The sequence below is a fragment of the Mesorhizobium sp. AR07 genome (genome assembly GCF_024746815.1).
Lineage (GTDB): Bacteria > Pseudomonadota > Alphaproteobacteria > Rhizobiales > Rhizobiaceae > Mesorhizobium.
In genome coordinates, this window is the sequence record NZ_CP080525.1 from 5760233 (window position 1) to 5817640 (window position 57408).

Annotated in this window: 53 protein-coding genes (2 of these 53 only partly in view); 26 read left to right on the plus strand and 27 right to left on the minus strand. The window is 62.6% G+C overall.

Going from position 1 to position 57408, the window contains the following annotated elements:
• The 8 genes from BPNPMPFG_RS28615 to BPNPMPFG_RS28650 all read right to left on the minus strand — a co-directional run.
• On the minus strand, positions 1-1159 hold the 5' portion of the coding sequence (locus tag BPNPMPFG_RS28615; protein WP_258591920.1) for a sugar ABC transporter ATP-binding protein. It extends 401 nt beyond the left edge of the window; the window shows 1159 of its 1560 coding nt (coding positions 1-1159); its start codon is at positions 1157-1159; its stop codon lies beyond the left edge, outside the window.
• Positions 1160-1192: 33 nt separating this feature from the next.
• Complete coding sequence (locus tag BPNPMPFG_RS28620) at positions 1193-2146, minus strand: ABC transporter substrate-binding protein (RefSeq protein WP_258591921.1); 954 nt, start codon at positions 2144-2146, stop codon at positions 1193-1195.
• A gap of 166 nt (positions 2147-2312) precedes the next feature.
• Positions 2313-3395, minus strand: a complete 1083-nt coding sequence (locus BPNPMPFG_RS28625) for a LacI family DNA-binding transcriptional regulator (protein ID WP_258591922.1) — start codon at positions 3393-3395, stop codon at positions 2313-2315.
• A 167-nt stretch (positions 3396-3562) separates the two neighbouring features.
• Positions 3563-4357, minus strand: a complete 795-nt coding sequence (locus BPNPMPFG_RS28630) for an N-acyl homoserine lactonase family protein (protein ID WP_258591923.1) — start codon at positions 4355-4357, stop codon at positions 3563-3565.
• A gap of 2 nt (positions 4358-4359) precedes the next feature.
• Positions 4360-5283, minus strand: coding sequence for an NAD(P)-dependent oxidoreductase (locus tag BPNPMPFG_RS28635; protein ID WP_258591924.1), 924 nt, complete (start codon positions 5281-5283; stop codon positions 4360-4362).
• Between the two features lie 67 nt (positions 5284-5350).
• Positions 5351-7306 (minus strand): (Fe-S)-binding protein, encoded by a 1956-nt coding sequence (locus tag BPNPMPFG_RS28640; RefSeq protein ID WP_258591925.1) that lies wholly within the window; start codon positions 7304-7306, stop codon positions 5351-5353.
• A gap of 1 nt (position 7307) precedes the next feature.
• Positions 7308-8276 (minus strand): electron transfer flavoprotein subunit alpha/FixB family protein, encoded by a 969-nt coding sequence (locus BPNPMPFG_RS28645; RefSeq protein ID WP_258591926.1) that lies wholly within the window; start codon positions 8274-8276, stop codon positions 7308-7310.
• Positions 8277-8279: 3 nt separating this feature from the next.
• A complete protein-coding gene (locus BPNPMPFG_RS28650; protein WP_258591927.1) occupies positions 8280-9044 on the minus strand; it encodes an electron transfer flavoprotein subunit beta/FixA family protein in 765 nt (254 codons plus the stop codon).
• Between the two features lie 313 nt (positions 9045-9357).
• Here BPNPMPFG_RS28650 and BPNPMPFG_RS28655 point away from each other — a divergent pair, with 313 nt between their 5' ends.
• The 19 genes from BPNPMPFG_RS28655 (at position 9358) to BPNPMPFG_RS28745 (ending at position 30853) form a co-directional block, all read left to right on the plus strand.
• Positions 9358-10569, plus strand: coding sequence for a substrate-binding domain-containing protein (locus BPNPMPFG_RS28655; protein WP_258591928.1), 1212 nt, complete (start codon positions 9358-9360; stop codon positions 10567-10569).
• Positions 10570-10643: 74 nt separating this feature from the next.
• Positions 10644-12173, plus strand: coding sequence for a sugar ABC transporter ATP-binding protein (locus BPNPMPFG_RS28660; RefSeq protein ID WP_258591929.1), 1530 nt, complete (start codon positions 10644-10646; stop codon positions 12171-12173).
• Entirely contained in the window at positions 12170-13120 is a 951-nt protein-coding gene (locus BPNPMPFG_RS28665) for an ABC transporter permease (protein ID WP_258591930.1), read from the plus strand. Before BPNPMPFG_RS28660 ends, BPNPMPFG_RS28665 begins: the two co-directional genes overlap by 4 nt.
• Before the next feature lie 23 nt (positions 13121-13143).
• Positions 13144-14091 carry an ABC transporter permease gene (locus tag BPNPMPFG_RS28670; RefSeq protein ID WP_258591931.1) on the plus strand — a complete coding sequence of 316 codons (948 nt, stop codon included), beginning with the start codon at positions 13144-13146 and terminating at the stop codon, positions 14089-14091.
• 36 nt (positions 14092-14127) lie between these two features.
• Complete coding sequence (locus BPNPMPFG_RS28675) at positions 14128-15801, plus strand: GMC family oxidoreductase (RefSeq protein ID WP_258591932.1); 1674 nt, start codon at positions 14128-14130, stop codon at positions 15799-15801.
• 1 nt (position 15802) lies between these two features.
• Positions 15803-16210: a hypothetical protein gene (locus tag BPNPMPFG_RS28680; RefSeq protein ID WP_258591933.1), complete on the plus strand. Its 408-nt coding sequence runs from the start codon at positions 15803-15805 to the stop codon at positions 16208-16210.
• A gap of 30 nt (positions 16211-16240) precedes the next feature.
• The gene (locus BPNPMPFG_RS28685; RefSeq protein ID WP_258591934.1) at positions 16241-16618 is read left to right on the plus strand and encodes a carboxymuconolactone decarboxylase family protein; all 378 of its coding nucleotides are present in this window, start codon (positions 16241-16243) and stop codon (positions 16616-16618) included.
• A complete protein-coding gene (locus BPNPMPFG_RS28690; RefSeq protein ID WP_413776813.1) occupies positions 16615-18114 on the plus strand; it encodes an aldehyde dehydrogenase in 1500 nt (499 codons plus the stop codon). The genes BPNPMPFG_RS28685 and BPNPMPFG_RS28690 overlap by 4 nt, the downstream gene beginning before the upstream one ends.
• 26 nt (positions 18115-18140) lie before the next feature.
• Positions 18141-19643 carry an aldehyde dehydrogenase family protein gene (locus BPNPMPFG_RS28695; protein WP_258591935.1) on the plus strand — a complete coding sequence of 501 codons (1503 nt, stop codon included), beginning with the start codon at positions 18141-18143 and terminating at the stop codon, positions 19641-19643.
• Positions 19644-19655: 12 nt separating this feature from the next.
• The gene (locus BPNPMPFG_RS28700) at positions 19656-20570 is read left to right on the plus strand and encodes an SMP-30/gluconolactonase/LRE family protein (RefSeq protein ID WP_258591936.1); all 915 of its coding nucleotides are present in this window, start codon (positions 19656-19658) and stop codon (positions 20568-20570) included.
• A gap of 59 nt (positions 20571-20629) precedes the next feature.
• The gene (locus BPNPMPFG_RS28705) at positions 20630-21559 is read left to right on the plus strand and encodes a LysR family transcriptional regulator (RefSeq protein WP_258591937.1); all 930 of its coding nucleotides are present in this window, start codon (positions 20630-20632) and stop codon (positions 21557-21559) included.
• A 343-nt stretch (positions 21560-21902) separates the two neighbouring features.
• The gene (locus tag BPNPMPFG_RS28710) at positions 21903-22919 is read left to right on the plus strand and encodes a LacI family DNA-binding transcriptional regulator (protein WP_258591938.1); all 1017 of its coding nucleotides are present in this window, start codon (positions 21903-21905) and stop codon (positions 22917-22919) included.
• A gap of 112 nt (positions 22920-23031) precedes the next feature.
• Complete coding sequence (locus BPNPMPFG_RS28715; RefSeq protein ID WP_258591939.1) at positions 23032-24687, plus strand: GMC family oxidoreductase; 1656 nt, start codon at positions 23032-23034, stop codon at positions 24685-24687.
• 123 nt (positions 24688-24810) lie between these two features.
• Positions 24811-25326: a VOC family protein gene (locus tag BPNPMPFG_RS28720; RefSeq protein ID WP_258591940.1), complete on the plus strand. Its 516-nt coding sequence runs from the start codon at positions 24811-24813 to the stop codon at positions 25324-25326.
• 121 nt (positions 25327-25447) lie between these two features.
• Positions 25448-26860, plus strand: coding sequence for an extracellular solute-binding protein (locus BPNPMPFG_RS28725; protein ID WP_258591941.1), 1413 nt, complete (start codon positions 25448-25450; stop codon positions 26858-26860).
• A gap of 71 nt (positions 26861-26931) precedes the next feature.
• Complete coding sequence (locus BPNPMPFG_RS28730) at positions 26932-27825, plus strand: carbohydrate ABC transporter permease (protein ID WP_258591942.1); 894 nt, start codon at positions 26932-26934, stop codon at positions 27823-27825.
• Between the two features lie 13 nt (positions 27826-27838).
• A complete protein-coding gene (locus tag BPNPMPFG_RS28735) occupies positions 27839-28663 on the plus strand; it encodes a carbohydrate ABC transporter permease (protein WP_258591943.1) in 825 nt (274 codons plus the stop codon).
• 37 nt (positions 28664-28700) lie between these two features.
• Positions 28701-29792, plus strand: a complete 1092-nt coding sequence (locus BPNPMPFG_RS28740) for an ABC transporter ATP-binding protein (RefSeq protein ID WP_258591944.1) — start codon at positions 28701-28703, stop codon at positions 29790-29792.
• 35 nt (positions 29793-29827) lie between these two features.
• Complete coding sequence (locus BPNPMPFG_RS28745) at positions 29828-30853, plus strand: zinc-binding dehydrogenase (protein ID WP_258591945.1); 1026 nt, start codon at positions 29828-29830, stop codon at positions 30851-30853.
• Positions 30854-30884: 31 nt separating this feature from the next.
• Here the strand turns inward: BPNPMPFG_RS28745 and BPNPMPFG_RS28750 are convergent, their stop codons facing one another.
• The 8 genes from BPNPMPFG_RS28750 to BPNPMPFG_RS28785 form a co-directional block, all read right to left on the minus strand.
• Positions 30885-32036 (minus strand): mandelate racemase/muconate lactonizing enzyme family protein, encoded by a 1152-nt coding sequence (locus BPNPMPFG_RS28750; RefSeq protein ID WP_258591946.1) that lies wholly within the window; start codon positions 32034-32036, stop codon positions 30885-30887.
• A gap of 25 nt (positions 32037-32061) precedes the next feature.
• Positions 32062-32838 carry an SDR family NAD(P)-dependent oxidoreductase gene (locus BPNPMPFG_RS28755; RefSeq protein WP_258591947.1) on the minus strand — a complete coding sequence of 259 codons (777 nt, stop codon included), beginning with the start codon at positions 32836-32838 and terminating at the stop codon, positions 32062-32064.
• Positions 32835-33638 carry an ABC transporter permease gene (locus BPNPMPFG_RS28760; protein WP_258591948.1) on the minus strand — a complete coding sequence of 268 codons (804 nt, stop codon included), beginning with the start codon at positions 33636-33638 and terminating at the stop codon, positions 32835-32837. The genes BPNPMPFG_RS28755 and BPNPMPFG_RS28760 overlap by 4 nt, the downstream gene beginning before the upstream one ends.
• A 2-nt stretch (positions 33639-33640) precedes the next feature.
• Positions 33641-34483 carry an ABC transporter permease gene (locus BPNPMPFG_RS28765; protein ID WP_258591949.1) on the minus strand — a complete coding sequence of 281 codons (843 nt, stop codon included), beginning with the start codon at positions 34481-34483 and terminating at the stop codon, positions 33641-33643.
• Entirely contained in the window at positions 34480-35535 is a 1056-nt protein-coding gene (locus BPNPMPFG_RS28770) for an ABC transporter ATP-binding protein (RefSeq protein WP_258591950.1), read from the minus strand. The genes BPNPMPFG_RS28765 and BPNPMPFG_RS28770 overlap by 4 nt, the downstream gene beginning before the upstream one ends.
• 2 nt (positions 35536-35537) lie before the next feature.
• The gene (locus tag BPNPMPFG_RS28775; protein ID WP_258591951.1) at positions 35538-36746 is read right to left on the minus strand and encodes a mandelate racemase/muconate lactonizing enzyme family protein; all 1209 of its coding nucleotides are present in this window, start codon (positions 36744-36746) and stop codon (positions 35538-35540) included.
• A gap of 88 nt (positions 36747-36834) precedes the next feature.
• The gene (locus BPNPMPFG_RS28780; protein ID WP_258591952.1) at positions 36835-37890 is read right to left on the minus strand and encodes an ABC transporter substrate-binding protein; all 1056 of its coding nucleotides are present in this window, start codon (positions 37888-37890) and stop codon (positions 36835-36837) included.
• Between the two features lie 15 nt (positions 37891-37905).
• Positions 37906-38619, minus strand: coding sequence for a GntR family transcriptional regulator (locus BPNPMPFG_RS28785; protein ID WP_258591953.1), 714 nt, complete (start codon positions 38617-38619; stop codon positions 37906-37908).
• Positions 38620-38853: 234 nt separating this feature from the next.
• Here BPNPMPFG_RS28785 and BPNPMPFG_RS28790 point away from each other — a divergent pair, with 234 nt between their 5' ends.
• A complete protein-coding gene (locus BPNPMPFG_RS28790) occupies positions 38854-39948 on the plus strand; it encodes an ABC transporter ATP-binding protein (protein ID WP_258591954.1) in 1095 nt (364 codons plus the stop codon).
• An 18-nt stretch (positions 39949-39966) separates the two neighbouring features.
• On the opposite strand, the gene BPNPMPFG_RS28795 is transcribed toward BPNPMPFG_RS28790, so the two are convergent.
• The 5 genes from BPNPMPFG_RS28795 to BPNPMPFG_RS28815 all read right to left on the minus strand — a co-directional run bounded on the left by BPNPMPFG_RS28795 (position 39967) and on the right by BPNPMPFG_RS28815 (position 44966).
• Positions 39967-40962 carry a DUF4432 family protein gene (locus tag BPNPMPFG_RS28795; protein WP_258591955.1) on the minus strand — a complete coding sequence of 332 codons (996 nt, stop codon included), beginning with the start codon at positions 40960-40962 and terminating at the stop codon, positions 39967-39969.
• Positions 40959-41774 (minus strand): carbohydrate ABC transporter permease, encoded by an 816-nt coding sequence (locus BPNPMPFG_RS28800; RefSeq protein WP_258591956.1) that lies wholly within the window; start codon positions 41772-41774, stop codon positions 40959-40961. The genes BPNPMPFG_RS28795 and BPNPMPFG_RS28800 overlap by 4 nt, the downstream gene beginning before the upstream one ends.
• A 50-nt stretch (positions 41775-41824) precedes the next feature.
• Positions 41825-42703: a carbohydrate ABC transporter permease gene (locus BPNPMPFG_RS28805; protein WP_258591957.1), complete on the minus strand. Its 879-nt coding sequence runs from the start codon at positions 42701-42703 to the stop codon at positions 41825-41827.
• A gap of 62 nt (positions 42704-42765) precedes the next feature.
• Positions 42766-44115, minus strand: coding sequence for an ABC transporter substrate-binding protein (locus tag BPNPMPFG_RS28810; RefSeq protein ID WP_258591958.1), 1350 nt, complete (start codon positions 44113-44115; stop codon positions 42766-42768).
• Positions 44116-44189: 74 nt separating this feature from the next.
• Positions 44190-44966: an SDR family NAD(P)-dependent oxidoreductase gene (locus BPNPMPFG_RS28815; protein ID WP_258591959.1), complete on the minus strand. Its 777-nt coding sequence runs from the start codon at positions 44964-44966 to the stop codon at positions 44190-44192.
• Between the two features lie 206 nt (positions 44967-45172).
• Between BPNPMPFG_RS28815 and BPNPMPFG_RS28820 the strand changes: the two genes are divergently transcribed.
• Positions 45173-46027, plus strand: coding sequence for an SMP-30/gluconolactonase/LRE family protein (locus BPNPMPFG_RS28820; protein WP_258591960.1), 855 nt, complete (start codon positions 45173-45175; stop codon positions 46025-46027).
• Between the two features lie 21 nt (positions 46028-46048).
• On the opposite strand, the gene BPNPMPFG_RS28825 is transcribed toward BPNPMPFG_RS28820, so the two are convergent.
• The 6 genes from BPNPMPFG_RS28825 to BPNPMPFG_RS28850 form a co-directional block, all read right to left on the minus strand.
• On the minus strand, positions 46049-47224 hold the full coding sequence (locus BPNPMPFG_RS28825; RefSeq protein WP_258591961.1) for a mandelate racemase/muconate lactonizing enzyme family protein: 1176 nt from the start codon (positions 47222-47224) through the stop codon (positions 46049-46051).
• Between the two features lie 7 nt (positions 47225-47231).
• A complete protein-coding gene (locus BPNPMPFG_RS28830) occupies positions 47232-48404 on the minus strand; it encodes a mandelate racemase/muconate lactonizing enzyme family protein (RefSeq protein WP_258591962.1) in 1173 nt (390 codons plus the stop codon).
• Between the two features lie 17 nt (positions 48405-48421).
• A complete protein-coding gene (locus tag BPNPMPFG_RS28835; protein WP_258591963.1) occupies positions 48422-50440 on the minus strand; it encodes an ABC transporter ATP-binding protein in 2019 nt (672 codons plus the stop codon).
• Positions 50440-51336, minus strand: coding sequence for an ABC transporter permease (locus BPNPMPFG_RS28840; RefSeq protein ID WP_258591964.1), 897 nt, complete (start codon positions 51334-51336; stop codon positions 50440-50442). Before BPNPMPFG_RS28840 ends, BPNPMPFG_RS28835 begins: the two co-directional genes overlap by 1 nt.
• A 4-nt stretch (positions 51337-51340) precedes the next feature.
• Positions 51341-52291: an ABC transporter permease gene (locus BPNPMPFG_RS28845; protein ID WP_258591965.1), complete on the minus strand. Its 951-nt coding sequence runs from the start codon at positions 52289-52291 to the stop codon at positions 51341-51343.
• A 71-nt stretch (positions 52292-52362) separates the two neighbouring features.
• Positions 52363-53889: an ABC transporter substrate-binding protein gene (locus tag BPNPMPFG_RS28850; RefSeq protein WP_258591966.1), complete on the minus strand. Its 1527-nt coding sequence runs from the start codon at positions 53887-53889 to the stop codon at positions 52363-52365.
• A 560-nt stretch (positions 53890-54449) separates the two neighbouring features.
• On the opposite strand from BPNPMPFG_RS28850, the gene BPNPMPFG_RS28855 reads away from it, so the two are divergent.
• From BPNPMPFG_RS28855 to BPNPMPFG_RS28875, 5 genes are all read left to right on the plus strand, one after another.
• A complete protein-coding gene (locus BPNPMPFG_RS28855; RefSeq protein WP_258591967.1) occupies positions 54450-54950 on the plus strand; it encodes a helix-turn-helix domain-containing protein in 501 nt (166 codons plus the stop codon).
• Positions 54941-55243 (plus strand): IclR family transcriptional regulator C-terminal domain-containing protein, encoded by a 303-nt coding sequence (locus BPNPMPFG_RS28860; RefSeq protein WP_258591968.1) that lies wholly within the window; start codon positions 54941-54943, stop codon positions 55241-55243. Before BPNPMPFG_RS28855 ends, BPNPMPFG_RS28860 begins: the two co-directional genes overlap by 10 nt.
• A gap of 35 nt (positions 55244-55278) precedes the next feature.
• On the plus strand, positions 55279-56025 hold the full coding sequence (locus BPNPMPFG_RS28865) for an SDR family NAD(P)-dependent oxidoreductase (RefSeq protein WP_258591969.1): 747 nt from the start codon (positions 55279-55281) through the stop codon (positions 56023-56025).
• Positions 56026-56050: 25 nt separating this feature from the next.
• The gene (locus tag BPNPMPFG_RS28870) at positions 56051-56485 is read left to right on the plus strand and encodes a VOC family protein (protein WP_258591970.1); all 435 of its coding nucleotides are present in this window, start codon (positions 56051-56053) and stop codon (positions 56483-56485) included.
• A 216-nt stretch (positions 56486-56701) separates the two neighbouring features.
• A protein-coding gene (locus BPNPMPFG_RS28875) for an extracellular solute-binding protein (protein WP_258591971.1) crosses the window boundary here: on the plus strand, positions 56702-57408 show its 5' portion. It continues 424 nt past the right edge of the window; the window shows 707 of its 1131 coding nt (coding positions 1-707); its start codon is at positions 56702-56704; the stop codon falls past the right edge of the window.

Sequence of the window (57408 nt, forward strand, 5' to 3'; positions counted from 1 at the left end):
CGCGCCGTTCCGTGCGATTGACAACGCCTCCGGTGATGAAGCGGTCGAGTGAACTGATTGCAATGTTGTCCTCCACCGAATGTTCGAGGAACAGGCCTTGCTCCTTCCGGTTCTCGGGCACCATGCCAATGCCGTCGGTAATCGCCTCGAAGGGGTCCGACGGGCGACTGGGGTGCCCTTCGATCCGGACTGAGCCCGCGGTGCGCGGGTCGGCGCCGAAAAGCAGGCGTCCGACTTCGGTTCTGCCGGAACCGATCAGTCCGGCCATGCAGACCACCTCTCCGGCGCGGACCGAAAGGTCGACAGGGCCAACGCCTTCACCCGCGAGCCCCTCGACTTCGAGCACGGTGGCGCCAGGGGTGCGTTTGTCGTGGCGGTAGAGGTCGGCGACCGGACGGCCGACCATCATGCGGACCACGTCCTGCGGACTGATCTCGGCCAAGGTCCCGGACCCCACGTAGCCGCCATCACGGAACACCGTAACCCGGTCCGCCAACTGCCAAACCTCCTCCATGCGGTGCGAAATATAGATGAGCCCCACGCCCGCCGAGCGCATCTGGCCTATGATCCGATAGAGTTCCTGTGCCTCGGCTCGCGACAGCGCCGCGGTCGGTTCATCGAGCACGAGGACGCGGGCGTTTTCGCCAACGGCGCGCGCGATCTCCACCAATTGCTGCATGCCCAGGCTCAACGAGCCGAGCGGCCGCCGCGGATCGATCGTCGAGTGTATGCGTGCCAGTTTTTCGCGTGCCTGCTGCTCCATGCGGCGGCGGTCAAGCATGCCGAAGCGCGTGCGCGGCTCACGTCCAAGAGAGAGGTTCTCCGCGACCGTCATGTCGCGCACGGTGTTGAGCTCTTGGTGGATGATGGCTATGCCATTGGCGGAAGCATCGATCGGGGAGCGAATCTCGACTTCGTGGCCATCGATGAGGATACGCCCCGCGTCGCGTTGGATATTACCGGCGAGGATCTTCATGAGGGTCGACTTGCCCGCGCCATTCTCACCCATCAGCGCATGGACCTCGCCCGCTCTGAGGTCGAAGCGGACTTTGTTCAAGGCCAACGTGGCACCGAAGCGCTTGGAGACGCTTTCGAGGACAAGAAGCGGAGATTGGGTGCTCATGGCAGTCTCACGGGTCTGAGGCGGGGAGCGGCGCAAGGCCGCTCCCCGCCGGGCTGGTCTGGGAGATGGTTACCAGCCGGGATACTGGGTGACGTTGTCGCGAGTGACGAGAACGCTTTCGATGAGGATTGTTTTGTCCTTCGGCGCCTTGCCGGCAATCATGTCCTGCGCGACCTTGACCGCCTGGCGCACCATCTCTGCCGGGTTCTGCGTGGCGGAGCCGATGAACGGCGACCCTTCCCGCTTCAGCTCGGCGACCGCTTCAGGGCTGCCATCCACGCCGGTGACCTTGATCTGGCTGGTCTTGCCGGCCTGTTCGACAGCGAGCACCGCGCCGAGCGCCGAGGGGTCGTTCATGCCGAAGATGCCAGTGACATCCGGGTTGGCCGTCAGCATATCGGTCGTCACGGCGAGGCCCGAGGCGCGGTCATTCTTCGAGGCCTGCTGGCCAACGATCTTGATGCCGGGAAACTTCGCTGCGACCGTTTTGCAGCCGTTGATACGGTCGATGATGGTCTGAATGGGTGTGCCGTCCACCAACAGCACCTGACCCTTTCCGCCCATTTGCTGGAAGAGGTACTCGCACGATTTCTCGCCCGCCTGTACCGCATTGGTCATGATCACCGCGTCGGCGCCGTGAGCCGGAGTATCGACCGCGATGACGATGATGCCGGCATCCTTGGCCCGCTGGATAGCCGGCTCGATGCCGGCTTCGTCTACCGCGGAAATGACGATCAGATTGACGCCCTGCTGCATGAAGGCGTCGATCTGGGTGTTTTGATTGGCCAGGTCGAGTTGCGCGTCCTGCACGTTGACGGTGGCGCCGATCTGCTTGGCGGCATCTTCCGCGCCCTTCGTCATGGCGGAAAAGAACGGATTGGACATATCCTGCACCATCAGGCCAATCTTCTCGATCTTGCTGGGAAGCTTGCCTTCCGCCGCGGCCGGGGCTACCCCCAAGGACAAGCCGAGCGCCACAAGGGACGCAGCAGTCATAAGCTGGATACTGGTCTTTGCTTTCATGTTTCTTCCTCCTGTTGTCTGCCGCCGTGATGTGACGGCAAATTCTGTCTCGCCAACTTCCAGGCCGCGACTTTCACCGTGGCCAGATTCCGGTTTTCGAGCCGCCTAATCGTTTAGGTTAAGGACGAAAAGTAGTCCGGTCATCGTCTTTCCATTTCAGTTGTCGCTAAGCTGCCTGCGAGGTCATAGGGCCTTGCGCATGCGCGCTGTCTCTTGAACAGCCGCAGGAGCAGCGGATTATCAGGCGGGCGGGCACGCGCTGCTGGTCTTCCGGAAGATAGACCGGGGTGGGCGCCTGGCCCCGCTTCTCGGCATCGATCTGCTTGTCGATGATCCTGCGCAGGGTCACCGCAGCAAGGCGGCCGATCTGCTCGCTGTGCTCGTTCAGCACTGTCATCGGCGGATTGGTAAGCTCTGACCAGGCGAATTCGTCATAGGCCACCACCGCCATTTCCTGCGGAACCGCGATGCGCCTTTCAGCGGCAAGTTTCATGGAGCCGAGCAACAGTGGGTTGTTGCCTGCGATCAGCGCGCGCGGGATCTTGCCAGTCGAGTCGAGATGACCCGCCAGCGTGCTATAGCCGGATCCTGCGTCGTTCGCCGACTCCAGCACCAACAGGTCGGCCCCGTGGATCCGCGCCGCCTCCCTGATGCCGCGTTCACGATCGAACCGCGTCGACCATTTCGAGGGATAGACCAGAAACAGCCAGTCCTTGTACCCATGATCGGCAAGATGCTTGCCCACCATCAGGCTGGCATTGTAGTTGTCGGTGGTTACGCTTGGTGTATGCGCCGCTTCGGTAGGCGGCGAGGAGTCGACGAAGACTAGGGGGATATCCCAGCGTTCGAGCAGTCGCGTGTTCTCGGCCTTTAGGGTCAGCGTCGAAATCACGCCAGCGGTCCGTGACTCAATGAGGCGGCGGATCATGCGGTCCTCGAGGCGGGCATCATACGCGCCGTTGACGGCGACATCCCCGACAACCACCGTCCATGTGGACGGTTCGAGAGCCTGCTGTATCCCTGCCATCAGATCGAGATAGTAGGAGTTTGAGGTGCTTGCGGTAATGACGGCAACCGAGTCTCGGCTCGCCCGGCGCAATTCCTGGGCTGCGCGGTTGAGCACATATCCCAGATCGCTTGCGGCCTTCAGCACCTGCTGACGGCTCGCCTCGGAGACTCCGTCTGCCCCGCTCAGAGCTCGGGATACGGTGAACACAGACAGCCCTGTGGCGCGACTGATGTCGCGCATCGTTGATCTTGCCAAGAGTCTAACCTCCCTCGTCGGGATCAGCCGGAAGCTGTAACCTAAACGATTAGGATAACCATTAGTCCTTATTCCACGCCTTGTCAATTTGAGGTTTCAATCCACGCAAACGTAGGGCGAATCTGCAGCTGCTGCCACAACGATACACGCGGTCAAGGCAAAGGACGGGTGAGGGTTACAATGTCCGCGACATCCTGACGGCTGCGCGCAAAACGCTTGAGGACGAGTGGATCATGCCCCGGCACGACATGCGCAGGCGAACTGGCGAGCTGTTTCATACGCTCGACCCCGAAGATCACGTCGCTCAGCCGGTCGAAGACCGGAAAGGGCTTTTCGCGCTCCATGTTGGCGTAGAAATGGGCCGCGTCGGACGCGATCACCACGGCGCCGTTGTCGGTCTCCACCCGGACCACCTGAAGCCCGCGTGAGTGGCCGCCGACCTTGTGGAGCGTGATGCCGGGCGCGATCCGCGACTCCGGATCATGAAAGCAGACCTTCCCTGCATAAAGCCGCCGCACCATGGTGGTGACGTCCTCGGCCTCGAATGGATGGCGCATGGCATGGTGGCACATGCAGCGGCCGGTCGCGAATTCCATCTCGGCATCCTGCAGGTGGAAGGTCGCGTTCGGGAACAGGTGATGGTTCCCGCAATGATCGTAATGCATGTGGGAGATGATGACGTCGCTGACATCCGCGTGGTTGATGCCGATTGCCGCCAGGCCGTCATCGACGGGCCTGACGACACTGCGTCCGCGTTTGTCGCCGGTTGGCTTGTCGAAGCCGGTGTCGACGATGAAGGTGCGCTTCTCCCCGACGATCGCCCAGACGAAGTAGTCGAGCGGCATCGGAACATCATGCGTATCCCCGCCCAGGAAATTCTCACCAGAGCGGCGCTCGAAATGACCGTAGCGAACCGCGTGGATTTCATAGCGTTCTGCGTCACCCATGGTCAGCTCGCTTTGGCGACATCAGCGGGCTTGGCCGAGCCGACTTCCACATGCGCCCATGTCTCGACCGTCTTGACCATACAGGTGAAATCGGAATCTGGCCCGTAGAGCTGGTTCGTCACGCTCAGCAACTGGCGCACGGCGCTGCCCACCACCATCGGCACGCCCATCGCCTCCGCCTCGTCCACGCACAGCCGCACATCCTTGAAGGACAGGCCTGTCGCGAAACCGAAATCGAAGGTGCGCGGCAGGACGGATTTCGGGAACTTGTCCTCGGTGGCGCTGTTGCGGCCGCTCGAGGCGTTGATGACGTCGATCATCACCTTGGGATCGAGGCCCGCCTTGACGCCCATCACCACCGCTTCGGAGGAGATCGCAAGTGCTGCCGCCGCAAGCAGATTGTTGGCAAGCTTCATGGTCTGGGCGGAGCCCTGAACCTCGCCCATGAAGAATATCCGGCCGAAATTCTCGATCACCGGCCTTGCCGTTTCGAAGGCAGCTTTCGGCCCCGACACCATGACGGCGAGCGTGCCGTTGCGCGCGCCCTTCAACCCGCCGCTGACGGGCGCGTCGATCATGGCGATGTTCTTGGTTAAAAGGCCCTCGGCAACCTTGGCGGCCGTTCGCGGGCCGGTGGTGGATATGTCGATGAAGATGCGAACCGCTTTGCCTTCGGCGATGCCGCCTTCACCAAGCACGACCTTTTCCAGGATCTGCGGGCTGGGCAGGCTGGCAAAGACGATCTCCGCGATATCTGCAACATCGCGCGCACCGGCGGCGGCTTTGGCGCCCGCATTGGTCAACTCCAGCACGGCCTTGGTGTCGACGTCGTAGACGGTCACGTCGTAGCCGGCCTTGATGAGACGGGTCGCCATCGGCGTGCCCATTTTTCCGATGCCAACAAAGCCGATTTTCAGGGTCGACATGATCGCTCTCTCCTCTGTCGGGGCCTATGCCCATTGTGCTTGTCTCGATCTCTTGGATCGCATTCCGTCAGGTCGTTTCCACCGCGGGCATTTCGAGCGGCTGGCTTGTGCGCGGCACGAGAAGTTCCGCTATATCCACGACCTTCAATGTGTCGGCCACGCCGAGGGCATCGATCGCGGCGGTGTACATCACCTTGTCCTTCGGGCAGGCGACGACGAAATACGCCACGTCGCCCAGGTCAAGCGCTTCACGGATGCGGTTCTCGCTTGGCCGCTCGGTCACGCCGTCGTCACCCTGCCAGATGCGGCCGCCGCCGGCGCCGCAGCAGAAGGAATTCTCGCGGCAGCGCGGCATGTCATGAAGCGTGTAGCCGGCAGCTCGGATCAGCGCGCGCGGCGCATCGAAGCCGCCATTGTAGCGCCCGAGATAGCAGGGATCGTGATAGGTGACCCTGGCGCCGTCGGCGACGTGCAGCTCGAGCTTTCCTGCCGCGATGAGGTCAGCCAGCAGCGCCGTATAGTGGAGCACCTCGAACGCCACCCCGAAATGCCGATAGTCGTTCTTCAGCGCGTTCAGGCTGTGCGGATCGGTGGTCATGATCCGGTTGAAACTGCACGCCTTGATCGCATCGATGTTGGACTGCGCCAACGTCTCGAACAGGCCCTCTTCGCCGGTGCGCCGCACGTCGTTGCCGCTGTTGCGCTCGGCATCGAAGAGAATGCCGAAGTCGACACCGGCTGCGGTCAGCAGTTCGGCAACCTTGCGGGTGATCTCCTGAACGCGCGGATCGTAGGATGCATAGTCGCCAACGAACCAAAGGACGTCGACCGGCTCGCTGCGCGCGTCCTTGACCGGAAAGCCGAGCTCCCTGGTCCAGCGGGCCCGCATCTTGGAAGGCTTGCCCATGGAATTGCCGAGCCGGGTCAGGTTGGAAAGCGCATCCTGGAGACCGGGACTGACACGCCCTTCGTCGATCAGATGACGGCGCATGTCGATGATCTTGGGCAGGTGCTCGATCTCGACCGGGCACGCTTCCATGCAGGCGCGGCAGGTGGTGCAGGCCCACAGGGTTTCCGGCGAGATCACGCCGCCGACCAGTGGCAGAGCGGACGGCCCCGCGGCAAGGGCGTCGCGCATGTCGGTGATCAGCATTTTCGGACTGAGCGGCAGGCCCGCCGCATAGGCGGGGCATACCGCCTGGCAGCGACCGCATTCGGTGCATGACAGAAGGTCGAGCTGCTGTTTCCAGTCGAACTGCGCCAGGCTGTCGATGCCGGGAGCCTCGCGCGCTTGCGGAACCGCGGGCGCGAGGCCGCGCGGTTCGAGGCTGCGGAAGTAGATGTTGGGGGCGGCAAGAAACATGTGCCGGTGCTTCGAACCAGGGATGTAGACGAGGAACGCCAGAATGGCGCCGATGTGCACCCAGTAGAACAGCTCTTCGGCTGTATGCGCAGGCATGCCGGCACGATCGAGCAGCCCAGCGAGCAGCGAAGCGACCGGCCGCCACGAGCCGTCGGCCCCGCCCATGATGCGCGCCGCCGCCTCGAAAAGCAGTGACGCCACGATCAGAACGATCAGCACGTAGATGATTGCGGCATCACTGCCGCTCGAACCCTTGAAGCGGGCAGGTCTCAGCACATAGCGCTGATAGACAGCCAGTCCGACGCCGACCAGCATCAGCATCGAAAAGATATCCTGCAACGAGGCGATCCAGGTCTCGCCGCCGACAAAGGCAAGCGAGAACCCTGGGAACAGCCGCGAGCCGAAGGCATCGATGGTAGCGGTGAACAGCACAAAGAACGAGAGGAAGATGATTGCATGCAGCACGCCCGAAAGCGGCTTGCGCAGCATCTTGCGGTGCAGGCCGATGGCGACCATGACGCCGCCGAGACGCCGCATCGGCTGGTCGAAGCGGGCCGCCGCTGGCGCCTTCGCAAGGGAAAAGGCGTAGCGGCGCGCGCGCCAGCCCGTCAGGGCCAGTGCTGCGATGACCAGGATCCAGAGCGAAAGGGTCGATGCCATCTCAACGGCCTGAGCCGGCCTGCAGCCTGTCGCTCAGATTGGCGACGAGATCGAACAGGTCACAGGTCGCGCCATAATGCGCGACATTGAAAATGGGCGCTTTCGGATCGGTGTTGACGGCAATGATGAGGTCGGCCTGCGACATGCCTTCGAGATGTTCTGGCGCACCGGACACGCCGAGCGCCAGATAAAGCTTCGGCTTGACCTTCTGGCCGGATTTGCCGACCTGGCGCAGCTTTGGCAGCCAGCCATTGTCGACGACAGGACGGCTGCCGGCGATCTCCGCTCCCAGCATCGTTGCCAGATCGCGCGCCAGATCGATGCTTGCCTCGTCGCCGATGCCGCGGCCGACGCAGACGATCCTCTCGGCCGTCGTCAGATCGACATCGGCATAGTCAGGCACGTCGATGGCAACCATCTTCACCTTGCCGCTGGCAAGAACGGGCTCGGCATCGATTGCCTGCACCTTCGCGGCATCGATCGTGCCAGGTGCCGCCTCCGCGAAGGCACCCGGATTGATCATCAGAACGGCGGGCAGATGAACAGCGCATTCGGCAAGGATCTTGCCGCCATACATTTGTGCGACGACCGTCAGGCTTTCGCCGTTCCGCTTGATTTCATTGACATAGGAGATGAGCGGCCAGCCGGTTCGCGCCGCGATTTCGGCTGCCACATCCAGCCCGTTCGCCGAATAGGGCACCAGCACGAGGCCAGGGCTCTCGACCGCGATGATGTCGCGCAGAAGCCGTGCGTAGGTCTCAGCCGGGATGACATCCGATTTTTTGGTGCAGGCCGCGATCAGGCGGTCGGCTTCGCCAAACGAAGCGGACGCGGCTTCCGCGTCACGGCCGGCGAAAAAGGCGACGACCTCGTCGCCGGCCTGGGCGAGCGAACGCGCCGCGGCGATCATTTCAAGCGAGAAGGCTTCGATCTTGCCGGAGTGGCCTTCCGTGCAGGCAATCAATTTCATGGCTTATTTCCTTGCCAGGCCTTTGGCTGTCAGGATGGTGATCAGGCGATCCGCGACAGTCTCCGCATTGCCGCCGAGATTCTCGCCGGAGCCGCCCTGGACCGGCAGACGCAATCTGATGATGTCGGCGGATCGCCCGAAACCGGACGCTTCGGACGCGGCGCGGCCTATCGGGGTCTTGGACGCTTCTCGAAGTTTGCTGCCCGATACGTAGCGAGGCGCCTTCGACGCGGTCTGCACACCCAGCACCGCCGGCGTGGCCAGCTCATAGGTGACGGCAACACCCGCGCCGCGTTCCTGCGTGACCCGAAGCACGGCGCCGTTCGCTACGATGCGGTTGGTCCCCGACACATGCGGCCAGTCGAGCAATGCGCCGACATAGGGCGCGAGCTGGCCGAAGACATCCTCTGTCGATTGCACGCCGCACAGAACCAGGTCGGCGGCTTTCGTTCGCGCCATCGCCGCGACAGACGCCGCGATCTCGCGTGAGGAAATCATCGCGTCCTCTTCGGATTGGAGCGCGACGACTTCGTCGGCGCCGCGGGCCGCGGCCATTTGCAGGACACGGTTGGCGCCTTCGCCAATGGCAAGCGCCGTCACCTTCGCGCCACCGGCTTCCTTGAGCAGGATTGCTTCCTCGAGGGCATGATCGTCGAAATCGTTGAGCTGGAAATCCAGCCATTCCCGATCGATGCTTCGCCCGTCCCCGGCAAGCTGTAGCTCGCCCGCGGAATCCGGGATCATGCGCAAGACAACTAGAATATTCACGGCCTCTCCTCCGACGGAACGCACCTCAAGCGCCGGCACCGGCTGCTAGATAAGTCGTATTCTTCCCTGCTCCCAATGGCCAAAAAGGTAATAGCAGCTATTACAAGACGGCAGATTGACGATTGCGGGTAATCGACTGCTAATTTGCGTCAAATCGCGTTCAATCGAATTTTCCTGAATTGGAGGGTTTCAGGATAATAATCGCGCGTTTGGTTGAGGTGTTGGCAATTATACTTTGTCTATACTTTTCCAAGCGTGGAAATTTCTGAGGAGATTTGGAGGCGCTCTGTCGAGCGTTCAGGAGGAGGAACCCATGTCAATAAAGAGCATCCTAGATCACAAGATATCCCGCAAGAGCTTCATCCGGAGCATGCCCGCAGCCGTAGCGGCGATCGGTGCCGTCCCCGGCCTTCAGTTTGCGCAGGCCACCCCTGCCGCCGCGGCCGAAGCGGAAACCAAGCCAGGCTACTATGGTATGCCGCGCACCTGGATGTGGAACCCGAACCCCAACACCATGGTCGATACGTCGAAATGGAAGAAAGCGGGTCCCTATACGATCGGCTTTTCCAATGCGTCGATTTCCAATGCCTGGCGCGTCGCCTTCCAGCACGGTGTCCTCTGGTCAGCCGGCCAGCATCGTGACGAGATCGCCCATCTTCTCGTCACCGACGCCAACGACGATCCCTCCAAGCAGATCGCGGATATCCAGGATCTGATCAGCCAGGGCGTCGACATCCTGCTCATCGCGGCCTCGACCGAGGACGCGCTCGATTCCGTCGTCGGTCGCGCCACGGAGCAGGGCATTCCCGTCGTCATGGTCGATCGCAAGGTGAAGACGCCGGCCAACTACATCACCTACGTCACGGCATCCGACTGGGCGCTGGGCCGTCTCGAGGCGCAGTGGCTGTGCGAGACGCTGGGCGGCAAGGGCAACATCGTCATGCTGCCGGGCATCGCCGGATCCAGCGTGGCTGAAATCCGCATCAAGGCGAACGAGGAGGTGTTCTCCAAGTTCCCCGGCATCAAGGTGCTGGAGAAGCAGTATTGCGACTGGAATCCGGCCACCGGCAAATCGGTGATGGCCGCGCTGATCCAGAAGCATGGCAAGGCCATCAACGGCGTGCTGTCCGACAGCGCGCTGCAGGGCTATGGCGCGATCGAAGCGTTCCTCGATGCCGGCTACAAGGACGGCGAAATTCCGCCGATGACCGGCGGCGACGTTGCGCGGATGTATCAGCTGGCCAACCAGCACAACATCAAGATGGTCGGCATCGATTATCCGACGTCGATGGGCATCACCGGCATCGAGACCGCGCTCGACGTGCTCAAGGGTATTTCGGTGCCGGACAAGGTCGAGGTCAGTTTCCAGGTGGTCACGTCGCCCGGCGCCGACACGGTGTCCGTCAAGGGCGACCGGCATCTGCTCGACCATGTCAGCATGAACGATCCGGGTGATCTATCGCCCAGCAATGGGCTGCCGGCTGGATACAACCCCAGCACGTTCAATCCCGACTATCCGAAGTGAGCCTCCCAGCTCAACCGGGTGCGCGTCCACAGGCGCGCACCCGGGTGTGTTTCTGCATTTCTTGAGCTCAGGATATGTCCATTTCTGTGATTGAACTCAGCCAGATCGAGAAGGAATATCCTGGAGTCAAATCCCTGGACAAGGTCGATTTCGCCGTGCGGCCGGGCGAGATCCATGCCCTTCTTGGCGAGAACGGTGCCGGCAAGTCGACCCTTATCCGCGTCATGGGCGGGGCCGCGAGGCCGAATTCCGGCACGATCACCTATCTCGGCAAGCCCGTCTCCTGGCAATCGCCAAAGGCGGCGCGCGCCGCCGGCATCCATGTCATTCACCAGGAACTTGCGCTGTTTCCCGAGCTGTCGGTGGCTGAGAACATCCTTGTCGACGCACAGCCGCGCGGGCGGTTCGGCTTCATCTCGAATCGTGCTCGCCACGCCCGTGCCGCGGAAATCCTGGCACAGCTCGGGGTCAGCATTCCCACGCATGCCAAGATCGACGAGTTGCCGCTCGCCGACCAGCAGATGGTCGAGATCGCCAAGGCATTGGTCGGCAAGGTCCGCCTGCTCATCCTGGACGAGCCGACGGCCGTGATTTCCGGCCACGAGGTCGACCTTTTGTTCGAGAACATGCGCAGGCTGCGCAATGAGGGCGTCGGCATCGTCTACGTCTCCCACCGGCTCGAGGAAATCTTCGAGATCGCCGACCGGGTGACGATCCTGAAGGACGGCCAGATCGTCGGCACCTCTCCGGTGGGCGGGATCACCCGCGAAGAGATGATCACCAAGATGGTCGGCCGCCGCCTCAGCCAGATCTATCCGGCGCGGCGCGCGGCGCCGGCGGATGGGCCTGATGTCCTGACTGTCCGCAACCTTCGGGCCGGCCCACGCGTGCGCGACGTCAGCCTGAGCGTGAAGGCCGGGGAGATCGTCGGCGTGGCCGGCATGGTCGGATCCGGGCGCACGGAAGTCGCGGAAGCCATATTCGGTGCGCGCGCGGTCGAAGGTGGTGCCATCGAATTCGACGGCAAGCCGTTCGCAAAGAAGATGCCGAAGGACGCCATTGCCGGCGGCCTCGGTTTTCTCACCGAAAACCGCAAGGACGAGGGCCTGTTTCTCGGCCTGCCGATTTCCGCCAACATCATGGCGCCGGACCTGCGGGGCATTACCAGGCACGGCCTGATCGACCGGTCGCGGGAGCGTTCACTGGCCGAGCGGCAGATCCGCGACTTCTCGGTGGCGACGCCGTCGGCCGACGTCAAGGTCGGCAATCTGTCGGGCGGCAATCAGCAGAAGGTGCTGTTCAGCCGCTGGTCCAGGATCGCCAACCGGCTGCTCATCCTCGACGAGCCGACGCGCGGCGTCGATATTGGCGCCAAGGTCGAGATCTACCGCATCGTCCGGCGTCTGGCGGATTCGGGCGTCGGCGTGCTGATGATCAGTTCCGAATTGCCCGAAATCGTCGGTCTGTCCGACAGGGTCTTCGTCATGGCCCAGGGACGCGTCGTCGGCGAAGTCGAAGGCGACGCTCTCGGCGAGGAGGCAATCATGGATCTCGCGGTACGATCGATCGACCGTCACAAAGCGACCGTGGAGGAGGTCATATGAGCGCGATCGCCATGGACATTCGCCGCAACCGGCTGATGCTGTCGTACGTGATCGTTGCGCTGCTGCTGGTCGTTCTGGCCGTCGCCGGGGGCCTGCTGTCCGACCGCTTCCTCACCTGGCGCAACATCGGCAATTTGTTCCAGCAGCTTATCGTGCTGGGTATGGTCAGCCTTGGCCAGACCTTCGTCGTGCTGATGGGCGGCATCGATCTGGCGATCGGCTCGCTGGTGGGCGCGCTGACGGTGTTCCTCGCGAACTTCCTCGAATGGCGGCCGGACCTGGTCTGGCTCGCGCTGCCGCTGGCTCTTGTGGCCGCAACAGGGGTCGGTGCGCTCAGCGGCCTGCTGACGGTCGTTTTGCGCGTCCACCCGCTGATCGTGACGCTCGGCATGTCCTCGATCATCTTCGGTGGCACGCTGATGTATCGCAAGGAACCGGGCGGTTCGGTGCCGCGTGCGTTCGCCGATGTCGCCTATGCCAAGGTCGCCGGCATTCCGGTCAGCGCCATCGTCCTCGTCGCCATTTTCGCCCTGGCCGGCCTTTGGCTGCAGCGCACGCGCTCGGGACGCAGCATCTATTTCGTCGGCGGCGATCGGGAAGCGGCAAGGTTGAACGGCTTGCCCGTCGACCGTATCGTGGTCCTTGCCTATGCGCTGTCTGGCCTGTGCGCCGGCATCGCCGCGATTTTCCTGACCGCCCGAACCGGTGTTGGCGACCCGCGCATCGGCGCGGCGCTGACGCTTCAGTCGGTGACGCCGGTCGTGGTCGGAGGCACCATTCTGGCCGGCGGCAGGGGCGGCGTGCTCGGCACCTTCCTCGGCGTGCTGCTCGTCACCATGCTCAACAGCCTGCTGAATTTCGTGAATGTCTCCTCATACTATCAATGGGTGATCCAGGGTCTCATCATCATCATCGCGGTCGGCATTCACACCACGAGGCGGAGATAACGATGGCGCCCCTCGATACTCCAATGCCACGATCGCAGGGCATGTCGCTCGCAAGCGTCTTTGAACGTTATGGGCTGGTAATCTTCCTGGCGGTGCTGATGGCGGTCGCTGCGGCGGCGTCGCCGACCTTCCTGCGGCCGGCCAACCTCGTCAATGTGCTGACCATCGCAGCGCCGCTTGGCATGGTCGTGATCGGCCAGACATTCGTGATCCTGGTGCGTGGACTGGACCTGTCCGTGGCGTCCCTGATGGCCACGGTCGCCGTGCTCGCAACTGCCTTCAAGGCCACCACCAACGACGCCATTCCGCTGATCTTTCTGGCGGCGATCGTCTTCTCGGCCATCGTCGGCTTCCTGAACGGATGGCTGGTGGCCAAGCGCAATGTCAGTCCGTTCCTGGCGACGCTGGCGATGATGATCATCCTGCAGGGCGTCCGCTTCGCTTACACAGGCGGGGCGCCGATCAGCACCTTGCCGCCAGGCATGGGCTTTCTGGCCTCCGGGCGCATTCTTGGCGTTCCCGTCAACCTGATGACGCTGGCGGTGCTGGCGATTGCCTTCGGCATCGTGCTGCACCGGTCGCGCCTCGGCCGCGAGATCTTCATGGTCGGGAGCAACCCCAAGGCCGCGTTCCTCAACGGCGTCGCGCCCGATCGCGTGGTCATCCTCTGCTACGTCATCTGCTCGGTCTGTGCGGGAATAGGTGGGCTGTTCCTGCTCGGCTATGTCGGCACCGTTTCGAACTGGGTCGGACAGGGCTACGAACTGGACTCCATCGTTGCCGCCGTCATGGGCGGGGTAGCGCTGACCGGGGGGCGCGGCAACATCTTCGCGGTACTGCTTGGCGTGGCCGTCCTGGTGGTGATCAACAATCTCGTGCTGCTGCTCGGATTTCCGATCGAGATGCAGCTCATCATCAAGGGCATCATTATCATCGGCGCGGCAGCGTTTTACCGCACGCGGCTCGCCTGACAAGATGCTGCCGCTGGACCCCAAGGGAGGAAGAGAATGACCGTTGAAGTTCTGACGGGCCGCGGTGCGCGGGCAAGGCGCGACGAGGAAGTGGACGTCGTGATCGTCGGGGCCGGCCCATCCGGCTCGGTCGCCGCCCTGCACCTGGCGCGCGCCGGCATTTCCGTCGTCGTGCTCGAGCAGGGCGAATGGCCGGACTACGCCGACTATACCGGCGCGCGTCCGGAGCACGAGCTTGTCAGCACCAAGCTCTGGCATCCCAATCCCAACGTTCGCGACAATCCGAACGACTATCCCGTCGACACGTCGACGACGGACATCAACCCGCTGATGTTTGCCGGCGTCGGCGGCAGCGCCACGCTCTACGGCGCGCAGTGGATGCATTTCCTGCCGTCCGACTTCCGCGTCCGGTCGATGGATGGCGTGGCCGAAGACTGGCCCTTCACCTATGAGGACCTGCTGCCCTACCAGCTCGAAATCGAACGCGAAGTGGGCGTTTCCGGCCTTGCCGGCGATCCGGCCTATCCGCCGCGCGGCGCCTATCCCTTTCCGGCGCTGCCGATGGGCTCTGTCGGTCAGCGCGGTGCGCTGGGCATGGAGAAGATGGGCTGGCACTGGTGGCCCGGCAGCAACGCCATCCCGTCGGAGAAGTTCGGCGAACTCAATCCTTGTGTTCGCCGCGGAACCTGCCTGACCGGCTGTCCGGAGGGCGCGAAGTCCACGACCGACCGATCGCACTGGCCGCTGGCCCTGAAGGCCGGCGCGCGGCTCGTCACCCGCGCTCGTGTCAAGGAGATCGAAACCAACGAGCAGGGGCTGGCGACCGGTGTCGTCTATATCGACGCGAACGGGCGTGAGAGGCGCCAGCGCGCCAAGGTGGTCATCTTGTGCGCCAATGGCGTCGGCACGCCCAGACTGCTGCTGATGTCGGGAGGAGCCAGGAATCCGGACGGCCTTGCCAACACCTCGGGCATGGTCGGCAAGCGGCTGATGATGCATCCCTTTGCGAGCGTGCTCGCCTCTTACCAGGATCCGCTGGATTCCTGGCGCGGTCCCTTCGGCCAGCAGGTCTATTCGCTGGAATTCTACGAGACCGACGAAAGCCGTGGCTTTGTGCGCGGTTCGAAATGGAACTGCATGCCGTCCGGCGGACCGGTCGGCGTGTCCGGAGCGACCGGGTCCAAGGTCTATGTCGCCGAAAGCGGCCGGTTCCAGGATTTCTGGGGCGCCAACCTGCATGAAAATGTGGCGCGCCGCTTCGGCCACTCGCTGATCTGGGGCATTGTCGGCGAGGATCTTCCGGAGGAGAGCAACCAGGTGATCCTGTCCAAGGATCTGACGGACTCCGACGGGTTGCCCGCGCCGCAGATCGTCTACAAGGTCAACGAGAACTCCAACCGGCTGCTGAAGTTCAACATCGACCGCTGCCTGGAATCGGTGCGCGCCGCCGGCGCCATCGAGACGCTGGTTTCGACGCCGGTGCGCGAATCCGGCTGGCATCTCATCGGCACCACGGTCATGGGCGACGACCCAAAGCGCTCGGTCGTCGATCAATGGGGCGCCTGTCACGATGTGCCGAACCTCTACGTCATGGATGCGTCGACCTTCCCGACATCGGGCGCGACCAACCCGACGGCGACCATCATGGCCGTGGCGCTGCGCAACACGCGCCGCATGATCGCCGAGCGCCGCAACCAGAAGGTGGCCTGACATGTCGAACACGAACGCCTTCCTTGCACTCGCCGATTTCCTGATCCCCGCGCACGGCAAGATGCCGAAGTTCAGTGAGGTCTGCAGCCAGGCCGATGTCGAGGTGTCCCTGGATTTTCGCACCGACCTGAAGCCAGGCTTTGCGCGTGGCACCGCGGCCGATCTGGCCAGCGGTGCCGAAGCCCATCTCGAAAGGCTCAACAAGGAGGATGGCGAAGCCTTCTCGGCGATCACCACCATCGCCATCGCCACCTACTACATGAGCCCGCGCGTGCGTGAGCTGATCGGCTATCCCGGCCAGGAGAGCGTCCCCTACGATTCCAAGGCGACACAGATCTACCTGACCAACGGCTCGCTCGGCCATGTCATCGCGCGCGGCCGCAAATATCGGCCGACTCCCGGCCTTTGATCTCCCCAAACAACAGAAAAGGACGACCCAATGAGTAAGGACGTGTTCGACAAGGGCTTTGAAATCCGCAAATCGGTTCTGGGCGCCGAATTCGTCGAGAAATCCTTCGCCAGCGCCGACGATTTCAACCGTCCGCTGCAGGAACTCGTGACGGAATACTGCTGGGGCGCTGTCTGGGGCCGTGACACGCTCGACAAGAAGACCCGCAGCATGCTGAACCTCGCCATGCTTGCGGCGCTCAATCGTCCGCACGAGCTGAAGATGCATGTGAAGGGCGCGCTGCGCAACGGCGTCACCAAGGACGAGATCCGGGAAGTGCTGCTGCAGGTCGTCATCTATGCCGGCGTGCCGGCCGGCGTTGACGCCTTCCGGCTCGCGCGTGAAGCAATGCAGGAAGTCCAGGCATGATTTCGCGTCCGCCGCTCGCCACGGAAAAGCTCTCGATGCTGATCGGCGGCCGCTCGATCGCCGCACAGTCGGGAGACTATTTCGAATCGTTCGATCCCTTCACCGGCAAGGCCTGGGCGCTCGTTCCACGCGCCGGGATTGCCGATGTCGACGCGGCCGTTCAGGCAGCCGCGACGGCCTTTCGCGGTGAGTGGCGGACAATGACCCCAAGCGCGCGTGGACAGATCATGACGCGCTTTGCCGACCTCGTGGCCGAGGAGGCCGAGACCCTGGCCGTTCTCGAAACCCGCGACAACGGCAAGCTGATCAATGAAATGCGGATGCAGTGCAAATACATCCCGCAATGGTTCCGTTTCTTTGGCGGCCTCGCCGACAAGATCGAGGGGCGTGTCATCCCGATCGACAAGCCGGGTGTGTTCAACTACACGCGCCGCGAGCCGCTCGGCGTCGTGGCTGCGATCACGCCGTGGAACTCGCCGCTGATGCTGGCGACATGGAAGCTTGCTCCCGCGCTCGCCGCCGGCAACACGGTGGTCTGGAAGCCGTCGGAATTCTCCTCGGTGTCGGCCCTGTTCTTTGGCCAGCTTTTCGAGAAGGCAGGCTTTCCCAAGGGCGTCGTCAACATCGTGACCGGCTTCGGCCACGAGATCGGCGACCGCCTCGTCACGCATCCCAATGTCGCGAAAGTGGCGTTCACCGGTGGTGATGCGACCGGGCGCCGCGTCTATCAGGCTGCCGCTGGCGGGCTCAAGAAGGTCACGCTCGAACTCGGCGGCAAATCCGCCAACATCGTCTTCGCCGACGCCAAGATGGAAGCCGCCATTCCCGGCCTTGTTTCCGGCATTTTTGCCGCGACCGGGCAGACCTGCATCGCCGGCTCGCGAGCGCTTGTGCAGCGCTCCGTCTATGACCAGGTGACGGAGAAGCTGGTCGCCTTCGCAAGGACCGCGAAGATCGGCGATCCCCTTGATCCCGAGACACAGGTTGGTCCGATCACCACCTTGCCGCAGCGCGCGAAGGTGCTCGACTACATTGGCATCGCCAACGGCGAGGGCGCCGCGCAGCTGCTCGGCGGCAAGATACCCGAGGACAAATCGATCGCCGACGGCTGGTTCGTCGAGCCGACGATCTTCGGTAACGTGAAGCAGTCCATGCGCATCGCCCAGGAAGAGGTCTTCGGACCGGTGCTGTCGGTCATTCCCTTCGAGGATGAGGACGAGGCGGTGGCCATCGCCAACGACACCATCTACGGCCTGGCGGCCGGTCTGTGGACCCAGGACCTCGGCCGCGCGATCCGCCTGCCGGAACGGCTCGAGGCGGGTAGCGTCTGGGTCAACATGTACCGCGCCACGAGCTACCTCTCGCCCTTCGGCGGCTACAAGCAGTCGGGCATCGGCCGGGAGAACGGCCAGACCGCCATCTACGAATATCTTCAGGAAAAAAGCATCTGGATCGATGCCGGGAATTCCATTCCCGCGCCGTTCGTCCAGCGTTGATCGATCAGGCCCTTCGGGAGGAAACCATGACCATACGTTTCGATGCCGTGCCGCCACTCGACCCCAAGGTGGCGGCGTTCGTCGGCGGCAAGCACGCGATGCTGATCGGCAGCGCATGGCTGCCGGCCGCCTCCGGACAGTCGCTCGACGTCATCGATCCCTCGAACGGCCGGGTCATCGCGCAGGTGCCGGCCGGCGATGGCGCCGACGTTGATCTGGCGGTCAAGGCCGCGCGGACGGCGATCGATGGGCCATGGTCCAGAATGGTGCCAGCCGAACGCGCCAGGCTGATCTGGAAGCTCGCCGATCTGATCGATGCCAATGTCGATATGCTGGCAACGCTCAATTCCTATGAGAGCGGCAAGCCGATCGGCGATTCCCGCGATGGCGAGGTGCCGTTCACGGCCGAGACGTTCCGCTACTATGCGGGGTGGGCCACCAAGATCAATGGCGAGACGATGACCATCAACGCGCCGGGTGACTGGCATGCCTACACCCGCCGCGAGCCGGTCGGCGTCGTCGGCCAGATCATCCCGTGGAACTTCCCGCTCAGCATGCTTGCCTGGAAGGTGGCGCCGGCACTGGCGGCCGGCTGCACAATCGTGCTCAAGCCGGCGGAGCAGACGCCGCTCGGAGCGCTTTATTTCGGCAAGCTGGTCCAGGACGCCGGTTTTCCGGAAGGCGTGGTCAATATTCTGACCGGCTTTGGCGAAACGGTTGGCGCGGCGATGGCGGCCCATCCTGATATCGACAAGGTGGCTTTCACCGGTTCGACCGAAGTCGGCCGGCTGATCGCGCGCGCCGCGACCGGCAATCTCAAGAAGGTCAGCCTGGAACTTGGGGGCAAGGCGCCGACCATCGTGCTGGGCGATGCCGACATCGACATGGCGGTGGCGGGCGCCTCGAGCGCAGCATTCTTCAATGCCGGGCAGAGTTGCGGCGCGGGAACGCGTTTCTTCGTTCACAAGAAGATCTACGACAAGGTCATGTCCGGCATTGCCGAACGTGCCGAGAAGCTGAAGCTCGGCGCCGGGCTCGATCCCGCGACGGAGCTCGGGCCTGTCGTCTCGCAGCAGCAGATGGAACGCATCACCAGGCTGATTTCGGAAGGCAGGAGCGACGGTGCCGAAATCGTCACCGGCGGCGCTCGCGCCGGCGACGTCGGCTATTTCGTCAAGCCAACGGTCATTTCCAGGACGCGACCGGACATGTCGGTGATCCGCGAAGAGATATTCGGGCCGGTGGCCTGCGCGATGCCCTTCGACGACGAGGATCTCGATAAACTCGCCAAGGATGCCAACGACACAGAATATGGCCTTGCCGCATCGATCTGGACCAACAATCTGGGCGCCGCGCATCGGCTGGCCGCGAAGATCAAATCCGGAACGGTCTGGGTGAACTGCCACAACTTCAACGACGTCACCATGCCGTTCGGCGGTTTCAAGCAATCGGGCTGGGGGCGCGAACTGGGCGAGCAGGCGCTCCAGCTCTACACCGAGACCAAGACCGTCGCGATCCGGCTGCCATAGGCGAGGCGGTCGATGTCCTGCTACGAGACGATCGACGCGCGGTTCGGGGACCTGATCGATCCGGTCGCATTCCTCGAAACCATCCATACGGGAAATCGCTGGGCGGAGGGGCCGGTCTATTTCGCCGACCTGCGCTCGCTGATCTGGAGCGATATCCCCAACGACCGGATGCTGCGCTGGGACGAGGAGACAGGGGCGGTTTCGCTGTTCCGCGGCCATGTCTCCAACCCGAACGGCAACACGCGCGATCGCAACGGAAGGCTGGTCACCTGCATGCAGGGGGAGCGCCGCGTCGTGCGCACGGAATGGGACGGCTCGATCACCGTGCTGGCCTCTTCCTTCGATGGCAAGCCGTTGAACTCGCCGAACGATGTGGTCGTGAAATCCGACGGCAGCATCTGGTTCACCGACCCTAATTACGGGATCATTTCGGACTATGTCGGGCGCAAGGCCCTGCAGGAGCAGCCGGGCTGCCGTGTCTACAGGATAGATCCCAGGTCTGGATCGATTTCCGTCGTTGCCGATGATTTCTCCATGCCGAACGGGCTCGCCTTCTCGCCCGACGAGAAGCGCCTCTATATTTCGGACTCCGGTTTCCTCACCGACCGCAGCGCTCCGCACCATGTCAGACAGTTTGACGTTGATGGCGACAAGCTGATAAATTCGCGCATCTTCGCCGACATATCGCCTGGCATTCCGGATGGTTTTCGCGTTGATGTCACGGGCAATCTCTGGATCAGCGCATGGGACGGCGTGCAGTGCCATACGCCCGACGGCGAACTCATCGGGAAAATTCAGGTTCCGGAGATGGTCGCGAACCTGGCCTTTGGCGGGCCGCGCAACAATCGGCTGTTCATTACGGCGACAACGTCGGTCTATGCCGTGTTCCTGAATGTCCGAGGCCTGAAGTACCCGTTCGGGACGTGAACACGGACGCCATTGGGTGAGCCTGGAAGCTCTGCGGCAGCGGATGGTTAGGGTGAGAGTTGGACACGAAGCAGCTACAGGTATTCATCGCCGTTGGTGCGGCGGGCAGCTTCTCGAAGGCCGCGCTCGACCTCAACGTCACCCAGCCGATGGTCACGCGCCATATTCGTGGGCTTGAGGAGGAGCTCGGCGTCGAGCTGTTCTATCGCAACGGCCGTGGTGTGGTGCTGACCGAGGCGGGCGTGCTCCTGAAGGCCCATGCCGACGAGATCGTCGAGCGGATGCGGCTGGCGCAGAATGCCGTCTCGAACCTCAAATCCTCGCCGAAGGGGAGGTTGGTGCTTGCCGTGCCGCCCTCGGTTGGCACCGTGCTGACCGTGCCGCTGGTCAAGAAGATCAAGAACGAGTTTCCCAATGTCGCGCTGCAGGTGATCGAAGGCTTCAGCGGCCATATCCTGGAATGGCTGATCGCCGGCCGCATCGATGCCGCGGTGCTTTACAATTCGCCGAACCACCCTTCCGTGCTGACCGAACCGCTGGCCGATGACGAGCTGTTCCTGATCGGGCCGGCCTTGCCCGAGCGCGTGTTGCCGCGCGGTCCGGTCAGCCTCAACATCTTCGCCGAACTGCCGATGATCCTGCCCAGCCGCCCACATGGGCTGCGGCGGCTAATCGACAACACGCTGGCGGAGCATGGCATCTATCCGCGTGTCGAGATGGAGCTGGAGGCAATGCCTTCAACCTTGCTTCTGGTCGAGGAAGGCACTGGCTATACGGTTCTGCCCTATGCTTCCGTCCATCTCCTTGTCGAGGCTGGCCGCATCGAGGTCTGGCCATTCGACCCGCCGATTACCCGACAGCTGATCCTCGCGACCTCCTCGCAGCGACCGATGTCCTCGAACTTTCGCCCGCTCTTCCGCGCGGTGCGCACGGAACTGCGGGACATCATTTCCACCCACATCTGGAAACCGACGACTCATCTTGAATGACTGTGCGAGGAAGCGAGCCCGATCATCCTTTCCGAAGGCAGTCTGACGGTGACGAGCGATCACCAGGTCAAGACAAGCGAAGGGAGCGTCGTCCCGGGGCTTTACGCCGTGGGCGCGGTCGAGCAAGGCGGCCTGCTGCGTCCCGGACACGGAACGCATCTTGCTTGGGCGTTCACATCGGGTCGTCGAGCCGGCCGACACGCGGCAACAAATCCCAGGTAATTTGCAGCTCAAAAACTCTGCGGCGGCCATGAGGCAGTTGGCGAGGCACGAAGGTGCGCTGGACAATCGAGGTCGTTTGTGCGGAACGTGATGGCAGCCCCATCTTGACCGGAAGCTAGGCGTGCGCAAGAGACCCAATATCAAGGATATCGCCAAGGCTGCCGGCCTGTCGACGGCAGCGGTCTCCTACGCGTTGACGGGAAAGGGCCGCGTCTCGGCGCAGACGCAGGAGATCGTCAAGAGAATCGCCGACGAGATCGGGTTTATTCGCGACGACACGGCGGCTCGCCTGAGGACCGGCCAGTCCAACCTTCTGGCCGCGATTGTACATGACACATCGAACCCCTTCTTTGCTGAACTGCTCAGCGATTTTGAGACGTCCGCCTACGAGGCCGGCTATCTGACGATCGTTGCGAACGCCAAGAACGACCCAATCCGGCAAGCCGCACTGATAGACGCTATGCTGGCGCAGGGCGTGGCCGGCCTTCTGATCAGCCCGGTGAATGGTACCGAGGAGGCGGGGATGCAGTCGTTGCGCTTCCACGGCAAACCCTACCTGGTCTGTGTCCGCGACATTGGAGACAAACAAGCCGACTACGTCGGGCTAAACGACCGGCAGGCGGGCTATCTTGCGGCGGACCACCTCTTGAGTGCCGGCATTCGGCACTTTGCCTTTGTCGGCGGGCTTGATCACACCAAAACATGGCTTGATCGGCTGGATGGCATCCGTGCGGCGGCCTCGGATTCCGGAGTGACTTTCCCAGACGAGATGATCTTCAACTCGGCACCGACGCGGGAGGCAGGGTCACAAATGTTTGACCGCATTCTCAACTCACATTCCGACTGCAATGCAGCAATTTGCTTCAACGACTATGTCGCCCTCGGCGCCTACGCCGCTATTCACGCGACGGGGAAGGTCGTGGGGCAGACCTATTCGGTTGTCGGGTTCGACAACGTTCCTCAATCGGCATCGCTGCTTCCGCCGTTAACCACTGTCGAGCTGTTCCCGCGCGATATCGGACGGAAATCCGCGGGGCTTATGCTCGGCCGTCTGAAGAACCCGAAACGTCAGCGCGAACGGTTGCTGATCGAGCCCCGGCTGATAGCCCGGGAGTCTGTCGTCCGACCGAGGGCGTAACATCGGCAATCGGAATGACAGGGTTGCATCCTACGGTTAATCGATTAATCATAACCGGATAGTTACTTGCGGCCAAGTCACGACCTGGCCGTCGGTTGGAGGAGGAACTGTCATGCCAAAATCCTTTGACTACATCATCACCGGAGCGGGGTCGGCGGGATGTGTCCTTGCATCACGCCTTACGGAGGATCCAGCAGTCTCGGTTCTCCTGCTTGAAGCCGGGGGTGGCGACGATAATTACCTGTTCCACTGGCCGGCGGGCTTCGCCAAGATGACAAAAGGCATTGCCTCGTGGGGCTGGTCCACGGTGCCTCAGCGGCACATGCAGGACAGGGTTCTCTGGTATACCCAAGCAAAGGTCATCGGGGGCGGCTCGACGATCAACGCCCAGATCTATACCCGCGGTAACGCGCTTGACTACGACGCGTGGCGCGACGAAGCCGGCTGCGCGGGCTGGGGCTACCGGGATATTCTTCCGTACTTCAAGCGCGCGGAAGGCAATGAGCGATTCAACGATGATTTTCATGGCGCGGAGGGGCCGCTTGGCGTCTCCATGCCACGGGGGGCGTTGCCGATCTGCGATGCTTTCATTCGTGCTGCCCAGGACGCGGGCATTCCCTACAATCCTGATTTTAACGGCCGGCGGCAGCGCGGTATCGGCTACTATCAATTGACCCAGCGCGATGCGCGTCGCTCCTCCGCGGCGACAGCCTTTCTGTCACCCGCGCGCGCCCGGCCCAATCTCACGGTGATGACCGGGGCGCAGGCGATCCGCGTTGCGGTCCAGGCGGGGCGGGCTCGCGGTGTCTATGTCGCCCAAGAGGGCAAGGTCGTGCGCATTGAATGTGCACGAGAGGTCCTGACAACCTCAGGCGCCATCGGTTCACCGCGCCTCCTCCTGCTGTCAGGTATCGGACCGGCCGACGACATCAAGGCCCTCGGCATCGACGTATCTCATGATCTCCCGGGAGTGGGTGCCAACCTCCAGGATCATGTCGATATCTGCGTGCTTTGCGAATGCACTGGCGACCATTCTTACGACAGCGTGCAGCGGCCGCACCGAACGCTCATGGCAGGGCTGCAATACCTGCTTTTCAAGTCTGGACCGGTCGTGTCCTCGCTGTTTGAAACCGGCGGATTTTGGTACGCGGATCCAGGCGCACGGTCGCCCGACATGCAGTTTCATTTCGGGCAGGGCTCGGGGATCGAGAAGGGCATTGCCCGTCTTGACAACCCGGGTGTGACACTGAACACGGCGTTCATGCGCCCACGCTCCAGGGGAACGGTTCGGTTGATGAGCGCAGATCCTGAGGCCACGCCGCTGATCGATCCGAACTACTGGGCCGAGCCGTATGACCGCGAGATGTCGCTACGGGGCCTTGAGATGGCGCGCGAGATCATGTCGCAGCCGGCGTTGAAGCCGTTTATCAGACGCGAAGCGCTGCCGGGCGCTGCGGTTGCCGAGGATCCGAAGGCACTCCTCGACTACGCGTGCCGCATGGCCAAGACGGACCACCACCCTGTCGGCACTTGCAAGATGGGGCATGACTCGATGGCGGTTGTGGGCACGGACCTGAAGGTGCATGGGCTGGAGGGGCTGCGAGTCTGCGACTCGTCGATCATGCCGTTTATCAACTCCTCCAACACAAACGCGCCGACCATAATGATAGGCGAGAAGGCTTCCGACCTGGTCGCCGGCAAACCGGCGCTTGCTCCGGCAATCTTCGATTGGGAACGGAACGACCGACCACGCTTCGCCGAAGCCTAGGAGACCCCGCGATCGCGTCTTGCCGGTTGACAGCCACACGACGCTATGAAATAACTAATTAGTTACAAACGAGCTGCCTCAGATAGCTTAATCGAATAAGCATGGCAGACAAGGGGAGCGACGATGATCAAGGTTCACGGTATCCAGCATATCGGCCTGACAGTGCCCAATATGGAAGAGGCAGTACGGTTCTTCCAGACGATGTTCGGTGCGGTGACCGTCATGGAGTGCGGCCGCGTCGATGTCGACGATACCTTCATGGTCCGCCGGCTCGGCGTGCCCGCCGGTTGCCGCATCAAGGACCAACGGGTCATTCGGTGCGGGAATGGCGGCAACCTTGAACTCTTCGAATACAGCGGCGAAGCCGAACCGAGCAAAATCAAACGCAACAGCGAGGTCGGGGCGTTTCATCTCGCTCTTGCCGTCGACGACGCGGTCGCCGCGGCCGACCGCCTGCGCGCGGCGGGTGTCGACGTCCTGGACGGACCGACATTGATTTCATCGGGTCCCATGGAGGGCCTGACATGGGTCTATCTGCGGGCGCCCTGGGGCCAGTATCTTGAACTGGTCAGCACGACTGGCCCGATGGGATACGAGGAGGACGGAGGCCCGAAAATGTGGTCGCCGATCGGCGAATAGCTGAAGATTAGGGGAGGGCCGCCTCTCTCGACGCTGGCGCTTGGAAGTCCAATCTTGGGTTTGGCGCTTAATCGTATCAGCAACATTTTTCTGCAACGTAAGCCAATGGAGGATGAAGCTAATGATGCATTTGAAAACGATGGTCTGGGCAACCGGCGTGGCGATGCTTTTAGGGGGAAGCGCGCTTGCCGATGACAAGCCATTCGCTGGAGTCGAGCTGAAAATGCTCGGCATAGGTGACACGTCGGTCACGCGTGTCGCGCCGCTCGTCGGCGAATTCGAGAAGCAGACGGGAATAAAAGTCCATATCGATCAGCTCCCTTATCCCGGCCTCATCGACAAGATTGTCGTTGAGGCGAGTTCAAGCAGTCCGACATATCAACTGCTTTGGATCGACAGCCCGTGGGTCGGCCTGTTGGGTGAGGCAGGGGCGTTGGAGGATATGACCGCCCGCGCCAAGCGCGATGCCAAGGAGATCGGACTGGATGACATCATCCCGGTCCAACTGCAGGAAAACACCTGGCAGGGCAAACTTCTCGCTTTCCCGGCTTCCGGAATGATCTGGATGCAGCAATACCGAGCGGATTTGCTCGGGAACGCTGACGAGCAGGCTAACTTCAAGAAGAAGTATGGCTATGATTTGGGTCCTGCCAAGACGTGGGCCCAATATCGCGATATTGCAGAATTCTTTACACGCAAGAAAAGTGAGCTCGCCGGAGGTAAACCGCTCGAATTCGACCTCTATGGTGCGAGCCAATCCTACAGTCGTGTCCAGGGTGCCATCACTCACGACTACTTTCCGTTCATGCGCTCGTTCGGCGGTGACTATTGGGATCCAAAAACCGGGCTGTGCGCCATGACGGGTGACGCGCATGTCAAGGCCGCGGAGTACATGAAGTCCCTCATTCCATTCAATCCGCCGGACTATCTCGGTCTGATGTGGGACATTCAGTCAGGCTTCATGGAACGGGGCGAAGCTGCCGAGGCGGCCTATTGGAGCGTGCGTTCGGTGCGCTTGACGAACCCCAAGGAAGCGACGCTTGCTACAATCGGCAAGGCGGGCTTTGCAGAGAGCCCCGTATCCGACGCGGGTCCCCAGCCGACCTATACCGGCACTCTTGGCTTCGCCATCAATGCCAAGTCTTCCGACAAGGAAAAGGATGCCGCATGGGAGTTCATCAAGTGGGCAACCAGCGAAAAGCTGATGAGGCGGTTCGCTGACGAGGGAAGTGGCGTCAGCCAGTTCCGCAAGTCGATCCTGTCTGACCCTGCGCTGCAGAAAAAGTACCCCTACTACAAGGTTCTTCTCGACAGCCAGGTGAATGCTCGCCGCCGCATCTTCCATCCCTTCTACCAGGATATGGAAGAAAGCTTTGGCGTGGAGCTGAGCAAATACATGGCAGGTGAAACGCCGACGGCTCTGGAGGCGCTCACCAACGCGTGCAATGCCGTCAACTCTCGGCTCTCGATCTTCCCGCTGGAACAGCGTCTGCGCTGGATCCAGGACGTACCGGCCGAAGTTCTCGCGAAGTAATTCCGATCTACCCGCCGCGGCTGTGAAAGGTCGGGGCGGGTTCCTTCAAATGGGAGGAGGAAGGAGCCATCATGAGCCACACTGCCAGCCGTAACAAAAGCATCGCGCGGATATTTCTGTTGCCGGCGGTCGTCATTCTGTTCGTTACGACCATCTACCCGATGGTATACGCATTGTGGCTAAGCTTTCGGAACTACGACCTCTCCAAGCCCTTCATCCCGCGAATTTTCGTCGGGCTTACCAATTATCTTGAGATCCTGACGTCTCAGGCTTTCTTCCATGCGCTGCTGACGACGTTCAAGCTGATGGCGATGACGCTTTCCGTGCAGCTTGTGCTTGGAGTGGGGATCGCCCTGCTCGTGACCCAGAAATTGCCCGGCATGGCGTTGGTGAGGACGCTGCTGCTTATCCCGATGATGATTTCGCCGGTCATCGTCGGGTTGGTCTGGCTCTTCCTCTATTTTCCCGAGCTTGGCTATCTCAACTATTTCATCGGTCTTGTTGGCCTGGGTCCCATACCTTGGATTACGAGCACCCGCTGGGCGCTCACAGCGATAGCGATCGCCGATATCTGGCAGTGGACGCCCTTCATCATGATGGGTACCGCCGCCGCGTTGCAGAGCCTTTCGCCGGAACCTTATGAGGCCGCGCGCATAGACGGCAATTCGCGCTGGGATGTGTTCCGTTATGTGACATTGCCGCAGCTCAAGCCGGTTCTCATAAGCTTGCTATTCCTGCGGGCCATCGACGCCTTCAAGATTTACGACATCATCTACGTGTTGACGAAGGGCGGGCCGGGCGACGCGACCGAAGTCATGTCGCTTTACATCTATCGGCAGAGTTTCACTTTTTGGCGCATGGGCGTCGGGGCCGCCGCGTCTTTCGTGTCGCTCATCATCATCACGGTACTGATCACTTTCTTTTTCAAGTCGATGCAGCGCAGCCAGGCCACCCAGGCGCGGTAGGAGAGAAATCGCCATGACATCGAGTATTCGCGAAAAGATCCTCGTCTACCTGCTGCTGAGCATCGTGCTCCTTCTGTTCATGACGCCGATCTATTTGATCCTGGTGTCCTCGCTGAAGCCGTCTGCGCTCATGTTCTCCAGGCCGCCAGCCTTTATCTTCACACCAACGCTCGACAACTACTATGACCTCTTCACGCTGCGGCCGTTTCACCTGCAGATCCTGAACAGCCTGATCGTGGCGCTTGGTTCGACCGCATTCAGTCTGACGGTCGGCACGCTCGCCGCTTATGCGATCTCGCGCATCAAGAGCCGATGGATCAACGACGTCGCGTTCTGGATCCTGTCGATGCGCATGTTTCCGCCCATCGCGGTCGTGGTTCCCTACTACATCATCTTCCAGTCGCTTGGCCTGCTCGACACGCCGCTGGCGCTCATAATTGTATATTCCACGTTCAACATACCGCTCACTGTCTGGCTGATGAAGGGATTCTTCGACGAGGTGCCGGCGGCGCTGGAGGAAGCAGCCCAGGTTGACGGTCACGGTGTCTTCGCGACCTTTCTTCACGTGACCCTTCCGCTGACCGCTCCCGGCCTCGCCGTCTCGGCGGTGTTCTGTTTCATTTTCTCATGGAACGAGTTCCTGTTCGCGCTGATGCTGACGGGATCGAAAGCCCAGACCGTGACGGTGGCGGTCATGTCCTTCTGGTCGAGCGATGCGGTCCAGTGGGGCCGCATCATGGCAGGATCTTTCGTCGTTTTGATTCCCGGCGTGATCTTTGTGCTCACCTGCCAGCGCTGGCTCGTGAAGGGCCTGACCATGGGGTCGGTCAAGGGATGAGCGCGATCCCAGAAATCAATTCAAGAGGAGGCCGTCAATGTCGTCGGTGACGTTGCGAAATGTGGTCAAGCGCTATGGCCAAGTCGAAGTTGTGCACAGTATCGACCTGGCCGTCGAGGAGGGCGAGTTCGTCGTCCTCCTTGGTCCGTCAGGCTGCGGCAAGACCACTACCCTTCGGATGGTCGCCGGACTTGAGGATATTTCGGGCGGCGAACTTGAGATCGCGGGCCGCCTGGTCAATGATATCCCACCCAAGGACCGGCAGATCGCGATGGTCTTCCAGAACTATGCGCTCTACCCGCATATGACCGTCCGACAGAACATGGAGTTCGCGCTAAAGCCGCAAAAACTCTCCGCGACTGAAGCACAGGATCGTATCACCGAGGCTGCGCGTATTCTCGGCCTCGAATCGCTCCTGGCGCGAAAACCGTCACAACTTTCAGGTGGCCAGCGGCAGCGTGTCGCCATGGCGCGAGCCATGGTGCGAACGCCGAAGGTTTTCCTGTTCGACGAGCCGCTTTCCAACCTCGACGCAAAGCTGCGCACACAGGTCCGCGTCGAGATCGCGAAGCTGCACAAACGGCTTGGCACCACCGTCCTTTATGTCACCCACGACCAGATCGAGGCGATGACACTTGCCGACAAGATCGTCATCATGAAGGACGGCCATATCGAACAGGTCGGGTCGCCTGAGGAGGTTTTCTCTCTGCCGCGCAATCTGTTCGTCGCTAGCTTCATCGGCAGCCCCGCGATGAACCTCATGCCGGGGGTCGTCGCGGCCGCTGGCGGAGCGGCAGTTCTCACCTGCGGGTCATTGCAGATCCCGGCTCCCGACGCATTGAACCGCGTCCTGAAGACAGCACAGCAGGTTACGGTCGGCGTGCGACCGTCGGACATCCGGCTGGTGAGTGGCGAGGTGTTGGCGGGCTCTTATGACACGTCGATCGAGGTCGTCGAATACCTCGGTACAGAAGCGCTACTCAATCTCAACGCCGGCGGCCAGGAACTGGTGGCGCAGGTGACTGCGTCGGCCAGGCCCACCGCCGGCCAGAAAAATGTCCGCATCGCTTTTGATCCCGACAAACTGCACATCTTCGATACGCAAAGCGGTCAGGCCATTCGGCCCTGACCTTTCGGCCTCAATTGAATTTACTGGAGGATGCCATGGGGCGAGAAATCGTCTTCACCGGAAGGCGCAAATTTGAACTTGCAGAGTATGACGACGCCCCCACGGCACCAAACGAGGTCAGAGGTCCCACCTTGGCGACGCTGGTGAGCCCCGGTACCGAGCTTGCCTGGGCCGATGGCGGCGATTTCCCGGTTCGCCCTGGCTATGCAGCCGTGTTCGAGGCCGAGGAGATCGGTTCAGCCGTCTCCGGCATCAAGCCGGGCGACAGACTGCTATGCATGGGCGCCCACCGGTCGACACAGAAGTTTGACGCCCGATACGCAGTCAAGCTTCCTGACGGTATGGCGCCGGAAATAGCGGTCGTGGCTCGCCTTATGGGGGTGTCGATGACCACCCTGATGACCACAAGCGCGCGACCTGGCGACAGGGTCATCGTCTGCGGCGCCGGTCCTGTAGGTTATCTGGCGGCGCACCAGTGCCGGATTGCCGGTTATGAAGTTACCCTTGTTGAGCCCGACGAAAGACGGCGCGCTCAAGCGGTCCGATCGGGCATTGTCGATACGCTTCCCGCGATGCCGGTCGGCGACCAGGCTTATGTTGGCTCGGTCGCTTTGGTCATCGATTGCTCGGGGCATGAACAGGCCGTGCTCGATGCCTGCAAAATTGTGCGCAAGCGCGGCGAGGTCGTCTTGGTGGGCGTGCCGTGGAAAGCCAACACGGCAATTCTGGCGCACGAGATCCTTCATGCGGTGTTCTTCAACTTCGTCGTTCTACGCAGTGGATGGGAATGGGAAGTTCCGATCCTCGCCCGCGCCTTCGTGTGGGAGGAGTTGTACGAGGGCTACAACAACGCCCCACAGAGCACCTATACCGGCTTGGCCAAAGCGCTGAAATGGTTGTCGGAGGGCCGCGTCCCCGTCGATGGCCTGGTACGCAGTCTGGATCCCGGCGATCCCTCCAGGGTCTATGGTGCGCTGATCAACAGAGAGATCGATGAGCCCTTCGTGGTGCTTGACTGGAGCAAGCACTCGGGATCTGAGAGGTCTCGTCCGGCGCTCTGATCGCTCTGGCACCGACAAAGCAACAGTTGGGTCACGGCTCGAACAAGGGCGTGGGGTCCGGCGTGTAGCGGGCGATCTTTTCCGGATCGAGCGTCACGCCAAGTCCCGGCCCGTCCGGGATCGCCAGATAGCCTTCGGCGTCGAGGCGGAAAGGTTCGGCCAGGATGCCGTCGACATAGGCGCTGCCGCCGATGAACTCGACCAGTTCGACATGTGGCAGGGCGGCTGCGAGCTGCAGGTCGGCGGCGACGCCGAGTGCTGTGTTCCAGCCGTGACCGACATACTTGATGCCGAAATCCTGGGCCATCCAGGCGACGCGGCGCTGTTCGGATATGCCGCCCATCTTGGTGGCGTCGGGCTGGACGATGTCGAAGGCGCCGCGCATCAGGAAGGGCAGGAACGACTGCCGCCGTGTCAGCACCTCGCCGCCGGCGATCGGCACCGGGCTTGCCCGTCGCAGGTGGCAGAAGTCGTCGATCGCATCGGGCACAAGCGCTTCCTCGAACCAGCCGACGTCAAAATCCTTCAGCATCTCGGCGGTGCGCAGAGCCCATTTCAGACCCTGTGGCCAGTAGGCGTCGGAGGCGCCGGCGTCGACGAAGAGTTTGGCGTCCTCGCCTATGCCCTCGCGCGCCGCCCGCACGATCGCCTCGTCGAGCTTCGTCGAATCGCGCCGGCCGAATGGCCCCCAACCGATCTTGAAGGCACGAAAACCCTGCTCGCGGTATTTGGTAATGACGTCCTGCATCAGCGCGGGCTCTTCCATCAGCAGCGAGCAGTAAGGCATCACCCGTTCACGATAGCAGCCGCCGAGCAGCCGTCCGACCGGCTGCCCAAGCGCCTTGCCCAAAATGTCCCACAGCGCGATGTCGATGCCCGAGATGGTGTGGGTCAGCGTGCCGCCGCGCCCCATCCAGAAGCTGTTCTGGTTGAGCTTTTCAGTGACACGCTCCGGCTCCAGCGCGTTTTCGCCGCGCCACAGCGGCTCCAGTACCTTGATGCCGGCCTCGACGAGACGTCCGTCGGTGAAGACCGAGCCGTAGCCGGTGATGCCCGCGTCGGTGTGGACGGCGATCAGCGCATGCACCGAGTCTTCCGGCAGGATCTCGTTCGACCAGCCGCCCTTGGGACTTTCGCCCAGCAGCGGCGCGCAGCGGATGGAGCGGATCTTGATCGTATTCATGGAGTATGACCTTGCAGGATAGGGGTCAGAACGTTGCGGAGACGCCGCCGTCGACGAGCAATATCTGCCCGGTGACATAGGCGGCGTCGGTTGAGCACAGGAAGTAGACCGGCCCGGCAATGTCGCCGGGCGTTCCCGCCCGCCCGAGCAGGATGCGGCCGTATTTAAGGTAGATGTCCTTGAACCAGTCGGTGTCGTGCTCATGGCCCGAGCCGTCCGGCAGATGCGCCATACGCGTGTCGATGAAGCCCGGCGCCACCGCGTTGACGGTGATGCCGTAGCGGCCGAGATCGGCGGCGATGGCGCGGGTAAAATTCACGATCGCGCCCTTGGCGGTCGAATAGGGCACCGCATCGGGCTGGCCGCGCACGCCCATGATCGAGGCGATGTTGACGATGCGGCGACCTTCGCCGGCCGCCTTGATCAGGGGCAGGAACGCAAGCGTCGCCCGCACCGCGCCGTCCTGGTTGATGTCCAGCACCTTTCGGTAATGCGCCATGGTCATCGTCTCGATCCCGGTCATGTCGAGGATGGCGGCATTGTTGATCAGGATTTCGCAATGGCCGAAACGGCCGCCGACGAAGTCGGCCAGCGCGGCCACTGAGGCGTCATTGGCTATATCGACGTGCGCCGCGACCGCGCCCGGCAGCGTGGCGGCTACCGCTTGCGCCTCGGCCAGATCGATGTCGGCGATCACGACGGCGGCGCCTTCCTGGGCCAGCCGCCGGGCGATCGCCTCGCCGATGCCGCGCGCCGCGCCGGTCACCACGGCTGTTTTGCCCGAAAGCCTTTGATCGCTCATTCGTCTTCCACCTCTCCCGTGGGTTTCATGCGTGTGCTCACGATTACGGCGAGCACGATCGAAAAAAGCAGCACCAGCGTGACCAGCGCGTTGATCTCGGGCGTGAAACCGACTCGCATCATCGCCCAGAGCCTGAGCGGCAACGTCGTCGTGTCGCCGGCCAGGAACACGCTGATCAACGTCTCGTCGAAGGACAGCGTGAACGCGAGGATCGCGCCGGTGGCGACCGCCGAGCGCAATTGCGGCCACAGCACGTAGCGCAAAGTCTGCCAGCGCGTTGCGCCGAGGTCGGCCGAGGCTTCCACCAGCGTCGGCGGCAACGATTGCAGCCGCGTCAGCACCAGCCGGTAAAGAACCGCCAGCACAAAGACCGTGTGGCCGATCGCCACCGTGGCGATGCCGCGGTTGATGCCGAGATTGGAAAAGAAGATCAGCAGCGACAGGCCGGTGACGATCGGCGGCAGCAGGAAGGGCAGGTAGACCACCAGTTCGATCAGCCGGCGCCCGATCGCCCCTTCCCATTCGACATAGAGTGCGAGCACGATCGACAGCACCACGGCGATTGCGACCGAGCAGATGCTGACGATCAGCGTCGAGCGAACGGCATCGAGGATCGACTGGTTCTGCCACAGTTTCGCGTACCATTCGAGCGAGAAGCTGCTCCAGTCGATGCCGCTCCGCGTCACCTCGATCACCGAGAACAGCGCGCCGATGACGACCGGCGAATAGAGGATGCACAGGATCGTCGCCGCCAGCGCGCCGACGGCGATCGTGACCAGTCTTTCACCATTCAGCGCCATCGTCAGACCCTCTGCCGGCTGGCGACGCTGCCGGCCACGACGATGATGGCGAGCGCGACGACGAACAGCACGACGCCCATGGCGGCGCCGAAAGGCCAATTGTAGGCGAGCCCGAACTGCGACCAGATCACCCGCCCGATGGTGAAGCCCGAAGGACCGCCGACCATCTGCGGCGTGATGAAATCGCCGAGCGCCAGCACGAATGCGAACAGCCCACCGGCAATCGTGCCTGGCAGCGACAGCGGCAGGATCACATGGCGAAAGGTTGTGCCGGCCCCCGCGCCGAGATCCGCCGAGGCCTGTACCAGCGAGCGCGGAATGCGCTCCAGGGACAGGAAGATCGGCAAGATGACGAAGGGCAGGAAGATCACCGCCATGGTGATCAGGATCGAACCCTGGTTGTAGAGGAAAACCAGGCTCGGTTTGGGCAGGATGCCGGTCCCGACCAGGATCTGGTTCAAAAACCCGTTCAGCCCGAGGATCGAGCGCATCGTGTAGATTTTCACGATGTAGCTCATGAACAGCGGCAGCACGAACAGCAAAAGCAGCAAATGGCGCGTGCGCGCCCGCCTTCGCCAGATGAACCAGGCGATGGGATAGCCGAGCGCCACGCCGATCAGGGTGACCTCCGCGCATAGCCACAGCGTCAGCAGAAAAGTCTTGAAATAGATCCAGTTGCCGAAGAAGGCGGCATAATTGTCGAGCGTCAGGTCGCTGACGATTGCATGGCCTTCGACACGTGAGAAAGACATCACGAGGAATGCGCCGATCGGCGCGACGACGAAGAGCAGCGGCCCGGCGGCGACCAGTGCGAAGATGCCGAAGCGGGCCGGCAGGCTGGTCATGGCGCCGCCTCGACGATGGCTATGGCGTCGGTCCCCACCGACAGCGTCACTTTTGAGCCGCGCTGCGGCGGCGGGCGGCTCGGATCGCTGGTCTTCTTCACCAGCAGCGTCGTCTCCGGCGCCGCCAGCGGCCGCACGCGAAGCTGTGTCATCGCCCCGATGAACACCGTCTCTTCGACCGTGCAGGCAATGTCGACACCGCCGGCGACCGCGCCGATTTCGATCTTTTCCGGCCGCACCGCGACGAGTACCGCGCGTGTCCCGGCGGATATGTTGGCCGGTAGCGGGAAAATCGCCATCGGCGTCTCGATGCGGCCATTGCGGACCTCGCCCGCCACAAGATTGTTGTCGCCGAAGAAGCGAGCGACGAAAGGCGTCTTCGGCGAATAGTAGATGGCGGTCGGCGCGCCGATCTGCTCGATCCGTCCCTTGTCCATCACCACGATCCGATCGGACATGGTGATTGCTTCTTCCTGGTCATGCGTGACGAACAGGAAGGTGGTGGCGATGCGCCGCTGCAGATCCTTCAGGAAGAATTGCATCTGCCGCCGCATCTCGGCGTCGAGCGCCGCCAGCGGCTCGTCCAGCAAGATCAGTTTCGGTTCGCAGACAATGGCCCGCGCCAGCGCCACGCGCTGCTTCTGCCCGCCGGAAAGCTGGGCTGGGTAGCGGTCGAGCAATCCGCCGAGGCCGACGATCTCCAGCGTCTCTTCAACCTTGCCGCGAATGGCGGATTTCGCCAGCCCGCGCACCATCAGGCCGTAGCCGACATTGTCGGCGACGGTCATGTGCGGAAACAGCGCATAGTCCTGGAACACCGTGTTGAACGGACGCTTGTGCGACGGCACGTCGGTCAGATCGACACCACCGAAGCGGATGCGCCCGCCGCTCGGCCGAGTAAAGCCGCCGACCAGGCGCAGGATCGTGGTCTTGCCGGAGCCGGACGGACCAAGAATCGTCAAGAACTCGCCGTCGGCGACCTCGAGGTCGACCGGCTGCAGCACGCGCTGCGTGCCATAGGATTTCTCAACGGCTTGCAGGGCGAGAGCCATGCTCAGGCGACCGTGAAGCGCTTGACGGCATCCCAGTCGAGTTCGACGCCAAGGCCCGGCTTGACCGGCAGGGGGATGGTGCCGTTGTCCAGCACCAGTTCCTCCCGAGCCAGTTCCCGGCGCAGGCGTTCGACGCAGAGCTGCGGCGGCAGATATTCGATGAAGGCGCAATGGTCGGTGACGAAAGCCAGATGCGCGGTGGCCGAGATCGACACGCCGGTCTTCCAGCAATGCGGCACGATGGTCAGGCCGCGCTCCTTGGCCATGTCGCAGACGATCTTCGCCTCGCCTATGCCGCCGACACGGCCGACATCCGGCTGCGCGACACCGATCTTGCCGATATCCATCAGCTCGGTGAATTCGTGGCGCGTCGCCAGCCATTCGCCGCAGGCGATCTTCATCGGCGCGCCTTCGGCGAGCTTCGCCATCTCGCGGACATTGTCCGACCAGATCGGCGTCTCGAGGAAGTAGATGTCGAACTCCTTCCAGTCCTTGACCACGGCAAGGCACGTCGCGGCATCTTCCCACAGATATTGCACGTCGATCATCAGCACCATCTCGGGGCCGACCGCCTTGCGCACGGCGGCCACGACCTCGCTGTGCCGGTCGTAGCTTTCGTGCATGCCGCCATGGGCGTATGGCCCGTTCATGGTGACCTCGCTCTTGATCGCCTTGAAGCCGAGCGCCTTGGCGTTCAGCGCCGATTGCACCAACGCATCGCGATAATCCTCAAAACCGTGGCCAGCCGGCTGAAGCGAAGCATAGGGCGTGATGCGGTCGCGCGTTGCGCCGCCGAGCAGCGCATGTACCGGTTTGCCGACAGCCTTGCCGCAAAGATCCCAGAGCGCCATCTCGATCGCACCGATGGCATGCACGACGACGCCGCGCCGGCCGTTCATGGCGGTGCCGATATAAAGCCTTTCCCAAATATTGCCGATCTGGAAGGGATCGGCGCCAATCAGCGTTTCCTTGATCGACAGGCCCATCGTGTGCGTCCCGGGCGCTTCGATACAGGCCTTCATCATCCATGGGTTGGCGTCGGACTCGCCGATGCCGGACACTCCGCCATCAGTGTGGATCACGACGATGAGGCTGTCCTGGGCAGAGGATGTCATGCCGGGGTCGAAATCGGGCGCCAGCAGCACATGGCATTCGACGGCGGTGATGACGAGCTTTGGTGGGTTGTCGATGATGGGCGAAACAGTACGCATGGGTTCCGGATTTCCTGGGAAAAATGGGTAAAGAACGACATGTCCGGCGCCGACGGCGCCGGATTTTTTCGCATGAATGCGATGCGGCTCAGGGTGCGGCCTTGACCTCGTTCCAGACCGCCACGCGTTTTTCGAAATTCTCCGGCGTCTGCAGCCAGACGAGCTTGTCGGCATAGGTGAAGCCGTTGCGCGCGTTGGCTTCCTCGTCAGTCGTATTGCCGTAGCTCTTCTTGTCGGAGAGGTAGGCGCCGACCTTCTTGTCGAGGCATGCGTCGATCCAGGCATGAGCCAGGTCGACGTCCTTGGTGCCGGCCGAGATCGTCCAGCAGTCGAGCCATCCGATCGCGCCTTCCTTCGGGATGACAAAGGCGGCGTCGACGCCCTTGGCCTTCAGACCCGGAACCTGTGGTTCGCCCATCGAGAACATCGCCTTGATGCCCGACTGGGCGAAAACGGCAACGCCGTCATCGAAGCCGGCATAGTAGGTCAACAGGAGCCGCTTCTGTTCGATCAGCTTTTCCTTGACCTGGTCAAACTGGGCATCGGTGAGATGGAATGGGTCCTTGATGCCGAGCACGATCGCGGCCAGCACGATCGAGTTGTTGGCATCGTCGAGAGCGATGATTTTCTGGGCATTGGCCGGATCCCACATCACCGACCAGCTATCGGGAGCTGTCGGAAAGGCAGTCTTGTCGTAGACGAGAGGCAGCGAACCCCAGGCAAACGGCATGCCGAACTGCTCGCTGCCGTGCATCAGTGGCGCGACCGATTTGAAAGCCGGCAGCAGATTGGCGGCGTTGGGGATCTTCGAAAGGTCGAGCGGCTTGATCAGCGATGCATTCATGTAACGGGAGAATGCCGACGTGTCGAAGGCAACGATGTCAAAGTCGGTGCCCTGCGAGCCCTGCATCTTGGCAAACATCTCGTCGACGGAGCCGGCATAGACGATGCTCGTCTTGACGCTGTGTTTCTCCTCGAAGGGTTTTACCCATTCGGGCTCGGTGTAGCCCTCCCAGGTCAGGATGCGGAAATCGCTTGCGGCGCGCGATTGTCGCGCGATGAACGGCGTAGCGAGCGCGGCGGCGCCGAGGGCCAAGGCTTGGCGGCGGGTCAGGCCCGGGATCGATCTGCTGCGAGACGTCATTGTCTGTTCCCCTGGTTATTGAGTGGCTGGGTTGTTGAGCAGCCGTTCTGCCCGTTCGAAGGTATCCAGGCCCGCGACATGCCGGCCGACCTCGGCATCGATTTCCTCCTCCGAGCCGGTCAGCAGCACGTTCAGGTAAACCCGGTGCTCCTCCACGACCCGATCGAAATCCGGATCGCGATAGGTCTCGATGGAAAAGATAATGAGTATGTGCCGGGCGATGGCGTTCCACAGCGTCCACAGCAATGCGCTGTCGGCGATCTCGAAGAGCGTCGTGTGGAAACTGATGTCGGCCTTGTTGGTCGCAAGCCAGCTGCCGCGAGACTGGGCGATGCCAGCGATGCAGCCCTCCATTCGTCGCACGAGAAGAGGGTCGGCGCGCAGATGGACTGCTGCCAGATGTGCGGCAATCCGTTCGATGGCGGCCCGGACCGCATGGAGCTGGCGGGCCCACGCCTGGTCCAGCGTGGCCACCCGCATGCCGCGGCGCGGCGAAGCGACGATGATCCCCTGGCTTTCCAGAATGCGCATCGCCTCGCGGATGGGAACTCGGCTCACTTGCAATGCCGCGGCGAGTTCCGTCTCGATCAGCCGTTGCTCCGACTGCAGCTGACGCAGCGCAATCGCCTCGACCACCTTGTCGGCGACCTGCTCCGACAGCGTTGAGGAGGAGGCCAGCGGAGTGAGGGCGCTGCCATTGAGAGGTGTTTTGATGAAGGAACCGCTCATAACCATCGCTTCTTTGAATGTGTTCTGTATACAGTCTTACAAGATGACGGGGATTGCAAGAGCTAAATTGCCGGGCGTTCCGCAGGTGAGAAGGCCGCAAGCGCGTTGACGCCTTCGTCTCCAGACAATAGCGTGATGTTCGGGATACTGGACATGCATCCGCAATTCCGGACTTGGCGACGGTGGGTATTGGTTGCCTGCCGTTGCCGGCAGGAACGCCGAATGGAGCTTCCGATGAGCTATGTCGAACTGAAGTCCGTCATCAAGCGCTATGGTGAGACCGAAATCATCCACGGCATCGACCTAGGCATCGAAAAGGAGGAGTTCACGGTTTTCGTCGGGCCCTCCGGCTGCGGCAAGTCCACTCTTCTGCGCATGATCGCCGGCCTGGAGAGCCTGCAGGAAGGCAGCATCCATATCGGTGGCAAGCGGGTCGACACGCTGCGCTCGGCGGAGCGCGGCATCGCCATGGTTTTCCAGAACTACGCGCTCTATCCGCATATGACCGTTTTCGAAAACATGGCCTTCGGTCTGCGCATCGCGAAGGCTGGACAGGACGAGATCCGCGCAAAGGTACAGCGGGCTGCCGGCATCCTGCAGATTTCCGAGATTCTCGGCCGTCAGCCACGGGCGCTTTCCGGGGGGCAGCGCCAGCGCGTGGCTATCGGCCGGGCCATCGTGCGCGAGCCGAAAGTGTTTCTGTTCGACGAGCCGCTCTCCAACCTGGATGCCAAGCTTCGGGTGCAGATGCGGGTCGAACTGACGCGCCTGCACCGCGATCTTCGCGCGACGATGATTTACGTCACCCACGATCAGGTCGAGGCGATGACCATGGCCGACAAGATCGTCGTGCTGAACCAGGGCCGGGTGGAGCAGGTCGGGCGGCCGCTCGACCTCTACAACGCGCCGTGCAACCGCTTTGTTGCGGGCTTCATCGGATCGCCGGCGATGAATTTCCTTGAAGGCGTCATCGCCGGGGCGGCCGCCAACAGCGTCACGGTGGCCCTCGGAGGCGACAAGACGGTCACCGTGCCATGCAGGCCGGGCCAGGCAAGGGAAGGCGCGCCGGTCACGCTGGGCATCCGTCCGGAAGCACTGGAAGTGGCGGGGCAGGGCGACGCCACGGTGACTGGACGCGTGCTGGCGGTCGAGCGCCTCGGCAACGAAACCTTCGTGTATGTCGATGTCCCCGGCAGCAGCGACTTTGCCGTGCATGTAGCCGGCGACGTGCGCATCGCGCCGGACGAAGCGATGAGCTTCGGCCTCCCCGCCGCCAGGTGCCATCTGTTCGACGCCGACGGCAGGGCCTTCGAGATGCTGGCGGCCTGAGCCGCCGGCGAAGCCTTCTCAGGCGGCGATTGCCCTCCCGTCGCCGTCGAGCGCGGTTACCGGCCCGGACGGCCTGAAAACATGCAGGCGCAGCTCGGCACTCAGTTCCTCATCCGGATGCAACCGCAACAGCCGGCTTGCGCGCGCCCTGGCGTCGGCAAGGCCCATGGCCGACCGGGTGGTGTTGGGTTCGAGGCCGATCAGCCGGCCGCGGCCATGCCACGGCGGTGCTGTGATTGCGCCCAGTTCGTACCACAGCCACGCGCAGGGGAAGCGCTCGGGCGTCCATGACAGGGCAACGGCAACGGCGTCGTCGAGGCGGCGCACCGCCACCCAAGCCGCTTCGAAATCGTGCAGATAGGCCATCGCCGCCACATTGTCGCCGGGCCGGCCCAGATCGACGGCGCCGGCCTTGCCCGCGGCCATCGGCCAGGCGTTGGTGACGCCGGGCAACAGCGGGTTGGCGGGAGGATCGTAACTGTCGTCGGCCGTCACTTTCCGCGCGCCCGATGTGATTTCCACTGGTCCCTCCAGCAAGTCGGAACCGAAGGTCGCGTGGTGCCCCCACATGACGTCGATCGGACGCCGGCCGGTCATGCGAAGACGCTCGCGCACGATCAGCAAATCCTTCTCGACCGTCAGTTCGCGCTGCATCGTGACCGGAACGGTGAAAAACCGTCGCGTGAGCTGGATCGTGCTTTTCGAGACGCTCACCGTCCACGGAGCGATCGACGCTTCGCCATGGAACCCATGAAAGACCCCATCGTCGGTGCAGGCGTCGCCGCCATTGGGAAACAGCAGCGGCCAGCCGCCGGTATAGCGGGTCAGCCAATGGGTCTCGTCACGCGCCGCCATTCCGGCGATGGGCGTATCGATCGCGTCCCAGGGGACTTTCCCCAGAACCGACAGGCCGAGCCCCAGATGCGTGATGGCGATAATGGTGCCGCCGACGCGCGGATTGACCTTAACCCGCAACTCGTCGCTGGCGATGCTGATCGAACCGTCCGTTGTCATTTGATCGCGCCGGCCATCAGGCCGCGAATGAAATACTTCTGGAAGGTGATGTAGAGGATCAGCATCGGCGCGCTGGCGATGACCATGCCTGCCATGGTTAGCGGTACCTGGTTGTTGTAACGTCCCTGAAAGACGCTGATGCCGGCCATCAGCGTCCGTTTGGAGTCCTCCTGCAGGAAGATGATAGCGATCAAAAGATCGTTCCAGACATAGAGCGAGTTGACCACCACCAAGGTGACAAGCGCGGGAAGCGAGAGCGGCAGCACAATCTTCATCAGAATCTGGAAATCGCCGGCGCCGTCTATGTGCGCCGATTCGAACAGCTCCCTGGGCACGGTGCGGAAGAAGGTGGTCAGCAGGTAGACCGAGAACGGGGTGATGAGACCGGCATAGATGATGATAGCGCCCTGATAGGTGCTGATCAGGCCGATCCGCGAATAGAGAACGAAGAGCGGCACAATCATGACGATCGGCGGCACCGCCATCAGCGACGTGGTGATCGCCAGCAGCGTCTGGCGGCCGGTGAATTGCATGCGCGCAATGGCATAGGCGGCCAGGCACGACACCACGATGCTGAGCCCCACGGCGCCGACGACAAGGATCAGGCTGTTCATCATCCAGGCAAGGAACGGGCTGTCGACGAGCACGGCCCGGAAATGATCGAGCACGGGCGCATTCGGCAGCCCGAGCTTGTCGATGGCGTATTGTTCGTCGCTCTTGAGCGCGGTCGACACCATGAACAGGGTCGGCACCAGCGCCAGGAACGCGGCGAAGGCCAGCACGCCGTGCTTGAGCGCGTCGCCCTGCTTCATGGCGTGGTCCTGGGGCAGCGTGATGAGCAGGATATCGGATGCGCCATGGTCTAGGTCTCCTGCTCGTTGGCGATGCGTCGCGCCCTGAACAACGGAAAGATCAGCGCGACCGAAACCAGGAACAGCATCACCGAGGCCGCCGCGGCGATACCAGGCAGGCTGGTGCGGATCAGAGCGTTGAAGATGTAGAACTCGATGACCACGGTGGAGGTGCCGGGGCCGCCCCGTCCGCCACCCACCACGTAGACATAGGCGAACACCGCGGAGAGCATGGTGATGACGCTCACCACCGCGTAGAACTCGATGACGCCGCGCATTTGCGGCAGGATGATGTGCCACACGCGCTGCCACCAGGATGCGCCCTCCAGCTTGGCGGCCTCTATCAGCGACTCGTCGAGGCTGAGCAGGCGGGCCAGAAACAGGATGATGCCGAGCGCGGATTCGCGCCAGATGATCAGGATCATCACCGTCCACAGCGCCACGTCCGAGGAGCCAATCCAGTCGAGAGCGAGGAAGTCGAGGTTGAGCCAGCGCAGCACTTCATTGACCGGCCCGCTGAACTGGAACATCCGCTTCATCACCACCGCGATGATCGGAATGGCGAGCACGAAGGGCACGAACACGATGACACGGTAAATCTTCCAGCCCGCGACGCGCTCATACAGCAGGATCGAGACCAGCAGCGAGATGACGATCATGGCCGGGATCGCCAGCAGCAATTGAAGATTGTGCAGCACCGATTCCCAAAACAGCGATTGCGAAAGCACAAGTTCGTAGTTGCGCAACCCGATCCAGGGCCCGTCGATGCCACGAACCATCTTGAAGCTGAATTCGAAGATGCGCACCAGCGGGTAGCCGAATACGAACGCCAGCAGCACGACCAGCGGCAGCACGTAGAGATAGGGGGTGAGCCGGGACGATGAGTTCATGTTGCGCTGCTATGCTGGACGAAAACGGCCGGAGCGCGGGAGCCGCGCGCCGGCCGCGAACATCAGGTTGGCGAGGACAGGTCCACCGCCCATTTGCGATAGTTTTCGACCAGATCCGGGTTGAAGTCGCGCCACTCTTTGGCGGTCTGGGCGGCCAGTTCGCCCGCCTGCTCACCGGTCATGGAGCCCTGCACGATCTGCTGGCCGGTCGGGATGGCGGCCCGTTCGTAGAATTGGCCCGGCATGACGTTGGTGACGTTCGAGATGTTCTGCCCGAGCCCCCATTTCTCCCACATGAGCCGCACCGCGTCATTCTTGATGACGCTGGTGTCGAAGTTCTTGTTGGACGGTATCCAGCCGGTTGCATCCCAGAAGGCTTTCAGCCGCTCGGGTGAATGAAGATATTCGATGAAGGCAGCGGCCGCCTGCGGATCCTTGGAATTGGTCGAGATGCCGAGACCCTGCACGTCGAGCAGCGGCTGTCCGGCCAATTTGCCTTTGCCGTATCCCGGCATGACCATGACGCCGATCTGGCCGTCGGCGGTCTTGAGGTCGGCAGGCAGGCGCGTGCCGATGGATTGACCGATGCCGAGCTTGCCCGCGGCCACCAGATCGATGCCGGGATAGAGTTCGAGCGACGACATGTCCTTGTTGAGGAAGCCGCGTGTCTTGAGCTCCTCGAGCTTTACCCAGTGCTCGTGGTATTTCGGATCGCGAAAATCCTTGTCGCCGATGAAGAGTTCGACAGCCTCGCCGAGCGAATCGAGATTCTGCGGCAATGCGTGGCTGATGTACCACTCGCTCCAATAGCCGTCCTGGATGCCGCCGCCGAGCGGCTCGATGCCGGCCGTCTTGAGCTTTTCGCAGGCATCGAGCAGCGCATCCCACGTCGCCGGCGGCGTGTTGGGGTCGAGCTTGGCCTGTTCGAACAGCTTCTTGTTGTAGATCCAGAGCATCGGCAGCGGATACCAGCCGACGCGGTAGACGTTGCCGCCGAAATGGCTGAGCTTGGTTGGGTTCGAGGCGGCCAGCACGTCGGCATTGACCACGCCGTTGAGGCCGCGAAGGTAGCCGAACCACACGCTTTCCATGTGATAGATGCCGTTCCACAGATATTGGATATCCGGTGCCTTGCCGGCGGCCGCCGCGGTCTGGAACTGCGATATCACCACCGCGGTGTCCTGCAGCATGGCCTTGATGGTTGCTTCCTTGTAGCCGGCAATGGAACTGTTGACGAAGGCCTGCAGACCCGGCAACTCCTGTTCGCCCCACCACCACATGTCGAGCGTCTTGTCCTGCGCGTATGCCGGCGCCGACGGCAGGATGCCGCCGAGCGCGGCGCCCGCTCCAAGCCCGGCGGTCGTTCTCAAGAAGTTGCGGCGGGAAATGTCCCGTAGCTTGAAATCATGCATGCTTTCAGCCTTCCCTATTTTTGCCCCAGTTACGCGAATATCCCAGGCGCGGCGTTCTCCCGCCCGCGCAAGGGTCAGAAAGTGCTCATCAGCCCGCCGTCCACGACCAGCAATTGCCCGGTCATGTAGCGGCAGTAGTCCGATGCCAGGAACACCACGGTACCGGAGACATCCTCGGGACTGCCGCTGCGACCGAGCGGGATCTTGCGCCGGTCGACATACCAGTCGATGAAATCCGGCGTGGTCGTCTCATCGACGCCGTTGACGATCGACATCGGCGTGGTCATGAAACCAGGCGCCACGGCATTGACCAGAATGTTGTGGCGGCCGAGTTCCACCGCCATCGACTTGGTGTAGGCGATGATGCCCCCCTTGGCGGCGTTGTAGGAACCGCAGTCGCCGCTCGAGGCAAAGCCCTGGATCGAGGCGATGTGGATGATCCTGCCCGCTTGCTGTTTCACCATATGCGGGGCGACGAGCTTGCTGCCCATATAGACCGCCTCGAGATTGACCGTCATGGTGCGGCGCCAGTCTTCCAGCGTGTCGTCGAGCAGGGTTCTGGTCGGAGGATTGACGGCGGCATTGTTGACGAGGACGTCGATGCGTCCGAGCGATGCGACGACGTCGCCGACAATCTGCCCATACCGGTCATAGTCGGTGACGTCGAGGACGTAGGGATGCGCCTTGCCCGCGGTCGCTTCGATCTCGGCGGTGACTGCCGCGAGCGTTTCGCGATTGCGTTCCAGCAGCACGACGCCAGCCCCCTCGGCCGCCATTTCCAGCGCCACGGATCGGCCCAGCCCCTGGCCGGCGCCGCTGACGAGGCAGATCCTGTCGTCCAGCAAACCCATGCTGCATATCCTGACTGCGCGTCGGCAATTTATCAGCCTCGCCCGACCAACGCGCTCCTGGTTCCTTCCGGAATGTTGGACCTTGATCTGGCATCTCGGAACAGATTAGACTTGGCAGGGAAATCGTCAAGCGTTGAATCGGCTCGTACCGCATTGCCTGCGCCAGGCCATCGAACCATCATCTCGTTTTTCAGGAACCTTGCACAATGTCGAGCGACCATCAGCATCTGGCGCTGTCCAATGTCGGCCTTGCCTTCGACCATCCCGAGGCCGTGGCGTGGGGGCCGGATGGCAGAGCCTATGCCGGGGGAGAGGCCGGCCAGCTTTATCGCTTCACCCTGGACGGCAGCGCGCTGGAGGAAGTGGCGCGGGTCGCGGGCGGCTTCCTGCTTGGCCTTGCGCATGACGCCGGCGTAAACACCTATGCCTGCGACGACCGCTCGGCCTGCGTGCACCGCATCACGCCCGACGGCAAGGTCACCGTCTATGCGGCCGGCAATGCCGAGCAGAAGATGCGCGTGCCGAATTATCCGGTCTTCGACGATGGCGGCAATCTCTATGTCTCGGATTCGGGGACATGGGGTGCGCGAGACGGTTTCATCTGGAAGGTCGCTCCCGGCGGCACGGCCATGATATGGGACCGGCAGGCGTGCGCATTTCCCAACGGCATGTGCCTCTCGGCCGATGGACGCTGGCTTTATGTTGTAGAATCCTGTCCGCCGCTTGTCTCCAGGATCGCGATCAACTCCGACGGCAGCGCCGGAGCGCGCGTCGTCGTCGTGGAATTGCCGCGGCAAGTGCCCGATGGTCTGGCGCTCGACGAGAATGGCGATCTGTATATCAGCCTGTACAACCCCAACATCATCTATCGCCTGACGACGGGCGGCGAGCTGATCACGCTCTACGATGACTGGGAACAGCTTATGCTGGTCGCCCCGACCAACATCGCCTTCGGCGGCGGCGACAGGAAGACGTTGATCATCGCCAGCCTTTGCGGCTGGTCGGTGCATACCGCGCCGATGCCAGCGCCGGGCCTGAGGCTGCGTTATCCCGAACTATAACGACGCATTGCGCGGAAGCGGTCAGAGCGATGGTGTGCGATAGAGGACCTTGCCTTTCACCGAGATCTCCACATCGACGACATAGGCCGCCATGCCCCCGGGATTCATGGTGATGCCCAATCCCGGCGCCGCGGGCAGCACCACCTCGCCATTCGCGTTTGGCAAGAGATGGGTTTCGCTCATGTCCCAGGCCACGGATTTGGGCGCGAACGGATATTCGCAGATGACATGATCCTTCAAGCCCGCATAGGGCTGCAGCGAAGCGCAGAGCGCCAGGTGCGAGGTGAAGGTGTGGTTGACATAGGTTACATCTCGCGCCGCCGCGAAGTCGGCGACAAGCTTGGCCGGACCGATGCCGCCGATGCGGCCACAATCGATCTGGACATAGGCGACCTTGCCGTAGTCGATCAACTGGCGGGCCATGTGAACATTGTGCGAGGCTTCGCCGCCGGCAAGACGCACCTTGCCGCCCCTTGCGGCCAGCGCCGCATAGGCGTCGTAGGCGCCGCCGTGAAACGGCTCCTCGAGCCAGAGCGCGCCGACGTCTTCGAGCATGGCGATGCGCGCAGCGGCCGCGTCTACATCCTCGCGGAATATCTGACCCGCATCGATCAGCAATGTTCCCCCATCGCCAAGGCCCTCGCGCGCGGCCCGAAGGTGGTCACGGTCGTCGGCCAGGCTGCCGCGGCCGAACGGACCCCAGCCGCATTTGACGGCGCGAAAGCCCTTTTCCCGCGCCGAACGGCAACCCGCCAGCGTTTCCTGCGGCGTGTCGCCGAAGAGCTGCGACGCATAGGGCAGTTTTGGATAGGCCCTGGCGTAGCCGAGAAGTTCGTAGACCGGAACCTGACGCTTGCGCCCGAGAAGGTCCCACAATGCCATCTCGATGCCGGAGAAGGTGTGGGCCGCCTGCAGCAGATCCATGCATTCGAGTTCGACCGCGGCGCCGATGCGCGCTATGTCGGAGGCGGTCTCCAGCTGTTGCCCGAGAACGACGTCGCGCACCGGCTTGCAGGCTCCGTGCGACATCGGCGTGACATAGGCGGCAATGGACACCAGCGGCGAGGCTTCGCATTCGCCCCAGCCGATCATGCCGCCGGCAGCGACCCGAACGACCAGGGCATCCTGGCTTCCGTCCCCGGCATCGGTGACGACAGGCATGGACAAATAGAAAAAATCGACTGCTTCAATCTTCATGATCATCTCACTGTACGCGGAATGTGGAAAGTGCGGCCTCGTCGAGTGTAACGCCGAGGCCGGGCTTGGTGGGCAAGGGAATACGGCCGTCGACGATCGGCAGTTCTTCCGAGCATAGCTCCGTCCTCAGCCGCGAATCGGCAAGCTCGCGCGGCAGGAATTCGATGTGGGTGCAGGTCGGCGAAACCACGGAGAGATGCGCCGAAGCGGCGATGCCGATCGCCGACTTCCAGCAATGCGGCACCACGAGCAGGCCATGGTCGGCGGCGTGCATGGCGACCCGGCGTGCTTCGGTGAGGCCGCCGACGCGACCGACGTCGGGCTGCGCGACGTCCAGGCCGCCAGTGCGGAAAAGTTCGAGAAACTCGAAGCGTGAGTTTAGCCATTCGCCGGCGGCGATCCTGACGGGCGAAGCCTTGACCAGCTTGGCGTACCCCTCGACGTCGTCGGACGGAAGCGGCGTCTCGATGAAGAAGATGTCCTGGTCGGCGAACATCTCGATGGCACGCAGTGCCTCCTTCCAGTCGCGCCAGGCATAGGCGACATCGACCATCACCGTCATTTCAGGGCCGATCGCCTTACGGCATGCCGCGACGATTTTCGCGATCTCACGATCGTCCTCGATCTGCAGCGAATTGTGCGAGTACGGCCCCTTGGTGCAGACCTCCAGTTTTACCGCGCGGAAGCCGAGCGCCTTCGCTTTTTCCGCTCGTTCTACCAGAATGCGGGTGTAGGTATCGAGATCGTCGCCCTCTGGCAGCAGCGAGGCGTAGGGCGTGATCGTCGGATTGACCGCGCCGCCGAGCAATTGCCAGCATGGCTTGCCCTCGACCTTGCCGCGCAGATCCCAGAGCGCCATGTCGAGCGCACCCATGGCGCAGATGCCGAGGCCGCGACGCCCGGTCATCGCCGAACCCTTGTACATCTTGTCCCATAGGCCCTCGACATCGCTCGGATCGGCGCCGACCAGCATCTCGGTGAGGCCGAGGCCCATGATGTGGGTGCCCGGCGCCTCGATCATGGCGCGGGCGGCCCACGGATTGGTGTCGGTCTCGCCGATGCCCACATGGCCTTCGTCGGTGTGGATCTTGACGACCAGATTGTCTTGCGCCGACGAGCAGGCGTCGGCTCGGTAATCCGGGACGAGAAGCACGAAGCATTCGACTTTGGTGATCTTCACGGTGTCTTTCCCCGTTGTCAGTTTGCGTTGGTCGAAACTTCCGGAGCGTTCGGCCAGGTTGCACGGCGCTCAAGTTCGTCGAGCGGGTGATGGCAGCGTATGTTCAGGCCCTCCGGCGTCTTGCGCCACGGCGGCGCCTCCTTGTCGCAGATGTCGCCGATCCGCCAGGCGCAGCGACCGGCATAGGCGCAGCCATCGGGCGTCGGCGGCCTTGCCGTTTCGGGCTTGCGGCTCGCATCCGGGCGTGACCGCAGCGGTGTCGGCACCGCGTCGAGAAGGCTGTGGGTGTAGGGGTGGAAGGGCGCTGAAAAGACCTGATCGCGAGGCCCCATTTCCATGATGTCGCCGGCAAACAGCACGCAGACGCGGTCGGCCAGCATACGCACCACCGCGAGATCGTGAGAGATGAACAGCATGGCAATGCCGCGCTCGGCCTTCAGCCGCTGCAAGAGTGCCAGGATGCTGGCTTGCACCGAGACGTCGAGCGCCGAGAGAATCTCGTCGCACAAAAGCAGCGACGGCTCGGCGATGAGGCCGCGGGCGATGGCGACGCGCTGGCGCTCGCCGCCGGACAGTTCGTCGGGGAAGCGGTTGGCGTATTTCGCGTCCAGCCTGACATCGGCGAGCGCGGCGACGACGGGAGCCTCGGCCTTGCTGCCGAAGAAGAATTCCAGCGGTCGTGCCAGCGCACGGCTGATGCGGGCGCGGGGATTGAGCGAGGCGTCGGGGTTCTGGAACACGAACTGGATCAGCTGGCGCTCCTCGGCGTCGCGTTGCTTGACACGGCCGGCGAGCGGCTTCCTGGACAGGGAGATGCGTCCGCTGGTGGGTGCGATCAGCCCCGCGACGGCGCGCGCCAGCGTCGACTTTCCACTGCCGGATTCGCCAACCAGCGCGAATGTCTCACCCTCCCTTATGTTGAGGGTGATGTCGCGGATGGCGGTGAAGCCGCGGCCGGGGCGGCCATAGACGACGCTGACGTTCTCGACGGCGAGGAGTTCCTTGTTCGTCGCCGCGGCAACCGGAGCGGCAACCGGCCGATCGTCCGCGGGCGCCACGATCCCGGGCCAGCGCCAACAGGCGACCTCGCGTCTGGGGCCTGCCGGCTGCAACGCTTGCCGGTCGGTGGAACAAAGTGGCAGCGCCCAGTCGCAGCGAGGCGCGAACGGGCAACCGGGCGGCAGATCGTGCCGCTGCAGCAGGCCGCGCAATGGCCGCGCCGGCAGGCCGGATCGATCGTCGATGCGGGGAATGGAGCCGATCAGACCTCGGGTGTAGGGATGTTTCGGATTGGAAAACAGTTCGGCGGTCGGCGCGATCTCGACCATGCGCCCGGCATACATGACGCCAACGCGATCGGCGATCTGCGACAGCAAGGCGAGATCGTGCGTGACGTAGAGCATCGACATGGCAAGCCGCGCGCGCAAGGCGATCAGCAGCGCGATGATCTGCTCCTGCGTGGTGACATCGAGACCGGTCGTCGGCTCGTCGAGCACGACGAAGGCCGGGTCGCAGGCAAGCGCCATGGCGATGCAGACACGTTGCTGCTGCCCGCCGGAAAGCTGGTGCGGAAAGCGCGCCAGGAAATCCGCCGCCGCCGGCAAGCCGACGAGATCGAAGAGTTCCCGGGTCCGCCCGACGCGCTTTTGTGGAGCACCAAAGCCGTGCGCGGCAAGGGCCTCGTCGATCTGTCCGCCGACCCTTATGCCGGGGTTGAGCGCCGTCGTTGGATTTTGCGGCACGAAAGCGATGCGGGCGCCGCGCAGGCGGTCCAGGTCCGGGCGGCCGAGCGCCAGCAGGTTATGGCCGTCGAAGCGGATCGCGCCGCCATCGGTGCGCATGGCCGGCGGACGATAGCCGAGAAGCTGCAGCGCGACGGTCGACTTGCCGCAGCCGGATTCTCCCACGAGGCCGAAGACTTCGCCCGGTGCGATGGTGAAGTTCACGTCGTCGACGACGCGCAGGAAGCCCTGGCCCTGACGGTAGGAGACCGACAGATGCTCGACCGCGACGATGGGAGATACGGCATCCTGCATTACTGGTTTCCCAGCTTCACGGTGCGGCCGAGGATGCGCGCGAGGCCTTCAGTGAACAGATTGAGGCCGACGACGAGCGACGCCAGCGACAAGCCTGGTCCGAGTACGGTGATCGGCGAAATGATGAGCAGCGCCCGGTTCTCGCTGATCATCAGTCCCCACTCCGGCGTTGGCGGGCGCAGTCCGAAACCGAGAAAACCGAGCGAGCCGATCAGCACCGGGGCGTAGCCGGCGCGCAGTGCGAATTCGACGAGGAGGACGCTGCTTGCATTGGGCAGCAATTCGCGACGCATCACCGACCACGCGCTTTCGCCGCGCAGCCGCGCGACGGTGACATAATCGCGCGTCGCGATGTCGATGGCCGCCGCCCGCGCCATGCGGGCGATGCGCGGCGCGTATACGAGTGCCACCACCAGCACGATCAACACCGGATTGCCGGACATTTCGCTGCCCGCGGCTGCGATGGCGAGGAGCGCAAGGACGAGAAAGGGAATGCTGATCAGTGCTTCGAGCAGCCGCTGGATGAGTTCGTCTACCCAACCGCCGACATAGCCGGAGAGCAGGCCGAGAATGGCGCCGATCACAAGACCGAGCAGCGTTCCCGACAGCGAAAGCAGGATAACGATGTGGCTGCCGTGCACGACACGGCTGAAAATGTCGCGGCCAAGCTGATCGACGCCGAACGGATGGGCAAGGCTCATTCCCGAAAGCGGCCGCCCGGTGCCCATCTGCGAAAAGCCGTAAGGTGCCCAGAACGGGCCGGTAATCGCGACGATCAGATGGATGACGAGCACGATCAGGCCGATGCGGAAGCTGATCGGGGTCTGTCGCCATAGCGGCAGCAGGCCACTCAGACGGCTTGGCGGGGCGGGCATATTGGCTTGCTCGACGCTCATTGGGTCAGCTCGCGCGCAGTCGTGGGTTGATCAGGATCGCCGCGACATCGGCCATGAGATTGGCCGCCACATAGACGAAAGCGGCGATCATCACTGTCGCCTCGATGACCGGCAGATCGCGCAGCTGCAGGGAGTCGACCAACAGGCTTCCGAAGCCGGGATAGGAGAACACTTTCTCGACAACGACGACGCCACCGACCAGGTAAGCAAGGTTCAGCGCTGTGATGTTGAGCGTCGGCACAAGTGCATTGGGCAGCGCGTGGCGCAGCAGCACGCGGCGGCGCGACAGACCTTTCAACTCCGCCATGCGGATATAGTCGGAATCGAGCACTTCGATCAGGTTGTCGCGCAGCATGCGCACCGCATAGACCGACATGACGATGGCGAGCGTCAGCGCCGGCAGCGTCATCGCCCGAATGTATTCCCAGGCGCTCGATGTTGCGTCGACAAGCGAGATGGCGGGCAACAGTGGCAGCATGACGACAAAGGCGAGCAGCAGCAGCGTTGCGAGCAGGAAATCCGGCAGCGACAGCAGAACCAGCGTGACCACCGAGAGTGCATGGTCGAGCGGCTTGTCGCGGTTCAAGGCCTGCAACAGCGCGGGAATGATCGTCAGCGGCAGATAGAGCAGCAAGGCATAGGTCGAGAGCAGCACCGTGTTGAAGATGCGCTGGCCGAGAATGGATGTGACAGGACGATTTGAGACGAGCGATTGGCCGAGATCGCCGCTGAGCAACCCGCCGAGCCATGCCAAGTAGCGGATTGGCGCCGCATGATCGAGGCCGAGCTTGGTCCGCAGAAGCGCCAGCGCCTCGGGCGTCGCGTCGCGCCCGAGAATGCGCGAGGCAACGTCGCCAGGCAAGACTTCAAGCATCGCGAAGACGATAAGAGAGACGATCAGCAGCGTCACCACGGACATCAAGGCCCGGCGAACCACCAGTTTGAAAATGGTCACCGCTTGTTCCTCGCGACGCCGACGTTGGACAGGAAGCGGCCCCGAGCTTTCGAACTTGGGGCCGCCCGGTGTTACTTGCAGGAGAGGGTTTCAAAGTTCAGATTGAAGTTCTGCGCACGCGGCGTGTAGCCTTCGCAGCCCTTGCGGAGCGCAAGCACCTGGTGAACGAACATCGGCAGGACCAATCCACCCTCCTTGGCGAGCAATTCGCCGGTCTGCTGGAACAGCTTGTTGCGCTCGGCCGGATCGACGGTTGTGTTGGCCTTCAGGAGCAGCGCGTCATAGTCGGGGCGCTCCCAATGCGTCTCCTTCCATTTGGCGTTCTGGGTGTAGGCGGTTGCGAGACCTTCCCCTGGCGGCCGCATCGACCATGCGGAGGTCGTGATCGACTTCTTTAGCCACACATCGTCCCAGAAACTGTCGGCCGGCGTGACGATGACATTGATGTCGAACCCGGCGGGCTTGGCCATCTCGGCGTAGACCTGCGCCATCAGCACCATGCCGGGCACGCCTTCGGCGGTGTAGAGATCGAACTTCAGCCCATCCTTGTATCCCGCTTCGGCGAGCAGCTTCTTGGCAAGCTCGATATCCTGCTTGGGCGCTTCCTTGGTGTAGGAGGCCGGGCTCCCGACGGGCACCGGATTGTCGGCGCCGGGTTCGCCGAAACCAAGCAGCACGGTGTCGACCATCGCCTGGCGATCGACGACGGCTTTCATCGCTTCTCGCACCTTCGGGTTGTCGAATGGCGGCGTGTCGACCCAAGCCGAAATCGTCATCGAGTTCGACGCCGCGGTTTGCAGAAGTTGGACCGACGGATCGTCCTTCAGGGAAGAAATGACCGACGGATCGACATTCAGCATGAGATCGATCTGACCGGCCTTCATCGCCGAAACGGCTGCCACCGCTTCCTGGGCGACAGTGATGCGCAGGCAGTCCGACTTGGGTTCGCCGGCCTTCCAATAATTCGGATTCTTGCGCAGGATGCGCACTGGCGCGTTGGGTGTGAACTGCTCCTGCATGAATGGACCGGTTCCATCCTCATGGAGGCGAAGCGTTTGTCCGGTCGCGCCATTCGGCACGATGTTGGTGAATTTGTTGGTTATGAGGACCGGCAGCTCGACCACCGGTTTCTTGGTGGTGAACACCACGGTCGACGGGTCCGGCGCGGTGATGCCGTCCGGATCGAGGAATTCGAGAACAGCCTGGGCGCCGGAACCCGTCTTGGGATCGAGCAACCGCTTGAAGCTCCAGACCACGTCGGCCGATGAAAAATCCTTGCCGGAATGGAATTTCACGCCCTGCCGCAACTTGAAGGTCCAGCTCAGGCCGTCCGGCGAGACCGACCATTCGGTCGCCAGCTCAGGCAGAACGTTGAAATTGTCGTCGATGTCGACGAGCCGATTGTAGACGGCGAAGGTGTGATAGGCATCGTCGCCGGAATGCATGTCGGCGGGATCCATGGACTGCTTCTCGCCGCTCCATTCGTAGCCCAGTATCTTCACGCATTCGTCGCCGGCAGCGGCAAAGGCCGCCGGCATCCAGCCTGCAAAACCGAGTGCCGCGATGGCGATCCCGGACAACCACTTGGTCGTGCTCATTGGTTTCTCCTCCCTGTTATAAACGGACAGACGTTCCCTTGCGCTTTTATTCCGAAATGCCGGACAAGCGTTCGCGTTTACAGACTGGCACAATATCCGGGTTCCCTCGTGAGTCAAGAAACCGACGGAGCGAATTGCGCCCTTGCCGCCGCCGGCCGCTCAGCGAGCGGGCGCTCCTTGCGGCAACCGAGCGCATCCGGGTGGCTTCCGCTGAAGCGGTGGAGCCGAACATGGCAGTCATAATCCATAGGGCTACCGCGCCCATACTGTGTGAAAACATCAGTATGTGATGGTTTTGATGTAAAGAGCCCTAAATTATATCATATGTTGACATAGATAATGGTATTTGACAATCAGAACGGCGTAGCATTACTGTATGACGCCGTGGATCGAAGGGACGACAAGCCGACAGCGTGCCGTCGCTTGTCCGCGCTTGTTTCGGGCTAGAAGGTCGCGCGGACAAATGCGGGTGCCGTTGCTTTCAGCCGTGGCGATGCCAGGTCGTGTCATGGCCAGTGTCGATTTTCGCAATGGCCGCAGACGCATCAATGGATGATCAAATGGTGCGACCCCAGGATCCATTGTCAGCATCGGCCGAGGTCGACCAGGATGATTCCAAGCCGCGCGTCCAGACAGCCGTGCGAACCGTGGCGATCCTGCTTTGCGTCGCCCGTAGCGGCAATGGCTTGAAAGCCAAGGAAATCAGTGAACAGCTCGACCTGCCGCGCCAGGTCACATACCACCTGCTGCATACGATGCTCGGCACCGGCATCCTGCGCAGAAACGCTCAGAACCGCTACGTTCTTGGATTGGCCGCAGCGCCGATAGCGGAAGGCTTCCGCCGGCAGATCGCACCGCCCGAGCTCATCGCGCCGAAGGTCCGTGCAGCCGTCGCGGCGACCGGCGAAACCGCGTACGCCAGCGGCTGGATCGACGGACGAATCGTCGTGCTGGCAACGGCCAGGCCAGGGGACAATCGGCGGTTCAGGCGGTTGAGGTGCCCCACGGCTATAGCGGCCACGCCCACGCGCGAGCCACGGGCAAGCTGCTGTTGGCCTTGACTGATGCCGAGACACGCGAATCCCATCTGGCGCCACACCTGCTGGTCCCGGTGACAAGCCGAACGGTGATCGATCGAAACTCGCTTCTCGCGCAATTGAAGCGGATCGCCGATCAGGGATATGCCGTCGAGGAAGAGGAGTTTTCGATTGGTCTATGCTGTCTCGCCGTGCCGGTGGAGGGATTTGAAGGCAAGGTCGCCTTGGGCATCTCCGTGCCCACGGAAAGGTTCAGGAAGCAGTTCGAGAACCATTTGGAAGCGCTGAAGACAATCGCACGCATGACCGAGGATTAGCGGGCTTCGCCGGCGGCTGGACGGGAGATGAAGGGATGAAGCTGCTCGAAGGCAGGCTGGCACTGGTGACGGGCGCGGGCCGCGGCATCGGAGCCGCCATCGCGCGTGGAATGGCGGAAGCCGGTGCTCGCGTGATCGTCGCCGACATCGACCCGACCGCGGCCGATCAAACCGCGCAAACGCTGAAAACCGATGGGCTGGATGCCCGGGGCGAGCGGCTCGATGTCACCGATCGAGAGGCGCTTACGGCGTTTGCCAGCTATGTTGCAAACAGCCACGGTGACTTGTCCATCTTGGTAAACAACGCCGGAGTGGCCGGAAACGAGCGCATCGACGACGCGGCGTCCGGCGAGGTGTGGGACCGCAACATCGCGGTCAACCTGACCGGGGCATTCAACATGGCGCGAGCCTTCCTGCCCGCCCTGAAGACGACACGCGGCTCGATTGTCAATATATCCTCCGTCGTGGCCTTCGCCAGCGGGTTCGCTCATGTAGGCTACACCGCCTCCAAGGGCGGAATTCGATCGCTGACCCAAGTGATGTGCCGCGAATTCGCGCCGTTCGGGATCAGGGTCAACGCGGTGGCGCCCGGGTACATCGACACGCCCATGGGGGGCAAGGGAGATGGTTCCACGGACGAATGGCTGCGCTGGCATTGTCCGTGGCAGCGTTTTGGTGAACCGCATGAAGTGGCCAGCCCCGTGGTTTTCCTCGCCTCGGCCGGAGCCGGTTTCATCAATGGCGTGACGCTCCCGGTCGATGGCGGCTATCTCACAATATGAACGCTAAATGTGATGGAGAGCGAGGATGATCATCGGGTTCAATCACACGAGTTTCACGGTTCCCGATCTCGAAAAGGCTGTACGGTTCTGGACCGACGAGCTCGGGTTCGAGGGGCAGGGGATTGTCGAGCGCCGGGGTGCCTGGGTCGCCAAAGTCACAGGCGTGCCCGATGCGCGCATACGTGTTGCTCACCTTCATGGCCATGGGCACCACATGGAGTTCATCGAGTATGCCGAGGGGGGCCGCGACAATCCGGCGGATTTGCCGGACAAGCCCGGGGTCGGGCATGTCTGTCTGGACGTCGAGGACATGGATGACACGTTCCGCCGGCTCATTGCCGCCGGCGCTACGGTGTTGGGTGAGATGACCAGCATCCGTGATCCTGCGATGGCTGCCTGCACCGCGGGCTATCTGCGCGACCCCAACGGCATCATCATCGAGCTGTTCGAGAGAGGGTGAACCGAACTGGCCGCCGGTTGCCGTGAGCCAAGCGATGCCATGGCCATGGAAGCGCGCTTTCAGGCCGATCGAGCCGGATCTGTTCGCTGTTACCCCACGTCCGCCGCCGTCTCAATGCCTTGCAGCGCGAGTATTCCGAAATGCCGGATATAAGTACAATAATGTAGACTCTGGCGTCGCTTGTGCTATGTCGGAAGCGAGAGCATGGAGTTGGAGATGGCCCCCATCAAGCTGCGCGGAATGACTTGGAATCATCGGCGTGCGATCGACCCCCTGGTGGAAACGATGCCGATGTTCCGGGCGCGTTATCCCGAGGTCGAAATCGAATGGTCGTCGCGGCCGCTGAGCGGTTTCGAGTTTACTCCGGTGGACATGCTGGCGAAGGACTTCGACTTCATCATTCTGGATCACCCCTTTACCGGCCTGATCGCGGCGACAGGCTGTCTCGTGCCGCTCGACGATATCATTGCGCCGGGGCAGGACCCGTTCGTCGGACCGTCGCTGGAATCCTATCGACTGGGAGGATCGCTCTGGGCGATGCCTGTCGATGCCGCCTGCCAGGTCGCCGTTTCGCGGCCCGACCTCATCCGGGCGCTGGACACGGCCATCCCGGCCAATTGGCACGACCTGATGGCGCTTGGCGGGAAGGCCCGGCGCAAGGGCCACTGGCTGGGCATTGGGCTATCGGGCGTGCACAGCCTGATGACGTTCTTCACGCTGATGGCCAATCTTGGCACGCCTTGCGCGACTGGCCGAGACGCAGAGTTCGCCGACCGGCATGCGGCAAGCGAGGTTCTTGGCCTCATGCGCGACCTGCTGAGCGTCTGCCCGGCCGAGGTGCTCGGCTGGAACAGCATCGAACTGCATGATCAGATGATGCAGCGCGACGACCTGGTTTTCTGCCCGGCGGTCTATTGCTACGC

Coding starts and splice junctions, on each gene's coding strand:
- BPNPMPFG_RS28655 (WP_258591928.1), top strand. CDS start 9,358: ATGTCAATAAAGAGCATCCTAGATCACAAGATATCCCGCAAGAGCTTC.
- BPNPMPFG_RS28695 (WP_258591935.1), top strand. CDS start 18,141: ATGACCATACGTTTCGATGCCGTGCCGCCACTCGACCCCAAGGTGGCG.
- BPNPMPFG_RS28775 (WP_258591951.1), bottom strand. CDS start 36,746: ATGCGTACTGTTTCGCCCATCATCGACAACCCACCAAAGCTCGTCATC.
- BPNPMPFG_RS28785 (WP_258591953.1), bottom strand. CDS start 38,619: ATGAGCGGTTCCTTCATCAAAACACCTCTCAATGGCAGCGCCCTCACT.
- BPNPMPFG_RS28700 (WP_258591936.1), top strand. CDS start 19,656: ATGTCCTGCTACGAGACGATCGACGCGCGGTTCGGGGACCTGATCGAT.
- BPNPMPFG_RS28870 (WP_258591970.1), top strand. CDS start 56,051: ATGATCATCGGGTTCAATCACACGAGTTTCACGGTTCCCGATCTCGAA.
- BPNPMPFG_RS28645 (WP_258591926.1), bottom strand. CDS start 8,276: ATGAAATTGATTGCCTGCACGGAAGGCCACTCCGGCAAGATCGAAGCC.
- BPNPMPFG_RS28840 (WP_258591964.1), bottom strand. CDS start 51,336: ATGAGCGTCGAGCAAGCCAATATGCCCGCCCCGCCAAGCCGTCTGAGT.
- BPNPMPFG_RS28825 (WP_258591961.1), bottom strand. CDS start 47,224: ATGAAGATTGAAGCAGTCGATTTTTTCTATTTGTCCATGCCTGTCGTC.
- BPNPMPFG_RS28640 (WP_258591925.1), bottom strand. CDS start 7,306: ATGGCATCGACCCTTTCGCTCTGGATCCTGGTCATCGCAGCACTGGCC.
- BPNPMPFG_RS28665 (WP_258591930.1), top strand. CDS start 12,170: ATGAGCGCGATCGCCATGGACATTCGCCGCAACCGGCTGATGCTGTCG.
- BPNPMPFG_RS28800 (WP_258591956.1), bottom strand. CDS start 41,774: ATGAAGCAGGGCGACGCGCTCAAGCACGGCGTGCTGGCCTTCGCCGCG.
- BPNPMPFG_RS28745 (WP_258591945.1), top strand. CDS start 29,828: ATGGGGCGAGAAATCGTCTTCACCGGAAGGCGCAAATTTGAACTTGCA.
- BPNPMPFG_RS28735 (WP_258591943.1), top strand. CDS start 27,839: ATGACATCGAGTATTCGCGAAAAGATCCTCGTCTACCTGCTGCTGAGC.
- BPNPMPFG_RS28790 (WP_258591954.1), top strand. CDS start 38,854: ATGAGCTATGTCGAACTGAAGTCCGTCATCAAGCGCTATGGTGAGACC.
- BPNPMPFG_RS28685 (WP_258591934.1), top strand. CDS start 16,241: ATGAGTAAGGACGTGTTCGACAAGGGCTTTGAAATCCGCAAATCGGTT.
- BPNPMPFG_RS28805 (WP_258591957.1), bottom strand. CDS start 42,703: ATGAACTCATCGTCCCGGCTCACCCCCTATCTCTACGTGCTGCCGCTG.
- BPNPMPFG_RS28755 (WP_258591947.1), bottom strand. CDS start 32,838: ATGAGCGATCAAAGGCTTTCGGGCAAAACAGCCGTGGTGACCGGCGCG.
- BPNPMPFG_RS28850 (WP_258591966.1), bottom strand. CDS start 53,889: ATGAGCACGACCAAGTGGTTGTCCGGGATCGCCATCGCGGCACTCGGT.
- BPNPMPFG_RS28810 (WP_258591958.1), bottom strand. CDS start 44,115: ATGCATGATTTCAAGCTACGGGACATTTCCCGCCGCAACTTCTTGAGA.
- BPNPMPFG_RS28720 (WP_258591940.1), top strand. CDS start 24,811: ATGATCAAGGTTCACGGTATCCAGCATATCGGCCTGACAGTGCCCAAT.
- BPNPMPFG_RS28725 (WP_258591941.1), top strand. CDS start 25,448: ATGATGCATTTGAAAACGATGGTCTGGGCAACCGGCGTGGCGATGCTT.
- BPNPMPFG_RS28675 (WP_258591932.1), top strand. CDS start 14,128: ATGACCGTTGAAGTTCTGACGGGCCGCGGTGCGCGGGCAAGGCGCGAC.
- BPNPMPFG_RS28815 (WP_258591959.1), bottom strand. CDS start 44,966: ATGGGTTTGCTGGACGACAGGATCTGCCTCGTCAGCGGCGCCGGCCAG.
- BPNPMPFG_RS28770 (WP_258591950.1), bottom strand. CDS start 35,535: ATGGCTCTCGCCCTGCAAGCCGTTGAGAAATCCTATGGCACGCAGCGC.
- BPNPMPFG_RS28855 (WP_258591967.1), top strand. CDS start 54,450: ATGGTGCGACCCCAGGATCCATTGTCAGCATCGGCCGAGGTCGACCAG.
- BPNPMPFG_RS28865 (WP_258591969.1), top strand. CDS start 55,279: ATGAAGCTGCTCGAAGGCAGGCTGGCACTGGTGACGGGCGCGGGCCGC.
- BPNPMPFG_RS28795 (WP_258591955.1), bottom strand. CDS start 40,962: ATGACAACGGACGGTTCGATCAGCATCGCCAGCGACGAGTTGCGGGTT.
- BPNPMPFG_RS28780 (WP_258591952.1), bottom strand. CDS start 37,890: ATGACGTCTCGCAGCAGATCGATCCCGGGCCTGACCCGCCGCCAAGCC.
- BPNPMPFG_RS28635 (WP_258591924.1), bottom strand. CDS start 5,283: ATGTCGACCCTGAAAATCGGCTTTGTTGGCATCGGAAAAATGGGCACG.
- BPNPMPFG_RS28750 (WP_258591946.1), bottom strand. CDS start 32,036: ATGAATACGATCAAGATCCGCTCCATCCGCTGCGCGCCGCTGCTGGGC.
- BPNPMPFG_RS28835 (WP_258591963.1), bottom strand. CDS start 50,440: ATGCAGGATGCCGTATCTCCCATCGTCGCGGTCGAGCATCTGTCGGTC.
- BPNPMPFG_RS28660 (WP_258591929.1), top strand. CDS start 10,644: ATGTCCATTTCTGTGATTGAACTCAGCCAGATCGAGAAGGAATATCCT.
- BPNPMPFG_RS28620 (WP_258591921.1), bottom strand. CDS start 2,146: ATGAAAGCAAAGACCAGTATCCAGCTTATGACTGCTGCGTCCCTTGTG.
- BPNPMPFG_RS28670 (WP_258591931.1), top strand. CDS start 13,144: ATGCCACGATCGCAGGGCATGTCGCTCGCAAGCGTCTTTGAACGTTAT.
- BPNPMPFG_RS28630 (WP_258591923.1), bottom strand. CDS start 4,357: ATGGGTGACGCAGAACGCTATGAAATCCACGCGGTTCGCTACGGTCAT.
- BPNPMPFG_RS28625 (WP_258591922.1), bottom strand. CDS start 3,395: ATGCGCGACATCAGTCGCGCCACAGGGCTGTCTGTGTTCACCGTATCC.
- BPNPMPFG_RS28730 (WP_258591942.1), top strand. CDS start 26,932: ATGAGCCACACTGCCAGCCGTAACAAAAGCATCGCGCGGATATTTCTG.
- BPNPMPFG_RS28760 (WP_258591948.1), bottom strand. CDS start 33,638: ATGGCGCTGAATGGTGAAAGACTGGTCACGATCGCCGTCGGCGCGCTG.
- BPNPMPFG_RS28680 (WP_258591933.1), top strand. CDS start 15,803: ATGTCGAACACGAACGCCTTCCTTGCACTCGCCGATTTCCTGATCCCC.
- BPNPMPFG_RS28740 (WP_258591944.1), top strand. CDS start 28,701: ATGTCGTCGGTGACGTTGCGAAATGTGGTCAAGCGCTATGGCCAAGTC.
- BPNPMPFG_RS28820 (WP_258591960.1), top strand. CDS start 45,173: ATGTCGAGCGACCATCAGCATCTGGCGCTGTCCAATGTCGGCCTTGCC.
- BPNPMPFG_RS28765 (WP_258591949.1), bottom strand. CDS start 34,483: ATGACCAGCCTGCCGGCCCGCTTCGGCATCTTCGCACTGGTCGCCGCC.
- BPNPMPFG_RS28715 (WP_258591939.1), top strand. CDS start 23,032: ATGCCAAAATCCTTTGACTACATCATCACCGGAGCGGGGTCGGCGGGA.
- BPNPMPFG_RS28690 (WP_413776813.1), top strand. CDS start 16,615: ATGATTTCGCGTCCGCCGCTCGCCACGGAAAAGCTCTCGATGCTGATC.